This window comes from Streptomyces sp. ACA25 (assembly GCF_028200735.1).
GTDB lineage: Bacteria > Actinomycetota > Actinomycetes > Streptomycetales > Streptomycetaceae > Streptomyces.
Map to the genome: position 1 here is coordinate 1 of NZ_JAQKPV010000010.1, position 57,671 is coordinate 57,671.

The 57,671-nt window shown below is 72.4% G+C and carries 31 protein-coding genes (1 of these 31 running past the window's edge); 23 read left to right on the forward strand and 8 right to left on the reverse strand.

Going from position 1 to position 57,671, the window contains the following annotated elements:
* Positions 1 to 7 precede the first annotated feature (7 nt).
* From PJ985_RS16330 to PJ985_RS16395, 14 genes are all read left to right on the forward strand, one after another.
* Positions 8 to 7,960: a type I polyketide synthase gene (locus PJ985_RS16330; protein ID WP_271684515.1), complete on the forward strand. Its 7,953-nt coding sequence runs from the start codon at positions 8 to 10 to the stop codon at positions 7,958 to 7,960.
* Between the two features lie 38 nt (positions 7,961 to 7,998).
* Positions 7,999 to 18,006, forward strand: coding sequence for a type I polyketide synthase (locus PJ985_RS16335; protein WP_271684516.1), 10,008 nt, complete (start codon positions 7,999 to 8,001; stop codon positions 18,004 to 18,006).
* Between the two features lie 91 nt (positions 18,007 to 18,097).
* On the forward strand, positions 18,098 to 19,264 hold the full coding sequence (locus tag PJ985_RS16340) for a zinc-binding alcohol dehydrogenase family protein (protein WP_271684517.1): 1,167 nt from the start codon (positions 18,098 to 18,100) through the stop codon (positions 19,262 to 19,264).
* 3 nt (positions 19,265 to 19,267) lie between these two features.
* Positions 19,268 to 23,761 (forward strand): SDR family NAD(P)-dependent oxidoreductase, encoded by a 4,494-nt coding sequence (locus tag PJ985_RS16345; RefSeq protein ID WP_271684518.1) that lies wholly within the window; start codon positions 19,268 to 19,270, stop codon positions 23,759 to 23,761.
* A 1-nt stretch (position 23,762) separates the two neighbouring features.
* A complete protein-coding gene (locus PJ985_RS16350) occupies positions 23,763 to 24,965 on the forward strand; it encodes an acyltransferase domain-containing protein (RefSeq protein ID WP_271684661.1) in 1,203 nt (400 codons plus the stop codon).
* Between the two features lie 2 nt (positions 24,966 to 24,967).
* Positions 24,968 to 25,678, forward strand: coding sequence for an SDR family NAD(P)-dependent oxidoreductase (locus tag PJ985_RS16355; RefSeq protein WP_271684519.1), 711 nt, complete (start codon positions 24,968 to 24,970; stop codon positions 25,676 to 25,678).
* 31 nt (positions 25,679 to 25,709) lie between these two features.
* Positions 25,710 to 26,732: a 3-oxoacyl-ACP synthase III family protein gene (locus PJ985_RS16360; protein WP_271684520.1), complete on the forward strand. Its 1,023-nt coding sequence runs from the start codon at positions 25,710 to 25,712 to the stop codon at positions 26,730 to 26,732.
* Positions 26,733 to 26,772: 40 nt separating this feature from the next.
* On the forward strand, positions 26,773 to 27,027 hold the full coding sequence (locus PJ985_RS16365; RefSeq protein ID WP_271684521.1) for an acyl carrier protein: 255 nt from the start codon (positions 26,773 to 26,775) through the stop codon (positions 27,025 to 27,027).
* A gap of 12 nt (positions 27,028 to 27,039) precedes the next feature.
* Complete coding sequence (gene asnB / locus PJ985_RS16370; RefSeq protein ID WP_271684522.1) at positions 27,040 to 28,890, forward strand: asparagine synthase (glutamine-hydrolyzing); 1,851 nt, start codon at positions 27,040 to 27,042, stop codon at positions 28,888 to 28,890.
* Positions 28,891 to 28,979: 89 nt separating this feature from the next.
* A complete protein-coding gene (locus tag PJ985_RS16375) occupies positions 28,980 to 29,759 on the forward strand; it encodes an alpha/beta fold hydrolase (RefSeq protein ID WP_271684523.1) in 780 nt (259 codons plus the stop codon).
* 5 nt (positions 29,760 to 29,764) lie between these two features.
* Positions 29,765 to 29,911: a hypothetical protein gene (locus PJ985_RS16380; RefSeq protein WP_271684524.1), complete on the forward strand. Its 147-nt coding sequence runs from the start codon at positions 29,765 to 29,767 to the stop codon at positions 29,909 to 29,911.
* Positions 29,908 to 31,263, forward strand: coding sequence for a crotonyl-CoA carboxylase/reductase (gene ccrA, locus PJ985_RS16385; protein WP_271684525.1), 1,356 nt, complete (start codon positions 29,908 to 29,910; stop codon positions 31,261 to 31,263). Before PJ985_RS16380 ends, ccrA begins: the two co-directional genes overlap by 4 nt.
* A gap of 1,033 nt (positions 31,264 to 32,296) precedes the next feature.
* The gene (locus PJ985_RS23385; RefSeq protein WP_443033506.1) at positions 32,297 to 32,506 is read left to right on the forward strand and encodes a hypothetical protein; all 210 of its coding nucleotides are present in this window, start codon (positions 32,297 to 32,299) and stop codon (positions 32,504 to 32,506) included.
* Between the two features lie 41 nt (positions 32,507 to 32,547).
* Positions 32,548 to 33,048: a peptidylprolyl isomerase gene (locus tag PJ985_RS16395; protein ID WP_271684662.1), complete on the forward strand. Its 501-nt coding sequence runs from the start codon at positions 32,548 to 32,550 to the stop codon at positions 33,046 to 33,048.
* Between the two features lie 775 nt (positions 33,049 to 33,823).
* On the opposite strand, the gene PJ985_RS16400 is transcribed toward PJ985_RS16395, so the two are convergent.
* A complete protein-coding gene (locus PJ985_RS16400; protein ID WP_271684526.1) occupies positions 33,824 to 35,353 on the reverse strand; it encodes a UDP-N-acetylglucosamine 1-carboxyvinyltransferase in 1,530 nt (509 codons plus the stop codon).
* Between the two features lie 229 nt (positions 35,354 to 35,582).
* On the opposite strand from PJ985_RS16400, the gene PJ985_RS16405 reads away from it, so the two are divergent.
* The 8 genes from PJ985_RS16405 to dxs all read left to right on the forward strand — a co-directional run bounded on the left by PJ985_RS16405 (position 35,583) and on the right by dxs (position 48,013).
* Positions 35,583 to 36,374, forward strand: coding sequence for a class I SAM-dependent methyltransferase (locus PJ985_RS16405; protein WP_271684527.1), 792 nt, complete (start codon positions 35,583 to 35,585; stop codon positions 36,372 to 36,374).
* 370 nt (positions 36,375 to 36,744) lie between these two features.
* Positions 36,745 to 39,465, forward strand: a complete 2,721-nt coding sequence (gene acnA / locus PJ985_RS16410; RefSeq protein ID WP_271684528.1) for an aconitate hydratase AcnA — start codon at positions 36,745 to 36,747, stop codon at positions 39,463 to 39,465.
* Between the two features lie 348 nt (positions 39,466 to 39,813).
* Positions 39,814 to 41,241, forward strand: a complete 1,428-nt coding sequence (gene ngcE, locus PJ985_RS16415) for an N-acetylglucosamine/diacetylchitobiose ABC transporter substrate-binding protein (protein WP_271684529.1) — start codon at positions 39,814 to 39,816, stop codon at positions 41,239 to 41,241.
* A 109-nt stretch (positions 41,242 to 41,350) separates the two neighbouring features.
* Positions 41,351 to 42,406, forward strand: a complete 1,056-nt coding sequence (locus PJ985_RS16420) for a carbohydrate ABC transporter permease (RefSeq protein ID WP_271684530.1) — start codon at positions 41,351 to 41,353, stop codon at positions 42,404 to 42,406.
* Between the two features lie 51 nt (positions 42,407 to 42,457).
* Complete coding sequence (locus PJ985_RS16425; RefSeq protein WP_271684531.1) at positions 42,458 to 43,402, forward strand: carbohydrate ABC transporter permease; 945 nt, start codon at positions 42,458 to 42,460, stop codon at positions 43,400 to 43,402.
* Between the two features lie 140 nt (positions 43,403 to 43,542).
* Positions 43,543 to 44,754, forward strand: coding sequence for an ROK family transcriptional regulator (locus PJ985_RS16430; protein WP_271684532.1), 1,212 nt, complete (start codon positions 43,543 to 43,545; stop codon positions 44,752 to 44,754).
* A gap of 1 nt (position 44,755) precedes the next feature.
* The gene (locus PJ985_RS16435; protein ID WP_271684533.1) at positions 44,756 to 45,925 is read left to right on the forward strand and encodes a substrate-binding domain-containing protein; all 1,170 of its coding nucleotides are present in this window, start codon (positions 44,756 to 44,758) and stop codon (positions 45,923 to 45,925) included.
* 174 nt (positions 45,926 to 46,099) lie between these two features.
* Positions 46,100 to 48,013 (forward strand): 1-deoxy-D-xylulose-5-phosphate synthase, encoded by a 1,914-nt coding sequence (gene dxs / locus PJ985_RS16440; protein ID WP_271684534.1) that lies wholly within the window; start codon positions 46,100 to 46,102, stop codon positions 48,011 to 48,013.
* A gap of 52 nt (positions 48,014 to 48,065) precedes the next feature.
* On the opposite strand, the gene PJ985_RS16445 is transcribed toward dxs, so the two are convergent.
* From PJ985_RS16445 to PJ985_RS16475, 7 genes are all read right to left on the reverse strand, one after another.
* The gene (locus PJ985_RS16445) at positions 48,066 to 48,515 is read right to left on the reverse strand and encodes an NTP pyrophosphohydrolase (protein ID WP_271684535.1); all 450 of its coding nucleotides are present in this window, start codon (positions 48,513 to 48,515) and stop codon (positions 48,066 to 48,068) included.
* Complete coding sequence (locus PJ985_RS16450) at positions 48,512 to 49,732, reverse strand: LCP family protein (RefSeq protein WP_271684536.1); 1,221 nt, start codon at positions 49,730 to 49,732, stop codon at positions 48,512 to 48,514. Before PJ985_RS16450 ends, PJ985_RS16445 begins: the two co-directional genes overlap by 4 nt.
* 158 nt (positions 49,733 to 49,890) lie before the next feature.
* Positions 49,891 to 52,020, reverse strand: a complete 2,130-nt coding sequence (locus tag PJ985_RS16455) for a 3-hydroxyacyl-CoA dehydrogenase NAD-binding domain-containing protein (protein WP_271684537.1) — start codon at positions 52,018 to 52,020, stop codon at positions 49,891 to 49,893.
* Positions 52,017 to 53,231: a thiolase family protein gene (locus PJ985_RS16460; protein WP_271684538.1), complete on the reverse strand. Its 1,215-nt coding sequence runs from the start codon at positions 53,229 to 53,231 to the stop codon at positions 52,017 to 52,019. Before PJ985_RS16460 ends, PJ985_RS16455 begins: the two co-directional genes overlap by 4 nt.
* Positions 53,232 to 53,402: 171 nt before the next feature.
* The gene (locus PJ985_RS16465; RefSeq protein ID WP_271684539.1) at positions 53,403 to 54,662 is read right to left on the reverse strand and encodes an HRDC domain-containing protein; all 1,260 of its coding nucleotides are present in this window, start codon (positions 54,660 to 54,662) and stop codon (positions 53,403 to 53,405) included.
* Positions 54,663 to 54,928: 266 nt separating this feature from the next.
* Positions 54,929 to 55,591, reverse strand: a complete 663-nt coding sequence (locus PJ985_RS16470) for a response regulator transcription factor (RefSeq protein WP_271684540.1) — start codon at positions 55,589 to 55,591, stop codon at positions 54,929 to 54,931.
* A gap of 424 nt (positions 55,592 to 56,015) precedes the next feature.
* The gene (locus tag PJ985_RS16475; protein ID WP_271684541.1) at positions 56,016 to 56,618 is read right to left on the reverse strand and encodes a DUF3000 family protein; all 603 of its coding nucleotides are present in this window, start codon (positions 56,616 to 56,618) and stop codon (positions 56,016 to 56,018) included.
* Between the two features lie 132 nt (positions 56,619 to 56,750).
* On the opposite strand from PJ985_RS16475, the gene hemE reads away from it, so the two are divergent.
* Positions 56,751 to 57,671: the 5' portion of a uroporphyrinogen decarboxylase gene (hemE, locus tag PJ985_RS16480; RefSeq protein WP_271684542.1), read on the forward strand. Its footprint extends 135 nt past the window's final position; only the first 921 of its 1,056 coding nucleotides appear in the window; it begins with the start codon at positions 56,751 to 56,753; its stop codon lies beyond the right edge, outside the window.

Consider the following 57,671-nt stretch of genomic DNA (forward strand, 5'->3'; position numbering starts at 1 on the left):
CAGTGCGTTGGCCGCAGAGTCCGCGGACGACATCCTGGCGGTCCCCGCTCAGCGGGCGGGCCGCCCCGGTGCCGCGACCGCCGTAGCGGCCGTCGCCGCCCTGCACGCCAGTGGCGCGCGGGGCGACCGAGCCGCGTACTTCGCGGGCAGGGGCGCCCGCCGGGTCGACCTGCCCACGTACGCCTTCCAGCACGCGCGGTTCTGGCTCACGCCCCCCACGACCACTCCGGCGGGTCTGGCGGGCGTGGGTCTGACCACCGTCGGGCACCCGCTGCTCGGCGCGGCCGTCGAACTGCCCGGCGCGGACGGAATCGTGTTCACCGGCAGCCTGTCGCTGGGCACCCATCCTTGGCTGGCCGACCACACCATCCTCGGTCCGGTGCTGCTGCCGGGCACCGCGTTCCTCGACCTCGCCCTCGCGGCCGGCGAACACGTCGGCTGCCCACGGGTGGACGACCTCGGTCTTGAGGCCCCGCTGCCGCTGCCCGCGCAGGGGGCGGTGCGTCTGCAGGTCCGGGTCGACGCGGTGGAGGCCGACGGCCGCCGCCAGGTCGGCGTCTACTCGCGGCCCGAAGACGACGAGCACGCCTGGACCCGCCACGCGGCGGGCGTCCTCGCGCCCGACACGGGACCGGCCCCGGAGGCCCTGACCGAGTGGCCGCCCGCGGGCGCCGAACCGGTCCCGGTCGGTGGCCTGTATGAAGACCTGGCTGCCGCGGGCTTCGGCTACGGCCCGCTCTTCCGCGGCCTGCGCGCCGTCTGGGTGCGTGACGGCGCCGTGTACGCCGACGTCGCGCTGCCCGACGACGCCGAATCCGTCGACGACTACGGCGTACACCCCGCGCTGCTCGACGCCGCCCTGCACGCCCTGGGCTTCGGCGGCCTGGTCGCGGAGTGGGGGCGCGGGCAGATGCCATTCGCCTGGACCGGCGCGCGGGTGCACGCCGTCGGCGCTCGGGTCCTGCGCGTGCGGCTCACCGCCGAGGGCGGCGGCATCGCGCTGACCGCCGCCGACCCCACCGGGCAGCCGGTGGTCATGATCGAGGGCGTCCGCCTGCGACCCGTGGCCGACGCGCCCGCCGCCCGTCCGGCCGTGCAGCCGCACCGGGTCGAATGGACTCCTGTCGGAGCCGAGCCCATCGACGTGGGTGACGTCACCGAACTGCCCGTCGTCCCCGGCGGAACAGCCGGTGGAGACGTGGTGGCCGCGACGCACGCCGCCGTCATCGACGCCCTGGCCCGGATACGGGCGTGGCTCGCCGCCGATCGTGCCGGGCGCCTGGTCTTCGTCACGCGCGGCGCTGTCGCGGCGGGTGCCGACGAGGCCCCCGACCCGGTGGCCGGCGCTGTGTGGGGCCTGGTGCGGTCGGCACAGTCCGAGCACCCCGACCGGTTCGTGCTCGTGGACCTGGCCCCGGACGGCGATGGTGCCGGGGCGACCGCAGCGGTCCGGACGGGCGAGCCACAGACCGCCGTACGCGGGTCGGCAGTGCTGGCGCCCCGACTTGCCCGCGCGCTGCCCGTACTCACCCCCGCAGCGTCCTTCGACCAGGACGGCACCGTGCTCGTCACGGGCGGCACGGGCACCCTCGGCGCCGTCGTCGCCCGCCACCTCGCCGTCGAGCACGGCGTGCGGCACCTGGTTCTGACGGGCCGCAGGGGCCCGGACGCCCCGGGCGCGGCCGACCTCGTGGCCGAGCTGGCCGCGCTCGGCACCAGCGCCCGGGTGGTGGCCTGTGACGCCGCCGACCGGGACGCACTGGCCGCCCTGCTGGCGGGCATCGAGCCGCCGCTGACCGGTGTGGTGCACGCGGCGGGGGTGCTGGACGACGCTACCGTGGAGACGCTGACTCCTGAGCGGGTGGATGCGGTGCTGCGGCCCAAGGTCGACGCCGCGTGGCACCTGCACGAGCTGACCGCGGGCCTCGACCTGCGCGCCTTCGTGCTGTTCTCCTCGGCCGCCGGTGTCCTTGGTGCCCCTGGCCAGGGCAACTACGCTGCCGCCAACGCCTTCCTCGACACCCTCGCCGCACATCGCCGCGCACAGGGCTTGCCCGGCACCGCCCTGGCATACGGACTGTGGGCCGCTCGCGGCGGCATGACCGCGGGCCTGGGCGACGCAGATGTGCGCAGGGTCGGCCGCTCCGGTATGCGACCGCTCGGTGCCGGGGACGGTACGGCCCTGTTCGACGAGGCCGTGCGCGGCGGCGACGCCCTGGCCGTGGCCGCGCTCTGGGACCTGCCCGCGCTGCGGGCGGCCGCCGACTCGCTCCCGCCGATGCTGCGCGGCCTCGTCGGGCAGCCCGCCCGCAGGGCCGCGAGCGCCGGAACCGACGCCTGGACCGACCGGTTCGCGGGCCTGCCCGCGGCCGAGCGGGAGCGCGCTGCGGTCGATCTCGTACGCGAGCACGTGGCGGCGGTGCTGGGCCACGCGTCCGCAGCGGCCGTGGCCACCAACCGGGCGTTCCTCGACCTCGGGTTCGACTCGCTGACCGCGGTGGAGCTGCGCAACCGGCTCGGCGCCGCACTCGGCCTGCGGCTCGGCACCACCGCGGTGTTCGACTACCCGACCCCGGCCGCCCTGGCGGCGCACCTGCTGGAGCGGGTACTCGGCGCGGCGCCGCCCGTCGAGCGGGCCCCGGCACCGGTGGCTCCGGTGGACGAGCCGATCGCGATCGTCGGCATGGCGTGCCGCTACCCCGGTGGCATCGCATCCCCTGACGAGCTGTGGGCCATGGTCGCCGCGGGTGGCGACGCAGTATCCGGATTCCCGGCCGACCGCGGCTGGGACCTCGCAACACTGTTCGCCGACGACCCCGACCGGCCGGGCAGCAGCCACACCCGCGAGGGTGGCTTCCTGTACGACGCGGGCGAGTTCGACGCGGGCTTCTTCGGTATCTCGCCGCGCGAGGCGCTGGCGATGGATCCGCAGCAGCGGCTGCTCCTGGAGACGTCATGGGAGGCCGTGGAGCGGGCGGGCATCGACCCGGCGTCGCTGCGCGGCAGCCGTACGGGCGTGTACGCGGGAGTGATGTACCACGACTACGTGGCCGGGATCGGCACGCTGCCCGAGGGCGTCGAGGGCTACCTCGGCACCGGCAACTCGGGCAGCATCGCCTCCGGCCGCGTCGCCTACACGCTGGGCCTGGAGGGCCCTGCGGTCACGGTCGACACGGCGTGCTCCTCCTCGCTGGTCGCGCTGCACTGGGCCATCCAGTCGCTGCGCTCGGGCGAGAGCGACCTCGCGCTCGCGGGCGGGGTCACGGTGATGGCGACCCCCGGCGTGTTCGTCGACTTCTCCCGGCAGCGCGGCCTCGCCGCCGACGGCCGCTGCAAGTCCTACTCCACCGATGCCGACGGCACCGGCTGGGCCGAGGGCGCGGGCATGCTGCTGGTGGAGCGGCTCTCCGACGCGCGGCGGCTGGGGCACCCGGTGCTGGCTGTCGTACGCGGCTCCGCGGTGAATCAGGACGGTGCGTCGAACGGCTTGACGGCGCCGAACGGTCCTTCGCAACAGCGGGTCATCCGCAGCGCGCTGGCCGAGGCGGGCCTGCATCCTTCCGAGGTGGACGCCGTCGAGGGGCACGGCACCGGGACGTCGTTGGGCGACCCGATCGAGGCCGAGGCGTTGCTTGCTACGTACGGCCAGGAGCGGGACAGGTCGCTGTGGCTGGGGTCCGTGAAGTCCAACCTCGGGCACACTCAGGCCGCCGCGGGTGTGGCAGGCGTGATCAAGATGGTCCAGGCGATGCGGCACGGCGTGCTGCCCAAGACCCTGCACGTGGACGAGCCGTCGTCGCACGTGGACTGGTCGGCCGGCTCGGTGGAGCTGCTGACCGAGGCCAGGGAGTGGCCTGCGGGTGAGAGTCCGCGCCGCGCGGCCGTCTCGTCGTTCGGCCTCAGCGGCACCAACGCCCACGTGGTGCTGGAGCAGGGCGAGCCGCAGACGCGGCCTGCTGAGGGACTTGTCGAAGGGCCCGCCGAGCGGCCCGCCGTCGTGGTCCCGGTGCCGCTGTCGGCGCGCACGGAAACGGGGCTGCGCCTGCAGGCCGACCGCCTCGCCGCCGCGCTCACCGCTGATCCGGCGCTCACCCCGCTCGACGTTGCGTACTCCGCCGCCACCGGCAGAGCGCGCTTCGAACGCGGGGCCACGGTCGTGGCAGGCACCCGCGCCGAGCTGCTGGCAGGCCTGGCCGCGCTGGGCCCTGCCACCGAGCAGGGCACCGGCCGAACAGCGTTCCTGCTGACCGGCCAGGGCGCCCAGCGCGCGGGCACGGGCGAGGAACTGGCGGCTGCGTATCCGGTGTTCGCCGACGCGTACGCCGAGGTGTGCGCAGAGTTCGACGCCCAGCTCGACCGGCCTCTGCGGGAGGTCGTCGTCTCGGACGAAGGGCTGGACGACACCGCGTACGCACAGCCCGCGCTGTTCGCGCTGGAGGTCGCCCTCGCGCGACTGCTCGAGACCTGGGGCGTGGTCCCGGACTTCTTGCTCGGCCACTCGGTCGGCGAGCTGGCCGCCGCGCACCTGGCGGGCGTCTGGTCTCTCCGCGACGCGGTGACCGTCGTCGCCGCGCGCGGCCGCCTGATGGCCGCGCTGCCTGCGGGCGGTGCGATGGCCGCGATCGAGGCACCCGAGGACGAGGTCGCCGCCGAGCAGGTGACCGGGGCGGTGGTCGCCGCGGTCAACGGTCCGACGTCGGTCGTCGTCTCCGGTGATGAGGACGCCGTGCTGGCCACGGCCGCGCTGTGGACCGAACGGGGCCGCAGAACGCGGCGACTGCGGGTGAGCCACGCGTTCCACTCGCCCCTGATGGAGCCGATGCTGGCGGAGTTCGAGCGGGTCCTCGCGACCGTCGGGTTCCAGCAGCCGCGCGTCCCCGTGGTGTCCACGGTGACCGGTGCGGTCGCCGGAGACGAGTTCCTCACCCCCGCGTACTGGGTGCGGCACGTGCGCGACGCGGTGCGTTTCGGTGACGGCGTGCGCGCCCTCGACGCGGCGGGCGTGGACACCGTGGTGGAGCTCGGCCCCGACGGGGTGCTCACCGCAATGGCGGCCCAGGTGCTGCCCGATACGGCCGTGGCCGTACCCGTGCTGCGCGCCGGACGGCCGGAGGTTCCCGCCGTGCTCACCGCGCTGGGTGCCCTGCACCACCGGGGCACCGAGGTGGACTGGGCGGCGTTCTTCGCGGGCGCCGACGCCCGGCGCGTCGAGCTGCCCACGACCGCGTTCCAGCACACGCGCTACTGGCTGCAGTCCGCGCCGCGGCTTGGCGACCTCTCCGCCGCCGGGCTCGCCGTCGCCGGCCACCCGATGCTGGGGGCCGTCGTGGAGTCGCCCGACGGTGTGACGCTCACCGGCCGCTTCGGCACCGCGACCCACCCATGGCTGGCCGACCACACCGTGCTGGGCAGCGTCCTGCTGCCCGGTACCGCCTTCGTCGAGCTGGTTGTCGCGGCGGGCGAGCGCGTGGACCTGCCGAGGGTTCGGGAGCTGACGCTGGACGCACCGCTGGTGCTGCCGTCGGAGGGCTCGGTGTTCGTGCAGGTCCAGGTGGGCGCGCTCGCCGACGGCGAGCGGCCGGTCACGGTCTCCGGTCGCGCCGACGGCGCGGGCGAGTGGACCAGGCACGCGACCGGCGTGCTCGCCGCGAGCGCTCCGACGCCCGACACGGGCTCGCAGGTATGGCCCCCGGAAGGCGCCGAGCCGGTGCCGACCGAGGGTCGGTACGACGACCTGGCCGCTGCCGGGTTCGGCTACGGACCGGTGTTCCGCGGCCTGCGCGCCCTCTGGCGGCGCGGCACGGGCGAATCGACCGAGGTGTTCGCCGAGGTCATGCTGCCGTCCGTGGCCGAGCCGGCCGGCTTCGGCGTACACCCGGCGCTGCTGGACGCGGCACTGCACGCGGTCGGCGCCAGTGAACTGCGCGCGCCTGGGGTGCCGTTCGGATGGACTGACGTCACCGTGCACGCCACAGGTGCCCGCTCGGTGCGGGTACGGCTCGCGCCGGTCGGCGCGGAGGAGGTGTCCCTGCACGCGTGGGACGACGACGGCATCCCGGTGGCCACCGTCGAGGCGTTGCGTCTGCGGCCGCTCGGCCCGGACGACCTGCGCACCGCGCCCACCGCGGCCGACGCGCTGTTCGACCTCGACTGGGTACCCGCCACCGCCACCGCCGCCACCACCACGGGCCGCTGGGCGGTGCTCGGCCGGGAGGAACACGCTCTGGTCGACGCGCTGCGCCCGCTGACCGATGTCGAGGAGCTTCCGGACCTGGACGCCGTGGCCGAGGGCGTGGCCGCGGTGATCGCGCCGCTGCCCGCGATGAGCGCCGCGGAAGTGCCATCGGCCGTACGCGGCGTACTGCGCGAGACGCTGAAGTTGGTGCAGTCGTGGGTGACGGGCGACCGCTCGGCGGACGCGCGCCTGATCGTGCTCACCCGAGGCGCGGTCGCCCTCGACGGTGAACGACCCGACCTGGCAGGGGCCGCCGCCTGGGGCTTGCTGCGCGCGGCGCAGTCCGAGAACCCGGGCCGGATCGTGCTGGTCGACACCGACGGCGCCCCGGCGTCGCTCGCGGTGCTGCCCGCCGCCCTGGCGACGGGCGAGCCCCAGCTCGTCGTCCGCGCCGGTGGCGTACGGGTGGCCCGGCTGGTCCGGTCCGCCACCGCCGAGCCGGCCGCGCCGCTGGGCGCGCGCGGCACGGTGCTGGTGACCGGCGCGACCGGTGCCCTGGGCGCGATGGTGGCCCGCCATCTCGTGGCCGAACACGGCGTGCGCAGGCTGCTGCTGGTCAGCCGTTCCGGGCAGCACCCGGCGCTGGCCCGGGAGCTGGCCGAGGCGGGTGCGGTCGCAGAGTTCGCGGCCTGCGACGTCGGCGACCGGGCGGCCCTGGCCGCCCTGCTGGCGGGCGTCGAGCCCGCGCACCCCGTGACAGCCGTGGTGCACGCCGCAGGCGTGCTCGACGACGGCGTGGTGGAGTCGCTCACCCCGGACCGACTGGACGCGGTGCTGCGGCCCAAGGCCGATGCCGCGTGGCACCTGCACGAGCTGACCCGTGACCTGGACGCGTTCGTGCTGTTCTCGTCCGCCGCGGGTCTGCTGGGCGGGCCGGGACAGGGCAACTACGCTGCCGCCAACGCCTTCCTCGACGCCCTCGCGGCGTTCAGGCGGGCCGAGGGCCTGCCCGCATTGTCGATCGCGTGGGGCCCGTGGGCCGAGGGCATGGCCGGGCAGAGCGACACGCGCCGGGCGAGCCGCGCGGGCCTGCTGCCGCTCGACGCCGCGCAGGGCCTGGCCCTGTTCGACGCCGCGCGGAGCGGGGCGCCGGCCATGCTTGCCGCACGCCTCGACCTGCCGGGCCTGCGGTCCCGGGCGGCGGAACTGCCGCCGGTGCTGCGGTCCCTGGTCCCCGCGCCCGCGCGGCCGGTGACGGACGGAGTCGAGCCGCTGGCCCGGACGCTCGCTGAGCTGCCCGCCGTCGAGCGGGAGCGGGCGGCACTCGATGTTGTGCTGCTGCACACCGCCGATGTGCTCGGCCACGCCGCGCCCGACGGCGTCGACCCGGGCCGCGGCTTTCAGCAGCTTGGCTTCGACTCGCTGATGTCGGTCGAGCTGCGCAACCGTCTCAGCGCGGCAGTCGGACTGAGGCTGCCGGCCACGACGATCTTCGATCACCCGACGCCCACCGCGCTCGCGGCGCACCTGTTGGCCGGACTGGCCCCCGGCCGTGCCACCGCGGTGTCGCTGCGCGCCAGCACGCTCGCCGAACTGGAGAGCGCATCGGCCGAAGTGGCCGCCGACCCGGAGCTGCGCGACAGCCTGCGGTCCCGACTGCGCGCGCTGCTGCGGACGCTGGACGACGGGCAGGGCGACGACGCACAGGGCGAAGGCGAGTTGGGCGAGGCGAGCCTCGCCGAGCTGCTCGACCTCGCCGACCAGGAGCTGGGGGACTTTTCATGACCGACAAAGACCGAACCGTGGTAACAGGAGCAGAAGCGTTGCACAACGAACAGACCGGTGACCAGAAGGTCCTGGGGACGCTGAAGCGGCTCACCACAGACCTCCGCCGTACGAAGCAGCGCCTGCGCGAGGCCGAGGACCGTGGGCACGAGCCCATCGCGATCGTCGGCATGGCGTGCCGCTACCCCGGTGGAGCGGCCTCCCCCGACGACCTGTGGCAGCTGGTGGCCGATGGCGGTGACGCGGTGTCGGGCTTCCCGGCCGACCGCGGCTGGGATCTCGGCGCGCTGTTCGCCGACGACCCCGACCGGCCCGGCACCTCGCACGCCCGAGAGGGCGGCTTCCTGTACGACGCGGGCGAGTTCGACGCGGGCTTCTTCGGTATCTCGCCGCGCGAGGCGCTGGCGATGGATCCGCAGCAGCGGCTGCTCCTGGAGACGTCATGGGAGGCCGTGGAGCGGGCGGGCATCGACCCGGCGTCGCTGCGCGGCAGCCGTACCGGCGTGTACGCGGGAGTGATGTACCACGACTACGGCAGCGGCGCGGGCACGTTGCCCGAGGGAGTCGAGGGCTACCTGGGCCTCGGCACCGCGGGCAGCATCGCCTCCGGTCGTGTCGCGTATGTGCTGGGCCTGGAAGGTCCGGCCGTCACCCTGGACACGGCGTGCTCGTCGTCCCTGGTGGCGTTGCACTCCGCCGTGCAGGCGCTGCGCGCGGGGGAGTGCACGATGGCGTTGGCGGGCGGTGCGACCGTACTGTCCACCCCGGCCGTGTTCGTCGACTTCTCCCGGCAGCGCGGTCTCGCCGCCGACGGCCGCTGCAAGTCCTACTCGGCCGAGGCCGACGGCGTGGGCTGGTCGGAGGGCGCGGGCATGCTGCTGGTCGAGCGGCTGGCCGACGCCGAGCGTCTCGGACACCCCGTGCTGGCGGTGCTCCGCGGCTCCGCGGTGAACCAGGACGGCGCCAGCAGCGGCCTCACAACCCCCAACGGGCCCGCACAGCAGCGGGTCATCCGGCAGGCGCTGGCCGACGCCCGGCTCGACCCGGTCGACGTGGACTTCGTCGAGGGCCACGGCACCGGTACGGCGCTGGGCGATCCGATCGAGGCGCAGGCACTGCTTGCCACCTACGGCCAGGAGCGCGCCGAGCCACTGTGGCTCGGGTCGGTGAAGTCGAACATCGGCCACACCCAGGCCGCCGCGGGTGTCGCAGGGATCATCAAGGCCGTCATGGCCCTACGGCACGGGGTGCTGCCCGGCACCGCGCACCTGTCCGAACTGTCCCCGCAGGTCGACTGGGCCTCCGGCGCGGTCGAGCCGTTGCGCGAGGCCCGCGCGTGGCCCGAGGTCGGCAGGCCTCGCCGGGCGGCGGTGTCGTCGTTCGGCATCAGCGGCACCAACGCCCACATCGTGCTGGAACAGGCGCCCGACGCACCTGCTGCGCCCCCCACGTCCGCTGTGGCCGCTCCGCTCGCCGCGGCCTCCCCGGCCGAGGACCGGTCCGCGCCCGTCGCGGTCCCGGTCCTGCTGTCGGCCGCGACCGACCCCGCGCTGCGCGCCCAGGCCCGACGCCTGGGCGCACACCTCGCTGATCACCCCGGCCTTGCCCCGGTGGACGTGGCGTTCAGCGCCGCCACCGGCCGCACTGCCCTGCCCAGCCGCGCGGTCGTCGTAGCCGACGACCGCGACGGGCTGCTCGACGGTCTCACCGCGCTCGCCGAGCAGCGGCCAAGTCCGGCCGTCGTCACCGGCACCGCCGGAGCGGTCCGGCGGATCGCGTTGGTCTTCCCCGGCCAGGGTGCCCAGTGGGCGGGCATGGCTGTGCCCTTGATCGACTCGTCGCCCGCGTTCGCGGCCCAGTGGGCCGCGTGCGGCCGTGCGCTCGCGCCGTGGACGGACTGGTCGCTGGACGAGGCGGTCCGCTCGCCGCAGGCGCTGGAGCGCGTCGACGTCGTACAGCCCGTGCTCTGGGCCGTGATGGTGAGCCTCGCCGAGCTGTGGCGTGCCGCGGGCGTACGGCCCGACGCTGTGCTGGGCCACTCGCAGGGCGAGATCGCCGCCGCCTGCGTCGCGGGCGCGCTCTCCATCGAGGACGGCGCGAAGGTCGTCGCGCTGCGGGCGAAGGCCCTGCTGGCACTCGCGGGCCGTGGCGGGATGCTCTCCGTGCCGCTGCCCGAGACCGAGGTGCGGGCCCGGCTCGCCCAGTGGCCCGGCCTCGGCGTCGCGGGGGTCAACGGCCCCTCGACGGTGGTCGTCTCAGGGGCGGTGGCCGCCCTCGACGCGGCCCAGGCCAAGTGGGAGGCCGAGGGCGTACGGGTGCGCCGCATACCCGTCGACTACGCGTCGCACTCGCCGCAGGTGGAAGAGATCTGCGACCGGCTCGCGGCCGACCTGGCGGGAATCACCCCGCGCCGGACCGAGGTCGCCTTCCTCTCCACCCTCACCGGCGATCTGCTCGACACCACCGGGCTCGACGCCGGCTACTGGTACCGCAACCTGCGCGAGCCGGTCCGCTTCGAGGAGGCCACCCGACGGGCCATCCAGGACGGCTACCGCGTATTCATCGAGGCCAGTCCGAGCCCGGTGCTCACCGTCGGCGTGCAGCAGACGGCCGAAGCCCTCGAAGTGCCCGTGGCCTCGGTGGCCACGCTCCGCCGCGACCAGGGGGACCTGCGCCAGTTCCGCACCGCGCTGGCCGAGGCCGCAGTACTGGGCACGCCCGTGGACTGGGCGGCCGAGCTGGCCCCCCACGCTCCGCGCCGGGTCGACCTGCCCACGTACGCCTTCCAGCGCGAGCGGTTCTGGCTCACGCCGCAGCGCCGGGCAGCCGTGGCAGCGGTGGCGGGTGCCGACCCGTGGGAAGCCGGGTTCTGGGATGTCGTGGACCGCGCCGACGTCGACGCGCTGTCCCACGCGCTCGGCGTCCGAAAGGACGACGCGCTCAGTGCCGTCGTGCCCGCACTGTCCCAGTGGCACCGGGCCCGGCACGAACGGTCCACCGTGGACACCTGGCGGTACGCGGTGGAGTGGGAGCGCAGGGCCGTCCCCGACGACGCGCGCCTCACCGGCCCCTGGCTCCTCGTCGTGCCCGAGGGGCACACGGGCCCGTTGCCCGCCGATTGCGCCCGCATGCTCGCCGCCCGGGGCGCCGAAGTCACGACGCTCACGTTCGCCGACGGCGACACCGGCCGCGACGCGCTCGCCACCCGCCTCGCCGACGTCCGCCCCGCGGGCGTGCTGTCCCTGCTCGCCCTGCACGACGACCCGCACCCCGATCACCCCGCCCTGCCGGTGGGCCTGGCCCTGACGGTCGCACTCGTGCAGGCCCTCGGCGACGCGGACGTGAGCGCCCCGCTCTGGTGCGCCACCTCCGGCGCGGTCGCCGTCAGCCCGGCCGAGCGCGTCACCGCGCCCGCGCAGGCACAGACCTGGGGCCTGGGCCGCGTCGTCGCGCTGGAACACCCCGACCGCTGGGGCGGCCTGATCGACCTGCCCGCCGAGCTGGACGACCGCGCCGCAGGGCGGCTCGCCGCCGTACTCGCGGGCGACAGCGACGAGGATCAGATGGCGCTGCGCGTCACCGGTCTCTCCGTGCGCCGCCTTGTACGCGCGCCGCTCGGCGCCGCGCCCGCCCCCAAGCAGTGGCAGACCACCGGCACCGTGCTGCTCACCGGCGGCACCGGCGCGCTCGGCCCGCACCTGGTCCGCTGGCTCGCCACCCAGGGCGCCGAGCGCATCGTGCTGCCCAGCAGGCGCGGCGCTGCGGCCCCCGTCGTGGCGGAGCTGACCGCCGAGCTGGCTGGGTCCGGCACGGCCCTGGACTTCCCGGCGTGCGACGTCGCCGATCGCGGCCAACTCACCGCGCTGGTCACCGGCCTGGCCCAGGCAGGCACTCCGGTACGCACCGTCCTGCACGCCGCAACCGCGCTGGAGCTGCGGCCGCTGGCCCACACCCCGGTGGGCGAGTTCGCCGACGAGATGGCCGCCAAGGTGCTCGGTGCCCGCCACCTCGACGAGATCTTCGCCGACGACGACCTCGACGCGTTCGTGCTGTTCTCGTCCATCGCGGGCGTGTGGGGCAGCGGTGAACACGCCCCCTACGCTGCCGCGAACGCCTACCTCGACGCGCTCGCCGAGGACCGCCGCGCCCGCGGCCTGACCGCTACGTCGGTCGCCTGGGGCATCTGGGCCGCCGTCAACGACTGGGACGGAATACGCGAGGGCGTCGACCCGGAGCGTGTACGCAGGCAGGGCCTGCCGTTCCTGGACCCCGACCTGGCCATCGCGGGCCTGGGACAGGTGCTCGACCACGACGAGACCGCTGTCGCGCTCGCCGATGTGGACTGGAACCGGTTCGTGCCGGTGTTCTGCTCGGCACGGCGCAGCCCGCTGCTGGAGGGCGTACCGGAAGCCGCCGCTGTGCTGCGCGCCGCCGCCGTCGACACGGGGACGGCCTCCGCGCTGCGCGAGCGGCTGACCGCGCTGCCCGAGGCCGAGCGCAAGCGGGCCGCGACCGAGCTGGTCCGTGAGCACGCGGCCGCTGTCCTCGGCCACGCATCGCCCACGGCGCTGCCCGCCGACCGGGCGTTCCGCGACGTCGGGTTCGACTCCATCACCGCCGTCGAGCTGCGCAGCCGGCTTGGCGCGGCCACCGGTCTGACCCTGCCCGCGACCTTGGTCTTCGACCATCCGTCGCCCGCGGTGCTGGCCGAGCACCTGCTCGCCGAGGCGTTCGGAGCCGCGGCGGCGCCCGAGCTCCCCGCCGCCACCCGGGCCGACGACGACCCGATCGCCATCGTCGGCCTGAGCTGCCGGTACCCGGGCGGCATCGCGTCGCCCGACGAACTGTGGCGGCTGGTGGTGGCGGGCGAGGACTCGGTCGGCGAGCTGCCCACCGACCGAGGCTGGGACCTCGACGCGCTCTACGACTCCGACCCGGACGCCCGGGGCCGCAGCTATGTGCGCCACGGCGGTTTCCTCCCCGGCCTGGCGGACTTCGACGCCTCGTTCTTCGGGATCTCCCCGCTGGAGGCCCGCGCCACCGACCCGCAGCAGCGCCTGTTGCTGGAGGCGGCGTGGGAGGCGTTCGAGCACGCGGGCATCGACCCGGCCGGCCTGCGCGGCAGCCGTACGGGCGTCTTCGCGGGCGCCAACGTCGGCGACTACGCATCCAGCCGCAGCCTCGGCGCCGGCGGTTCCGACGGGCAGATGCTCACCGGCAATGTGCCGAGCGTGGTGTCCGGCAGGATCTCCTACACTCTCGGCCTGGAGGGCCCGGCCGTCACGGTGGACACCGCTTGTTCGTCGTCGCTGGTCGCACTCCACCTGGCCTGCCAGTCCCTGCGCCGGGGCGAGAGCGACCTTGCGCTGGCGGGCGGCGTCGCGCTGATGTCCAGCCCGGCCGCGCTGATCGGCTTTTCCGCGCAACGCGGCCTGTCCAGCGACGGCCGCTGCAAGGCGTTCGCCGACGCGGCGGACGGCACGGGTCTTGCCGAGGGTGTCGGCCTGTTGCTGGTCGAGCGGCTCTCCCGGGCCCGTGCCCAGGGCCACCGCGTTCTTGCACTGGTACGCGGCTCCGCCATCAACCAGGACGGCGCGTCCAACGGGCTGACCGCACCCAGCGGCCCGGCCCAGCAGCGCGTGATCACCGCCGCGCTGGGCGATGCCGGCCTGCGTCCTTCCGACGTGGACGCCGTGGAGGCGCACGGCACCGGCACCCGGCTGGGTGACCCGATCGAGGCTCAGGCGCTGCTGGCCACGTACGGCCGCGACCGGACCGAGCCGCTCTGGCTCGGCTCGGTGAAGTCCAACATCGGCCACACCCAGGCCGCATCGGGCGCGGCCGGTGTGATCAAGATGGTGCAGGCGATCCGGCACGGTCTGCTGCCCAGGACGCTGCATGTGGAAACGCCTTCCCTGCAGGTCGACTGGACGGCAGGCGCCGTCTCGCTGCTTACCGAGCCACTGGAGTGGCCCGAGGTGGACCGGCCGCGCCGCGCGGGCATTTCGTCGTTCGGCCTGTCCGGTACGAACGCCCACGTGATCATCGAGCAGGCACCCGCCGAGGAGGCATCCGAGCTCGGTGCCGAGCAGACACCGGTCGTGGCATGGCCTGTCCACGGCCGCACCCAGCCCGCCCTGCGCGCCCAGGCAGCGCGGCTGCGCGACCACGTCATGGCGGTTCCCGACGCCCGCCCGGCGGACATCGGCTGGTCGCTGGCCGCCGGCCGCGCCGCGTTCGACCACCGGGCCGTCGTGGTCGGCGCCGACCGGGCCGAGCTGCTGCGCGGCCTCGAAGCCGTCGCCGGTGCCACCGCTGACCCCGCGGTGGCGCAGGGCATCGCTGAGGGTGCCGACCGGGTCGCGTTCGTCTTCCCCGGCCACGGTGCCCAGTGGCCCGGCATGGCCAAGGAGCTGCTCGAGGACTTCCCGGTGTTCCGGGAGAGCGTGCTCGAATGCGCCGACGCGTTCGCCGAGTTCATCGACTGGTCACTGCTCGACGTGCTCCGCGACGTCGAGGGTGCGCCGCCGCTGCACCGGGTGGACGTGGTGCAGCCCGCGCTGTTCACGATGATGGTGTCGCTGGCCGCGCTGTGGCGTTCGCACGGCGTGCACCCGTCAGCGGTGGTCGGGCACAGCCAGGGCGAGGTCGCCGCCGCGTATGTGGCGGGAGCCCTGGACCTGCGCGACGCGGCCAGGATCGTCGCCACCCGCGGCAAGGCGTGGCTGACGCTGGCGGGCACGGGCGGCATGGCGTCCGTGGCGCTGCCCAAGGCCGAGGCGGCCCAACGGCTGGAGCCGTGGGGGCACCGCCTTGACATCGCGGCGGTCAACGACCCCCGCTCGGTGACCGTCGCGGGCGACCTCGGCGCGCTGGAGGAACTGCTCACCGGCCTGGAGGAAGAGGGCGTACGGGTACGCAGGGTCCGCCAGATCGTCGGCGCGGGCCACACCGCGCACGTGGACGTGCTGCGGGACCACCTCGTCGAGGCACTGGCGCCGACCGCGCCCCGCTCGTCGGCGATCCCGTTCTACTCCACGGTGACCGGCGGCCTGCTCGACACCGCGGGTCTCGACACGCACTACTGGTACGGGAACGCGCGCGGAACCGTGGAGTTCGAGCAGGCCGTGCGCGCCATGGCCGCGCAGGGCCACGGGCCGTTTCTGGAGGTCAGCGGGCACCCGATGTTCACCGTGGCCATCCAGCAGACGCTGGAGGACGCGGGTAGCGGGGCCGCCGTGCTCGGCACGCTGCGCCGGGACGAGGGCGGCCGTGACCAGTTCCTGCGCGCCGCCGCCGAGGCGCACGCGGCGGGCGCCACCCTCGACTGGCGGCCCGCGTTCGCGGGCACCGGTGCGCGCACGATCGAGCTGCCGACGTACGCGTTCCAGCGCGCCCGGCACTGGCTGGAGACCTCGGTGGGCGCCGGCGACGTGACGGCGGCGGGCCTGGCCTCGGCCGAGCACCCGCTGCTCGGTGCCGAGGTCGACCTGGCGGGCGGTGGGCTCGTCCTCACCGGCAGGCTCGCCGCCGCCGCGCAGCCGTGGCTGGCCGGTGACGTGCCCGGGGCGGTGCTGGTCGACCTCGTCCTGGCCGCCGCCGACCGGGTGGGCTGCGCGGGCATCGGCGAGCTGACCGCTCACGCGCCGCTGACGCTGGTGGAGGGCGGCGTCAGCGTGCAGGTGCGGGTCGGGGTGCCCGACGGCGACGGCACCCGATCGGTCTGCGTGCACGCACGGGCCGAAGACGTGTGGGTGCGCCACGCCGAAGGCACGCTCGTGGCCCACGCGGCGCCCGGCGCCGCTCTGGCCCAGTGGCCGCCCACGAGCGCTGAACCCGTCGACGACCTCTACGACGACCTCGAAGCCGCCGGGTCGGCTCCCGCCCCGGCGTGGCGAGCCGTACGGGCCGCGTGGCGGCGCGGCGACGACGTCTTCGCCGAGGTGGCGCTCGACGCCGACGCCGCCGAGCGGGCCGACGGGTACGCGCTGCACCCCGTGCTGCTCGACGCCGCCCTGCACGCCGTCCTCGACGGTGCCCGGGTGCCCGCCGCATGGTCGGGCGTGCGGCTGCACGCGACCGGCGCGCGGGCCGTGCGGGTGCGCGCCGAGCGGACCGGCCCGGACACCGTGGCGCTCACCCTGGCCGACCCCGCGGGCGACCCGGTGCTCACCGTCGACTCGGTGCGGCTCGGCCACGTGACGGACAGCGGGACCGCTGGGCGGATCGGCCGTGACGCGCTGTTCCGCATGGACTGGGTTCCGGTGACAGAGCCTGCTTCTGAGGTCGCGCCCGGCCGGTGGGCGGTGCTGGGGGCCGATCCGCTGGCCGCCGCCCAGGCGCTGCGCGGGCTCGGGCACACCGTGCACTGCGTGGCGGACCCGGCAGCCCTGCGCGAGGTGCCCGACGCCGTGCTGGTCACCGCTGTTGGCGGTCAGGGAGACGTCCCCGCTGAGGCGCACTCCGTCGTGCACACCACCTTGGCGGCCGTCCAGGCGTGGCTGGCCGACGACCGGTTCGCCACGGTCCCGCTCGTCGTGCTCACCCGCGGCGCGGCGGCCGAAGCGGCGGCCGATCTCGCGGGCGCCGCCGCGTGGGGCCTGGTGCGCTCGGCCCAGTCCGAGCACCCCGATAGGTTCGTGCTGGTCGACATCGACGGCGACTCCGAGTCGTGGCGGGTGCTGCCCGGTGCGGTGACCGCAGGGGAACCGCAGCTCGCACTGCGCGCGGGTGCGGCTCTGGCGCCGCGGCTGGCCCGCCTCGCCGAGCCGGACGGGCCCGCACCGTGGGATCCGGCCGGCACCGTCCTGGTCACCGGCGCATCCGGCGACCTAGGCGCGCTGGTGGCGCGCCACCTGGTCGCCGAGCACGGTGTTCGGAACCTGGTGCTGGCCTCCCGGCGAGGCCCGGCCGCACCGGGCGCGGCCGAGCTGAGCGAGGGGCTCCACGCGCTCGGCGCCCGCGTCACGCACGCGGTGTGCGACGTGGCCGACCGCAAGGCGCTGGCGGAACTGCTCGCGGCGATCCCGGACGAGCACCCGCTGACCGCAGTGGTGCACAGCGCCTCGGTCCTCGACGACGGCGTCATCGCCGCGCTCACCCCGGAGCGGGTCGACCCGGTGCTGCGACCGAAGGCCGACGCGGCGTGGCATCTGCACGAGCTGACCCAGCACCTCGACCTGGCCGCGTTCGTGCTGTTCTCCTCGATGGCGGGCACGCTCGGCGGCCTCGGTCAGGGCAACTACGCGGCGGGGAACGCTTTCCTCGACGGGCTGGCCAGGCACCGAAGGTCCCACGGCCTGACAGCGACGTCCGTGGCCTGGGGCTGGTGGGCCGAGCGCGCCGCCAAGAGCGCCCACAAGGTGGCCCAGGACGAGACCGCTGCCATCAACGGCATGGTGCCGCTCACCGAGCAGCGCGGCCTCGCGCTGTTCGACGCGGCGTGCCGGGGCGGCGAGCCCTTCGTCGCGGCGAGCGCGCTGGACCTGCGGGCGTTGCGCGCCGCCGCCGACGAACTGCCCGCGATGCTGCGCGCCCTGTCGCGGGTACCGGCCCGCCGGGCCGCCGCGCAGGCGGAGACCGCGACCGCGCCCACTCTGGCGCGCGATCTCTCGGGCCGGACGCACGCGGAGCGGGAGGCGCTCCTGCTCGACATGGTCCGTGCCGAGGCCGCGCTGGTGCTCAGCCACCCGACCGGCGACGACGTCCAGGTCCATCACCGTTTCCTGGAGCAGGGGTTCGACTCGCTGGCCGCACTGAAGCTGCGCAACCGGCTGGCCGCGGCCACCGGGCTGCGGCTGCCGGCGACGCTGGTGTTCGACCACCCGACCCCGGTCGAGCTGGCCCGGCACCTGCTGGCCGAGCTGGCACCGGCCGAGGGGGAGGCCCCGGCGGAGTTCGCCGATGAGGATGCCGCGACCGCCGTGCTGGTGCTGGAGGAGCTGGGCCAACTGGACGACGCCATCACACGGTTGCCGGCCGAAGGCCCCGAACGGGAGCGGATCGCCCAGCTGTTGGACGGCCTTCTGACCAGGTGGGCGCGCTGATGATCTACGGAGTAATGGCCCTGATACCGTCGCCCGGAGGCGTGCGACGGCTTCTGGGATCCGCAACACATACGCACATCAGGGGAAGTTGATGGAGACAGTAAAGGCGTGGGTGCTGCCCGCGGGCCCGGAGGACCGGTCGGGCGGTCCGATACGCGGTGAGTTCACCCTCGCCAGCATTCCGATCGCGTCGCCGGACGAGCACGAGGTGCTGGTCGAGCCCCTGGTGGGCTGCTGGGAAGCGAACATGGAGCACGCGCTCGCGCGCAGCCCCATCGACGTCGTCCGGCACCGCGGCGAGGACCGGATCGTCGTCGGCACGTGCGGTGTGGTGCGCGTGATCTCCGTCGGGTCCGCCGTGCGCGGGCTGCGCGAGGGCCAGGACTGCCTATGGATCCCGTTCGGCCAGATCGATCGCAACGGCTACGCGGAGAGCATTTCCGCCTATGACGCGCCCGGTTCGCCCGGCCTGCTCGCCGAGCGCATGGTCGTGCCCGCCGACCGTCTGGTGCCGCTGCCGTCGGACGGCCGGTACCCGGTGGAGCGCTGGGCGCCGTTCGCCCGGTACTTCACCGCGTGGGACAACTGGCGGGTCACCAGCCGCTGCTGGCGCAGCCAGGTCGACGACGCGTGGGACGAACAGCCGCTCGTACTCGGCTGGGGCGGCGGCGTAGTCTACGCCGAGCTGGAACTGGCCCGGCGCGAGGGCTTCCGTACCGCGATGGTGTCCGGCCGTGACAGCAGGCTCAAGGACATCGCCGCGTCGGGCGCGGTCCCGATCGACCGCCGGGATTTCCCCGACCTGGACTACACCTGGGCCAAGGAGTCCGGTGAGCCCGACGCGATGGACCGCTACCGCGCGTCCGAGGCGCGGTTCCTGGAAATCGTCGGCGAGCTGTCCGGCGGCCTCGGCGTCTCGATCTTCCTGGACAACCTCGGCGGTGGCCTCCACCGGGCCACGCTGAAGAGCCTGGCGCGTGAGGGTGTGGTCTCCACCGTGGGCTGGAAGACGGGCATGCGGCTCTGGAGCCTGCGCGCCACCGAGTGCATCAGCAGACACATTCACGTCCATACGCACGCGTGGCGGTTCCAGGACGGCGCCCGCATCCGCGACGTGATGCAGGAGACCGGCTGGCTGCCCGACATCGCCGACGGCCCGGTGACCCCGTTCGACCGAATACCCGAACTGGCCGCCGCCTACGGCCGCGACGTCCTCGACGGGTACTTCCCGCTGTTCTCCGTCGCTGGAAGGGACTGACCGATGCGTTCCCGATCGTTCGACGTCGCGGTCGTAGGCATGGCCGGCGCCTTCCCCGGTGCGCCCGACCTCGCCCGGTACTGGGCGAATGTCGTCGCAGGCGTCGACTCGGTCACCGAGGTCGACCCGGACCGCTGGTCGGCCGAGCACCACTGGGCGGGCGCCGGGGAGGCGGCACCGGGTCTTTCACCGTCGAAGTGGGGCGGGTTCCTGCCGCCGCTGCCCTTCGACGCGCTGGCCCACGGCGTGCCGCCCGCCTCGCTGGGCGGCATCGAGTCCGCGCAGCTGCTCGCGCTGGAGACCGCCACCCGGGCGCTGGCGGACGCGGGCTACGCCGACCGCCCCTTCGACAGGGAGGCGACGTCGGTCGTCTTCGCCGCAGAGGCGGGGGCCGACCTTGCCGCCGCGTACGCGATGCGGTCGCTGCTGCCGCTGCACCTGGGCGAGTTGCCCGCCGAGCTGGACGCCCGGCTGCCGAGGCTGACCGAGGACTCGTTCCCCGGCACGCTGGCCAACGTGATCGCCGGCCGGGTGGCCAACCGCCTGGACCTCGGGGGACCGAACTACACGGTCGACGCCGCGTGCGCGTCGTCCTTGGCCGCGCTCGACCAGGCCTGCAAGGAACTCCTGGCGGGCACCAGTGACATGGTGCTGTGCGGGGCGGTCGACACGCACAACGGCTTGCACGACTACTTGATGTTCGGCTCGGTGCGGGCCCTTTCGCCGACCGGGCGCTGCCGGCCGTTCGACGCGGCTGCCGACGGCATCGTGCTGGCCGAAGGCGTCGCGTGCCTCGTACTGAAGCGGCTCGAGGACGCAGAGCGGGACGGCGACCGTGTCTACGCCGTGGTTAAGGGCGTCGGCGCGGCCAGCGACGGCCGCGGGCTCGGCCTGACGGCACCCCGCCCCGAGGGCCAGCGGCGCGCACTGGAGCGCGCCTACGCCACCGCGGGCGTCTCGCCACGCGACGTCGGCCTCGTGGAGGCGCACGGCACCGGCACGGTGCTGGGCGACCGGACCGAACTGGAGACGCTGACCGGCGTGTTCCGCGCCGCGGGCGCTGAACCCGGCGCGTGCTCGCTGGGGTCGGTGAAGTCGCTCATCGGTCACGCCAAGTGCGCGGCGGGCATGGCCGGGCTGATCAAGGCGGTGCTCGCCGTGCACACGGGCGTACGGCCGCCGACGCGGCACGTGAGCGTGCCCAACGCCGCCTGGTCCGCGGCGACCAGCCCGTTCGCCTTCGACCCTGAGGCGCGCCCGTGGGCCGACGCCGACCGCGTCGCCGGCGTCAGCGCGTTCGGGTTCGGCGGCGTCAACTACCATGCGGTCGTCGCCGCTCCCGAAGCGCGTACGGACGTCCCCGCGCCCGCCGATGGATCCGCCGGACTGCTCTTGTTCCGCGGCACCGAGGACGAGGTCAGCGCCTCCCTGGGCGCACTTGCCGACCGGCTGGCCGACGGCGTTCCGCTGCGCGGCCTGCCCGGTGCCACCGGGACTGGCCCGACGCGGGTCGCGATCGTCGCCGAGGACGCGGCAGGGCTGCGCGAACAAGTCGAACTGGCGCTGCGCCTGCAGGACACGCCCGAGCGCGGCGTACACGTGGGCGACGGCACACGCAGGCCCGTCGCGCTGCTCTTTCCCGGCCAGGGCAGTCAGCGGCCGGGGATGCTCGCAGACCTGTTCCTGACCTTCCCCCGCCTGCACCGCTTCCTGCGCGCCGACCCGGCGCTGGCCGACGCCGTGTTTCCGCCCGGCGTCTCTTACGGCGATGCCCCGCGGCTCGTGGACACCCGCCTCGCGCAGCCCGCCCTCGGCATCGGCGGCCTCGTCGCCCTGGACCTGCTGCGCGCCTGCGGCGTCGAGGCCGATCTGCTGGGCGGTCACAGCTACGGCGAGCTGGTCGCTCTCGCCGGTGCGGGCGTGCTTCCCGAGGACGCGGTACTGCCGCTGAGCCGCGCCCGCGCCGAGGCCATGCACACCGCCGCGGGTACGGACGTGGGCGCGATGGCCGCCGTTGCCGCCCCCGCCGACGCCGTCGCCGCTCTGCTCACCGAGCACGGTCTTGCCCGGGACGTGGTCCTCGCCAACCACAACGCGCCGGATCAGGTGGTGCTCGCCGGGTCTGCCGACGGGATCGACGCCGCCGTCACCGCGCTGCGTACGGCCGGGCACACGGCCAAGCGGCTGCCGGTCGCCGCCGCCTTCCACAGCCCGAGGATGGCGCCCGCTGCCGAGGCGTTCGCCGATGTGCTGGCCGCACAGGACTTCCGCGCGCCCGAGGTGCCCGTATGGTCCGGGGCCACCGCCGAGCCGTATCCGGCCGAACCGGCCGCTGCACGGGCGCTGCTGGCCGGCGCCCTGGCGCGGCCGGTCCGGTTCGCCGAGCAGATCGAGCGGATGTACGACGCCGGGGCCCGCGTGTTTGTGGAGGCAGGGCCCGGCAACGTGCTGACCCGCCTGGTCGGTGCCGTTCTGGGCGACCGCCCGCACACCGCCCTGTCCGTGGAGGTTTCCGGCCGCCCCGGACTGCCCCACCTGCTCGGAACCCTTGCCGCGCTCGCCGTACGCGGGATACCGGTGCGGCTGGACGCGCTGACCGCGGACCCCACGGCAGCACCGGTACCGGCGCGTGCGCGGTGGACGGTGGACGGCCACCTGGTCCGTACGGCGGACGGCGAGCCCGTCCCGGGCGGTCTGCGGCCCATCGAGCCGCCCGTCGCGCTCACCGCCGCGGGCGGCGAGCGCGACGAGAGCGTCATCGAGTTCCTGCGCGGCACCCAGCGCATCGTGGCCGCGCAGCAGGAGGTCATGCTCCGCTACCTCGGTGGCGAATCCTCCGTGGATACCCCCGCCCCCGCCCGAGCTCCGGCCCGACAGCCGCCCGCCGAGACCGTTCTCGAGCCCGCGCCTACAGTGCTGGAACTGGTCGCGCGGCGCACCGGTTACCCGGCCGCCATGCTCGACCCGGACCTGGACCTGGAGGCCGCGCTCGGAGTCGACTCGCTCAAGCGCACCGAGATAGCCGCCGTCCTGCTCGGCGGCACCCCGCACGCAGATTCCGTGGGCGCCCTCGCCGGCCTGCGCACCATCCGCGAGATGACCGACTGGCTGGCCGCTCGCGCCGACGGAGGCACGCGCCGCCACGTGGTCGAGCTGGTGCCCACGCCGCACGTCCCGGGGGAGTGGAGGGCCGAGCGGGCTGCGATCAGCGGAGGCGGCGAGGTCGGTGCCGAACTGGCCGCTCTGCTCAAAGAGCGCGGCACCGAGGTAGTGGACGACCCTGCGGACTGTGACACGTTCCTGCTGCTCGACGCGCTCGAGGGCGGAGACCCCGTACTGCCCGGCTGCTTCGCCGCGGTGCGAGCGGCCGTGCTGGCGGGCGTACGCACCCTGCTGCTGGCCACATGCCACGACGAGGCACCGGCGGGCGTCGGCCTGCACGGCTTCGCCCGTGCGGTGTCCCGTGAGTACCCCGGCCTCGCCGTGGTCGCGGTCGACCTGCCTGGTGGGCAGTCGCCCTCTGCGGCGGCGCGGGCGCTGGCAGGCGAACTCGACGCGGGGCAGCCGTCCGTCGGTCACCTCGAAGGCCACCGCGCCCTCTGGCGGACCACACCCGCGGTGCTGCCCTCCGCCCCGCCCGGCGACGTCACCGCCGCAGACCTGGGGCTCGACCGTGACTGCGTCGTCCTTCTGACGGGTGGCGCCCGCGGCATCACCGCCCGCATCGCGGCCGCACTGGCTGAACGCACCGGCTGCCACTTCGAGTTGATCGGCCGCAATGAGCCTGCTGCCGACGCCGCCGTAGATGCCGCCGCTCTGCGTGCCCGTCTGATCGCCGAGGGCGGGCGCACCCCGGCCGACATCGAGCGCGAGGTCCGTGCGCACGCAGCGGCCAGAGAGGTCCGGCTGTGTCTGGACACCCTCGCTGGGACGGCCGCGTCGGTGCGCTACCACCGCGCGGACGTGCGTGACCCGGAGCGACTGCGCGCCGTCCTCGACGACGTGTACGCCCGGCACGGACGCCTCGACACTGTCGTACACGCGGCGGGCGTCGTCCACGACCAGATGCTGCGCGACAAGTCCCCGGAGTCGTTCGCCGAGGTCTTCGGGACCAAGGTCGCGGGCGCCTTGGCGCTGGCGGCGCACCTTCGCCCCGGGTTACGTCACCTGGTGCTGTTCGGGAGCATCGCCGGCGTCCTCGGCAACCGCGGGCAGGTTGACTACGCTGCAGCCAACGACGCCCTCGACACCCTGGCCCGCCAGTGGTCCGGCCGGGTCGCCGACCGTGTGCTGGCCCTGGACTGGGGCCCGTGGGCCGCGGAGGCGGGAGGCATGGTCACGGCCGAGCTGGAGCGCGCGTACGCGCTGCAAGGTATTGGCCTGATCGACCCGGACGCGGGCGTGGCGGCGTTCCTGCGCGAACTGGCGTTCGGACGCGACACCCAGGTGCTGCACGCCGTCGGCGACCTCGCCGCGTTCGGGGGCGGCCTTGACTGAGGTGCTCCTCGCCGCCGCGCGTACTCCCGACGAGCTGCTCGACGCACTGCGCTCGCGCCGCTCCGCCGGCACCGGGCCCTGCCGGGTCGCCGTGTTCGACCCTACGCCCGAGCGTGTGGACCAGGCCGCCCGGCTCGTCGCCCGCGGCGAGTCCTGGCGCGGCGGCAATGATCTGTGGTTCACCCCGGGCCCCGGGCTCGCGGGCGGCGTCGTGTTCCTCTTCCCGGGCCTTGACGCCCGCACCGGTCCGGCTCCCGACGACGTCAGACGCTGGTTAGGCCTGCCCGCCGAACCATGGACCGGCTCCGACACCCTCGGCGCTCGCACCCAGGCGGCGCTGCGGCTGAACCGGGTGCTCGACGCCGCGTTGCGCCGGGTCAAGATCGTCCCTGACGCCGTGGCAGGCCACAGCGCGGGGGAGTGGAGCGCCCTGTTCGCCGCGGGTACGTTCCCCGCGGCGGCTTTCGAGGATCTGGCCCGCGACATGGGTACCTCGCCCGTGCCGGACGTGGTATTCGCCGCTGTCGGCCTGCCCGCCCGCGCCGCCGCCCAGCTGGCCGAGGACGAGCCCCGCGTCGTGCTCTCCCACGACAACGCGCCCGACCAGAGCGTGCTCTGCGGGGACGAGGACGCCGTGGCACGCTGCCTGGACCGGATCGCCGACCCGGCGGTCCCGCGCCGGGTGCTGCCGTTCCGGTCGGGGTTCCACACGCCGATGCTGGCCCCGTTCCTGCCCGGCTTCACCACGGTGTTCGATCGGATCGTGCTCGAGCGGCCCGCCGTGCCCGTCTGGTCCGCGACCACGGTCCGCCCGTACCCGGACGACGAGGCGCCGTTGCGCGCGCTGCTGGAACGGCACCTGCTCGAACCCGTCCTCTTCCGCTCTCTGGTGGAGCGCCTGCACGACGGCGGCGCCCGGGTGTTCGTCCAGGTCGGCTGCGGGAGCCTCCCCCGCTTGGTCGCGGCCACACTCGCCGACCGCCCGCACGCGGTGGTCAGCGCGGGGTCCACGAGCCGGCCACAACTCGACCAACTGCGCTGGGCCGCCGCCGCACTCTGGGCTGAGGGCCGCGCTCCAGACCTGGGCGCGCTCGGCCTGGCCCCGCAGGGTGGCGACACCGTGGCCGCCGCGTACGAGGCGGCCGTGGCCACCGTCAGCGCGTCCATCGATGAGGTCTACCGGAACTGGAAGGGACGGGTTTGAGCGTGCAACGGCGAGCAGTGGTGACGGGGGCGGCCAGCGGTATCGGCGCGGCCGTCGCCGAGCGACTGGTCCTGGCGGGCTGGGCGGTCACCGGCTGGGACCGCGAGCCGGGCACCGGGTCCGGCATCGACTGGCACACGGTGGACGTACGCGACGCAGGGGCGGTGAAAGCCGCCGCCGATGTGGTGCCCGAAGCCGACCTGCTGGTCAACAGCGCGGGCGTGGGCGCCATCGCGCCATCGGCCGAGTTGCGGCCGCAGACCTGGGACCGCGTCCTCGCGGTCAACCTCAGCGGCACGTTCTACTGCTCCCAGGCCCTGTTCCCCGCGCTGACCGCGCGCCGTGGGCTCGTGGTGAACGTCGCCTCCGTCATGGCGCACCGCGCCGTACCAGGCCGCGCCGCCTACTGCGCCTCCAAGGCGGGTGTCGTGATGCTCACCGAGGTGCTCGGCGTGGAGTGGGCCGAGCACGGTGTGCGGGTGCTGGCCGTCAGCCCCGCCTATGTGCGAACGCCGCTGGTGGAGAAAGGTTTCGATAACGGCAACCTCGACGAGGCCGCCATCACCGCCCGCACCCCGCTCGGCAGGCTCGCCACGCCCGGTGAGGTCGCCGACCTGGTGCTGGACCTGACCGGCGACCGATTCGCGTACATGACCGCCTCCACCCTGCGCTTCGACGGCGGCTGGGTCGCCGACGGCGTGTTCCCCCGCTGAGCCGTCCACGATGAAGGAGTACCGACCGACCATGCCACCCGCCGACTTCGGGGTCCTCGCCCTCGCGCACGCCCTCGGCGACCCGAGGGACGTCACCGCGACCGCGGCCGAGTACGTCGACGACCCCGACCGGGTCCTGCTCTGGGGCTACCGCACCTACCACAGGTCGCCCGAGGGCACCACGCCCACAACGCTCGCCGCCCGCGCCGCCACGAAGGCGCTCGCCAAGGCAGGCGTCGACCCGAGGGACCTCGACCTCGTCGTGGTCGCGGACAGCGGCGTGCCCGACTACCTGCTGTGGGACGCCTCCACGGCGCTCGCACGCGAGATCGGCGCCGTCGATTCGCCCACGCTGCTGCTCACCCAGGGCTGCACCTCGGGCGTCACCGCCTTCCAGCACATCGCCGGCACGTTCGCCACCCGCGACGACGTCGACACTGTACTGCTGGTCACGGTGAACCAGGTGAGCGAGGCGCACACCAACCGCATGCGCAGCAACACGCTGCTCTCCAGCGACGGAGCCGCGGCAGCCGTGCTGCGCCGAGGCCATGACAGGCTGCGGTGGCTGGCCACCGAGCAGATCACCGACCCGACGTACAACGACTTCTACCGCGTCGAGTACGGCGGCGCCGCCGCGCCCTTCGCGCCCGAAGGCACCGGCAACCTCGACGTCGACCCGCTCGCGCTGGTGTACCGGCACTTCCGCCGAGAGCCCGAGCACCTGGCGCGGTTCGTCCGCACCCTCAACAGCCGGGTGCGCACGGTCTACGAGCGCGCCTGCGACCGCGCGGGCGTGGACACCGGCCAGGTGGCGAAGTTCCTGTTCCTCAACGACAACCAGGACAGCCTCGCCGACATCGCCAAGGCCACCGGCATACCGCTGGAGCGCACCAACGCCGCACTCGGTGCCGACCTCGGCCACTGCGGCGGTGCGGACCAGCTCATCTGCCTCGACACCTATCTGGAGCGTGGCGAGCTCGCCGACGGCGACGTGGTCGCCCTCGCGGGCATCTCCATCGGCATGCACTGGTACTGCACGCTGCTCACCGTCTGACCCCGTGACCCATCAACCGACACCAAGCGAGGAAAGCGCAATGGCGGAACTGACCATCCAGGACCTGATCGACGTGTTCAACCGCAGCATCGGCGACCAGGACCCGGTCGAGCCCGAAGGCGACCCGTCCGACCTGACGTTCGCCGCACTCGGCTTCGACTCGCTGACCACGCTCAACGCCGTGCGACGGATTGAGCGCAAGCACGGGGTCGAGCTTGGCGAGAACGTGATCAGTGAGGCGAAGACCCCGCGCCAGTTGCTCGACCGCGTCAACACCGCCCTCACCGGCGCCTGAGGAGGAACAGCGATGTGCGGGATCACCGGATGGGTGGCGTACGGCGAGGACCTCGCCCGGCACCGCTCGGTCATGCAGGCGATGACCGACACCATGGGCTGCCGCGGCCCCGACGCGGAGGGGGTCTGGATCGACGGGCCGGTTGCGTTCGGCCACCGCAGGCTCTCCATCATCGACCCGGCGGGCGGTACGCAGCCCATGGTCGCCGAGCGCGAAGGCCGGACGCTGGCCGTGCTGACGTTCTGCGGTGAGATCTACAACTACCGGGAGCTGCGCCAGGAACTGGCCGCGCTGGGGCACGAGTTCCGCACCAGCAGCGATACCGAGGTCGTGCTCACCGCGTACCTGCAGTGGGGGGCGGGCTTCGCCACCCGGCTCAACGGCATGTTCGCCATCGGGCTGTGGGACGCGGTCACCCGCGAACTGCTGCTGGTGCGCGACCCGATCGGGGTCAAGCCGCTGTACTACGCGCGCACGCAGAACGGCGTGCTGTTCGGCTCGGAGCCCAAAGCCGTGCTGGCCAACCGCGCCGTGCCGCGCCGTGTCGACGCCCAGGGCCTCGCCGAAATCCTCGACATGGTCAATACCCCGGAGATCACCCCGCTCTCCGACCTCTCCGAGGTCCGGCCCGGCCACATCGTGCGGGTGACCGAGGGCGGCGTGACCAAGACGCCGTACTGGCAGCTCATCGCTCGCGAGCACACCGACGACCTCGACACCACCATCGGCACCGTCCGCGGCCTGCTGGAGGACATCGTGTCCCGCCAGCTCATCGCGGATGTCCCGGTCGCCACACTGCTCTCCGGCGGCCTGGACTCGTCGGCCATCACCGCGCTGGCCCAGCGGTCGCTCACCGCCGAGGGCCGTGGCCCGGTGCGGTCGTACTCGGTGGACTTCCAGGGCGCGGCCGACCAGTTCGAGCCCGACGCGGTGCGCGGCACGGCCGATGCTCCGTACGTGCGCGACTTCGTCGCCCAGGTGGGCACCGACCACCGTGAGGTGCTCCTCGACAGCGCGGAACTGGCCGACCCGGCCATCCGGGATGCGATCCTCGGCGCCACCGACCTGCCGCCCGCGTACTGGGGCGACCTGTGGCCGTCGCTGTACCTGCTGTGTCGGGAGATACGGCAGCGGGCCACCGTGGTCCTGTCCGGCGAGTCCGCCGACGAGTTGTTCGGCGGCTACCGGTGGTACCAGCGGGCCGAGGCGGTCAACGCGCCGACGTTCCCGTGGCTCACCCCGGGCTCGGCGCGCATATTCGGCGGCAGTTCGCTGATCGACCAGGGTCTGCTCGAGAAGCTGGACCTCCCGGGATACCGCCAGGACCGCTACGCTGAGGCCGTCGCCGAGGTGCCGGTGCTGCCTGGCGAGAGTGCCGTGGACCGGCGGATGCGAGAGGTCACCTACCTCAACATCACCCGGTTCATGCAGGCCGTGCTCGACCGCAAGGACCGGATGAGCATGGCCGTCGGCCTGGAGGTCCGCGTCCCGTTCTGCGACCACCGCCTCATGGACTACGTGTTCAACGTGCCGTGGGCGATGAAGTCGTTCGACGGCAGGGAGAAGAGCCTGCTGCGCGCCGCCACCCGCGACGTGCTGCCGACCTCCATCCTGGAGCGCACCAAGACACCTTTCCCGGCCACCCAGGACATCCGGTACGAGCAGGCACTCCGCGCCGAGCTGCGCGAGGTGCTGGCCGACCCGAACTCCCCGGTGTTGCCCCTGCTGAACACCACCAGGGTCACCCGAGTCCTCAACCGGGAGCTGGAGGACGTCAGCCTCCCGCACGATCGCGGCGGCCTCGAGATGGCTTTGTGGCTCAACCGGTGGCTGACCTCCTACGACGTGACCGTGGACGTCTGAGCCACCCACACCCGGTGCGGAGGGCGGGACGATGTCCCGCCCTCCGCACCGCTAGATCCAACCGTACGTTTTTCACACAAGGGGAATTGATGGCGAACCGGTCCAGTGCGGAACACAAGCTGTGGATGCGGAACTTCCATCCGTCGTCGCCCGGCGCCCCGCGCCTTCTCTGTCTGCCTCACGCGGGGGGCTCCGCGAGCTTCTACTTCCCAGTGTCGGCAGCGATGGCGCCCGAAGTGGACGTCCTCGCGGTGCAGTATCCCGGCCGTCAGGACCGGCGGCTGGATCCCCCCGCCGAATCCGTAGAGGCCCTGGCGGACGAGCTGTTCCGGGTGCTGGACTCCCAGGACGAAACCCCCCTCGCCCTCTTCGGGCACAGCATGGGCGCTGTCGTCGGCTTCGAGCTCGCCCGCCGCCTGGAAGCCGCGGGCCGCCCGCTCGCCGTGTTCTTCGCCTCCGGACGCCGGGGCCCTTCCCGGGTGCGTAGCGAGTCCGTCCACCGGCGCGACGACGTGGGTCTGATCGAGGAGGTCAAGAAGCTCAACGGCACCGACCTCGCTCTCCTGGACGACGAGGAGATGCTGCAGATGATCATGCCGGTGCTCCGCGCCGACTACCGGCTCGTGGAGACCTATCAGCCAGCCCCGGGGCCGCAGTTGAGCTGCCCGATCGTCGCGATGACCGGTGACGCCGACCCCAGGGTGACCATCGATGAGGGGCGGAGCTGGTCCGAGGAGACCAGCGGCGCGTTCGAGCTTCTGGTGCACCCCGGCGGCCACTTCTACCTGGCATCGCAGCAGCGTGCCGTCAACGCCCAGATCCGGGAGTACCTGCGCAAGTTCGCTCCGCACGCGGAAGCCCAGGTGTGAGGCCCATGGACGACCAGCGGCCCGGCCGGCTGCTCGCGGTGAGTGATCTGCCTGTCTCGCACGCCGAGAACCGGAGCTTCGTCGTTCGCGACGGACTGCTTTTCACCGCGATTGTCCTGCCCGTCCGTAGCTCACGCGAGGAAAACACATGAAGGACATAACCAGTGCCATCCTCTCGGGAGTGGCAACCGCTGATGACTTCCGCGCGCTGCCGGTTCCCGAAAGCTACCGGGCGACCGTCGTCCGCAAGGCCGAGGCCGACATCTTCGAGGGGGTGAATTCCGCGGACAAGGACCCGCGCAAGTCCCTCCACCTGGACGAGGTACCGGTTCCCGAGCTGGGACCCGGCGAGGCCCTGGTCGCGGTGATGGCCAGTTCGATCAACTACAACACCGTGTGGAGCTCGATCTTCGAACCACTGCCCACCTTCGGCTTTCTGGAGCGCTACGGCAAGCAGCAGCCACAGGGCCGACGCCACGACCTGCCGTATCACGTCCTCGGCTCCGACCTCTCCGGCGTCGTGCTGCGCACCGGCCCGGGTGTCAACGCGTGGAAGCCCGGCGACGAGGTCGTCGCGCACTGCCTGTCGGTCGAGTTGGAGAGCTCGGACGGGCACAACGACACGATGCTCGACCCTCAGCAGCGCATCTGGGGCTTCGAGACCAACTTCGGCGGGCTGGCCGAGATCGCGCTGGTCAAGTCCAATCAGCTGATGCCCAAGCCCAAGCACCTGACCTGGGAGGAGTCCGCCTCTCTCGGCCTGGTAAATTCCACCGCCTACCGCCAGTTGGTCTCCCGCAACGGTGCCGGCATGAAGCAGGGCGACAACGTCCTGATCTGGGGTGCGAGCGGTGGCCTGGGATCGTACGCGACCCAACTCGCGCTGGCCGGCGGTGCCGTACCGGTGTGTGTGGTCTCCAGTTCGGAGAAGGCCGGGATCTGCCGTGCCATGGGGGCCGAGGCGGTGATCGACCGCAACCTCGAGGGTTACAAGTTCTGGAAGGACGAGCGCACCCAGGACCCGCGGGAGTGGAAGCGCTTCGGCAAGCGGATCCGCGAGCTGACCGGCGGCGAGGACGTGGACATCGTCTTCGAGCACCCGGGCCGTGAGACCTTCGGGGCCAGCGTCTATGTCGCCCGGAAGGGCGGCACCATCGTCACCTGTGCCTCCACGTCGGGCTACACCCACGAATACGACAACCGGTACCTGTGGATGTCACTCAAGCGGATCGTCGGCTCACACTTCGCCAACTATCGTGAAGCCTGGGAGGCCAACCGCCTGGTCATGAAGGGCAAGATCCATCCCACTCTCTCCAGGACCTACTCCCTGGAGGAGACCGGACAGGCGACCTATGACGTCCACCGGAACCTGCACCAGGGCAAGGTCGGAGTGCTCGGCCTCGCCCCCCGGGAGGGCCTGGGAGTGCGCGACGAGGAGTTGCGCACACAGCACCTCGACGCCATCAACCGTTTCCGGAGGCCTGAGGAGGAGCCGGGAGACTGAGTGAAGGCCCCGCCGCACGGTCACAGACCAGGTGTGGAGGGGGCCTGCAGCCCGAAGGAGTGCGGCACCGAAGCCGTGCTCCCCCACACAACGGCATTCCCCCGGGTGTGGTTCGTCTCGGGAGACGAACCACACCCACATCTGTCACTACGGATTGGGTTCGCCGGGTTTGTTGACATTGAGTCTGGGCTCCACGGCCCCGGAATCGTCCCAGAGAAAGCCCGGCCCACAACCGGCGAGTGAGTGAATCCGGGAGAGATTCTGCTACTCCGAGCTGTTCGCGTCGGCTGTGGCGCGGCCGGTCAGTCGTTCGTATCGCTGCCTGGGCGGTGGTTGCTTTCGCTGCCCAGGACTCCCTGGGACTGATCGCCCTGCACGGAACCGTTGTTGCACCCAGACCCTTCCGGGACTGGCGGGGCAGGCCGAATGCCGGTGGTGAACGGCGTCGGTGAGCCGTGTGCGGGAGAACCGCACGCGTGGTTCGATGCGGCGGGTGCTGGAAACGGAGCGTACGTACTGTGCCACCGCGCCCGCCCCCGGACCGTACAAGAAGCGGGCTGTCCGGCAGGTGATCAGCTCAGCAGAAAGGGCCTCTGACCTGCAATGCCGGTGAGTTTACGCGTTGGTGCAGGTCAGGTGGGGTGTTTGGTGGCTTTGAGCGTGGAGCGGACGTTACTGGGAGTGCGGGCTCGGTCTCGTTTTCTGCAGGTAGTTCTTCAGTTTCGCGAACCCGCTTTCGAAGCTGGTCGACCAACATGCCGTAGATCATTTACGGGACAGGCCTCAGGATCTGAATGGCTACATCTTTCCTCCGCGCCTAGAATTCCTCGAGGGGTCCTCGCTGGAGTCTTATGAAGGCCTCACTGTTATTCGGAACTTCGCGAGCAGGGTTATCGACGCGCCAATCGGCGGCGTGGTGTGCCACGTGCCGTATGGAATTGTTCGGTGAAGGAGTGGTGCAAGAGCGGTGAGTGGTGGAAATGAGCAGTACAAGGTTGTGTTCAATCGCGAGGGGCAGCACTCGATCTGGTCCGTGAACACGGAGCCTCCGGCCGGTTGGAACGACATGGGGTTCTCAGGCAGCAAGGGCGAGTGCCTGGTGCATATCGCCGAGGTCTGGACGGACCTGACCCACGATCGGTGCGCCAAGGCCTCTGGTCGGTTTCGTGGGGACAGCGGAACCGTCGGACCCTGCTTCACGTCCGACAGCGTCAAGTGGAGTCGGGCCGCGCAGGTCGTATAGGGTGAATGCGATTCCTTGACACCTCGCGGAAGAAGGCGAAGATGACTCAGGTCGTGCTCACCACCAACTTTGGGGCAATCACGCTCAAGCTCGACGCCGAAAAGGCGCCGAAGACGGTCGAAAACTTCTTGGCCTATGTCAATGACGGGCACTACGACCAGACCATCTTTCACCGCGTCATCCAGAAGTTCATGATCCAGGGAGGCGGCTTCGTCGAGGACATGTCGCAGAAGCCGACCCGCGCCCCGATCGAGAACGAGGCGCGCAACGGCCTGCCCAACGCCCACTACGCCGTGGCCATGGCCCGTACCTCCGACCCGCACTCGGCGTCGGCGCAGTTCTTCATCAACACGGCAGAGAACGGCTTCCTCGACCACACCGCCCCTTCCCCGCAGGGGTGGGGTTACGCGGTGTTCGGCAAGGTCGTCGAGGGCTTCGAAGTGGTTGACAGGATCGCCGCAGTCCCGACCGGCCGGCGTAGCGGCTTCCAGGACGTCCCGGTGGAGTCCGTGGTCATCATCAGCGCCAAGGCCGAGCAGTGAGGCCGTGACCGAAGGTTCGGCGGCCTGACGCCGGAGGCCTGGCGTGTCGTACCGCCAGTGACCAGTCCGAGTTCGAGATGCCGCCACCACACGTTCCTGCTGGGCCGAGCACTCCCGGATCGATCACCGATCGGTTGAGAGGACCGTCTCACGTCTGAACTCGTATACCAGGGACCCACGTTGCTCACTTATGCCCTGCCGCAGTGGCCTTGCCGCATACGTGCGTGGGGCTCCGGGCGGACGGGTTATCAGTGAAGTCAGCTGCGTATCTGGTGAGTGGGGCCCGGAAGTACCCCATGACGCCGCCGGGGAATTTCTGAATGCTGTGGAGGAGGTGGCGGGTTGAGGTCTCCAGTTGGGCCCGGTTGTCCTCCTTCCGGAAGCCCGCTCCGGCCGCGGCGGGCGGGATCGCTCCGCTGGGGGCGGGCGGCGCAGACGGCGCTCGGGTATGGGAGCCGTCCCGGGAGCACGGCTTCCCTGCCCTGCGCCAGTTTCACGCCTCCGAAGACTGGAGGCAGGCAAGTCGATCGTTTCCCTGGCACGGATGGTGGGGGCACTCCGACCCCGGGTTCACGCTGCGGAAGCACTCCCACTTTCTGCCGCGCGCCGGGACACGGGGCAGCACCGCCATCGACGCGATCTTCACGTACCCGTGGCCGGGCCCGTTCCGTGTAGCCGACGCTCGGCCACGGGGCCCAAAGTCCCAGAGAGGTCGCCGCACCCCTTCCCGACCCGTTTCATCGCAGGTCGGACGGGGTGCGGCGTCATCCGGCCGTCAGATGTCGCGGAAGATCTCGATCTGGGCGCCGACGGAGTTGAGGCGTTCCGCCAGGTCCTCGTAACCGCGGTTGATGACGTACACGTTGCGGAGCACGGAGGTGCCGTCCGCCGCCAGCATCGCCAGCAGGACCACCACCGCGGGGCGCAGCGCGGGCGGGCACATCATCTCGGCAGCGCGCCAGCGGGTCGGGCCCTCGACAAGAACCCGGTGGGGGTCGAGCAGTTGAAGCCGGCCGCCGAGCCGGTTGAGGTCGGTGAGGTAGATGGCGCGGTTGTCGTACACCCAGTCGTGGATCAGGGTGCTGCCCATCGCGGAGGCCGCGATGGCCGCGAAGAACGGCACGTTGTCGATGTTGAGGCCGGGGAAGGGCATCGGGTGAATCTTGTCGATCGGTGCCTCGAGCTTCGAAGGGCGCACCGTGAGGTCGGTCAGCCGGGTGCGGCCGTTGTCCGCCGGATACTCCGGGGTCAGCGAGAAGTCCAGGCCCATGCCCTCCAGCACGGCCAGCTCGATCTCCAGGAACTCCACCGGCGCCCGGCGGATGGTCAGCTCGGATTCGGTGACGACCGCGGCGGCGATCAGGCTCATCGCCTCCACCGGGTCCTCGGAGGGGGAGTAGTCCACGTCCCGGTCGATGTCGGCGACGCCGTGCACGGTGAGCGTGGTGGTGCCCACACCCTCGACCCGCACCCCGAGCTGCTCCAGGAAGAAGCACAGGTCCTGGACCATGTAGTTGGACGAGGCGTTGCGGATCACCGTCACGCCCGGGTGCCGGGCCGCGGCGAGCAGGGCGTTCTCCGTCACCGTGTCGCCGCGCTCGGTCAGGACGATCGGCCGGTCGGGGACGATGCTCCGGTCGACCTCGGCCAGATAGGTGCCCTCGGTCGCGGTGATCGCCAGGCCGAACCGTCGCAGCGCGGTCATGTGCGGCTCGACGGTGCGGGTGCCCAGGTCGCAGCCGCCGGCGTACGGAATCTTGAAGCGGTCGGCGCGGTGCACCAGTGGCCCGAGGAACATGATGATGCTTCGGGTGCGGCGCGCGGCCTCGGTGTCGATGCCGTCCAGGTCCAGGTCGGCCGGCGGCACGATCTCCAGGTCTGCGCCTTCGTTGATCCAGCGGGTCCGCACCCCGATGGAGTTGAGCACCTCCAGGAGACGGTAGACCTCCTCGATCCGGGCCACGCGCCGCAGCACCGTGCGCCCCGAATTCAGCAGGGACGCACACAGCAGGGCAACACAGGCGTTCTTGCTCGTCTTGACATCGATACTGCCCGACAACCGGCGTCCGCCGACGACTCTCAGATGCATCGGGCCTGAGTACCCCAAGGAGACGATTTCACTGTCGAGGGCTTCCCCGATGCGAGCGATCATCTCAAGGCTGATGTTCTGGTTGCCGCGCTCGATGCGATGGACGGCACTCTGGCTGGTGTGGAGTGCCTCCGCAAGCTGCAACTGGGTCCAGCCACGATGCTGTCGGGCGTCCCGGATGAGCTTCCCGATGCGGGCGAGGTAGTCGTCGGTCATGCGACTGACTCTAACTCATGTATGAGATGCGAACCGTTCGACAGGGCCGTTCGAGTGACATGTCGGCCGAACGCGGGCCGCCAGGGGGTATCGGGTTTCTTGTTCTGTTCTGCCGGGAATGTCGGCAATTCTGTCGCGACGCCGTGGGGTGGGTGAGCGAGCGTTCAGCTGCCGGCGATCATTCGTGAGGAGCGGCCCCCGTCGGCCGACGGGTGGCAGGCTGATGCCCATGACTGCGGGGTTCAGCGGGGAAGTGGCCGAGTACTACGCCAAGTACCGCCGGGGCTATCCGCCCCAGCTCTTCGACGCGCTGGAGGAGATGTTCGCGCTGGGCGCCGGTGATGTGGTGCTCGACCTCGGGTGCGGCACGGGACAGCTCACCGTTCCGCTGGCCTCACGGGTCGGCTCCGTCATCGCCATGGATCCGGAGCCGGACATGCTCCGGCTCGCCAGGGAATCCGCCGCCCTGGGTGCCGCGCGGAACGTGACCTGTGTGCTGGGCGGCGACACGGACGTGCCCGCGCTGGGTGCCCTGCTCGGGCCCGGCTCCCTGGCGATGACGGTGGTCGGCACCGCACTGCACTGGATGCGCCCGGACGATCTCTTCCCTGTGCTCCTGCCGCTGTTCCGGGCGCGCGGAGGCATCGCCGTGGTGGCCAACGGAGCCCCGCTGTGGCACCAGGACACCCCCTGGTCGCGAGCGTTGCGCGCCGCGCTGGAGCGGCACTTCGGCCGGCCGCTCCGGGCCTCCTGCGGCACGGACCCGGACGACCGGCGGCGGTACGAGCGCCAACTCGAAGCGGCGGGGTACAAGGACGTGCGGGAGATCGTCATCGAGTACCGGGACGAGCTGAGCTTCGACCAGCTGCTGGGCGGGGTCTACTCGGCAACGTCGGTCGAGCTGCTGCCCGCCCCGGAGGAGCGGACAGTCTTCGCCGCGCGCGTCCGGCAGGCGCTCGGGCCGGAGGACCGTCTCCCCGAGACCGTCCGGGTCTCCGCCCTCGTAGGAAGGGCCGGATGAGGGTGGCGGGGCAGCCCTCCCGGAGGCACGTTCCGCACTGCGCCCCTTCAGCGGTCTGTGGCTGCGCCGTTCGAGTGCGGCCCCGGCGCGGCGCGGGCCGGGGCCGCCGGGTGCCGGGGCGGAGGGTCGGGCGGCCAGGTGCGGGGTGAGCCGCTCGGCCGGCTGGGGGTCGGGTGGGGCGGCACATGACCGGGGGGCGGTCATGTACTAGAGTTATCTCGACATCGAGATATCTTGTCGAGGCGCTACCGCCGCATCTCCTCCCGCGGCACGCCCGGGGCGCTCGGTGCCGAGCGACCGGCCCCGGCCGCGGGGCGGACGGCAGGATGGTGGCAGGTACGCGAACACATATGCACTGAAGGAGACTGTCGTGTCGGCGAACAGCTTCGATGCCCGCAGCACGCTGCAGGTGGGCGACGAGTCGTACGAGATCTTCCGGCTGGACAAGGTGGAGGGCTCCGCCCGCCTCCCGTACAGCCTGAAGGTCCTGCTGGAGAACCTGCTCCGTACCGAGGACGGGGCGAACATCACCGCCGATCACATCCGGGCGCTGGCCGGCTGGGATGCCAAGGCCCACCCGCACCAGGAGATCCAGTTCACCCCTGCGCGCGTGATCATGCAGGACTTCACCGGCGTGCCGTGCGTGGTCGACCTGGCCACCATGCGCGAGGCCGTCAAGGAGCTCGGGGGTGACCCGGCGCGGATCAACCCGCTCGCCCCCGCGGAAATGGTCATCGACCACTCCGTCATCGCCGACAAGTTCGGCACCGCCAACGCCTTCCAGCAGAACGTCGACCTGGAGTACGGCCGCAACCGCGAGCGGTACCAGTTCCTGCGCTGGGGCCAGACCGCCTTCGACGAGTTCGCGGTCGTCCCGCCCGGCACCGGCATCGTCCACCAGGTCAACATCGAGCACCTGGCCCGGACTGTGATGGTGCGCGGCGGCCAGGCGTACCCCGACACTCTCGTCGGCACCGACTCGCACACCACCATGGTCAACGGCCTGGGCGTGCTGGGCTGGGGCGTCGGCGGCATCGAGGCGGAGGCCGCGATGCTCGGGCAGCCGGTCTCCATGCTCATCCCGCGGGTCGTCGGCTTCAAGCTCACCGGCGAGCTGCCCACCGGCACCACCGCCACCGACCTGGTGCTGACCATCACCGAGATGCTGCGCAAGCACGGTGTGGTCGGCAAGTTCGTCGAGTTCTACGGTGAGGGCGTCGGCGCCATCCCGCTGGCCAACCGCGCCACCATCGGCAACATGTCGCCGGAGTTCGGCTCCACCGCCGCCATCTTCCCGATCGACGCGGAGACCATCAGCTACCTGAAGTTCACCGGGCGCGACGCGCAGCAGCTCGCCCTGGTGGAGGCTTACGCCAAGGAGCAGGGGCTGTGGCTGAACCCTGCCGACGAGCCGGAGTTCTCCGAGTACCTGGAGCTCGACCTGGCGTCCGTCGTGCCGTCGATCGCCGGCCCCAAGCGGCCGCAGGACCGGATCGCGCTGTCCGACGCCAAGCAGCAGTTCTCCGACGACGTCCGGGCCTACGTCGACGACACCGACCTCGACGAGGCCGGCAAGGAGTCCTTCCCGGCCTCGGACGCCCCCGCTGTCAGCGCCGGGGTGCCGGCCGAGCAGGTGACCGTCACCGCTGAGGACGGCAGCACCTACGAGCTCGACCACGGCGCCGTGGTGGTCGCCGCGATCACCTCCTGCACCAATACCTCCAACCCCTCGGTGATGATCGGTGCCGCGTTGCTGGCGAAGGCGGCGGTGGAACGCGGTCTGACGCGCAAGCCCTGGGTCAAGACGACCCTGGCGCCCGGCTCCAAGGTCGTCATGGACTACTACGACCGGGCGGGCCTCACCCCCTACCTGGACAAGCTGGGCTTCAACCTGGTCGGGTACGGCTGCACCACCTGCATCGGCAACTCCGGGCCGCTGCTGGAGGAGGTGTCCCGGGCCGTCAACGACAAGAACCTCGCCGTCGCCTCGGTGCTCTCCGGCAACCGGAACTTCGAGGGCCGGATCAACCCCGACGTCAAGATGAACTACCTGGCGTCCCCGCCGCTGGTCGTGGCCTACGCCCTGGCCGGCTCCATGAAGATCGACATCACCACCGAGCCGCTCGGCCTCGACACCGAGGGCAAGCCCGTGTACCTGCGGGACATCTGGCCCTCGGAGCGGGAGGTCGAGGAAGTCATCGCCACCGCCATCGGCCAGGAGATGTTCAGCCGGGGCTACGCGGACGTCTTCGCGGGCGACGCGCAGTGGCAGGCGCTGCCGATTCCCACCGGCAAGACCTTCGAGTGGGACCCGGAGTCCACCTACGTACGCAAGCCCCCGTACTTCGAGGGCATGCAGGTGGACCCGGCGCCGGTCGAGGACATCGCCGGGGCCCGGGTGCTGGCCCGGCTCGGTGACTCCGTCACCACCGACCACATCTCGCCCGCGGGTGCCATCAAGGCCGACACCCCGGCCGGGAAGTACCTGAGCGAGCACGGGGTCGAGCGCCGTGACTTCAACAGCTACGGTTCCCGCCGGGGCAACCACGAGGTCATGATCCGGGGCACCTTCGCCAACATCCGGCTGCGCAACCAGATCGCGCCCGGTACCGAGGGCGGCTTCACCCGCGACTTCACCCAGGAGGGCGCGCCGGTCAGCTTCATCTACGACGCGTCGCAGAACTACCAGGCTGCCGGTATCCCGCTGGTCGTCCTGGCGGGCAAGGAGTACGGCTCCGGTTCCTCCCGCGACTGGGCCGCCAAGGGCACCGCCCTGCTGGGTGTGAAGGCCGTGATCGCCGAGTCGTACGAGCGGATCCACCGCTCCAACCTGATCGGCATGGGGGTGCTGCCGCTGCAGTTCCCCGAGGGTCACAGCGCGGCGACTCTCGGCCTCACCGGTGAGGAGGCGTTCACCGTCACGGGTGTCACCGCGCTGAACGACGGCGGTATCCCGGAGACGGTCAAGGTGACCACCGACACCGGCGTGGAGTTCGACGCCCCGGTCCGGATCGACACCCCGGGCGAGGCGGACTACTACCGCAATGGCGGAATCATGCAGTACGTGCTGCGTTCGCTGCTGAGCAAGTGAGCCGCGGGCTCGCCGGCCGGTGCCCCTGACGGGCGTCCGGGCGGCCTGCCGCAGGAAGGGCCGCGCCCGTTCGGACGACGGGTGCGGCCCTTTCTGTGTGTCCGTCAAGTCTCGGCGGGGCAAAGCCTGTCCGCCGGATCTGTCCCTGCTGTTGCCCCCGCGCGAGGAGTGGACTATACCTGTCCGCATCCGGGTAGTCGCCTGTGCACGGGCGGTGGCACCGGTGGGGAGCCGGTGACCTCGCGGGCCCTCCTGGGGCCGTTGCGTGCCCCGCGCACACGCAGTGCGTTCTGCTGCGACTGATCGGCGGTGCCGGGTGCTCGGTTCCCGGCGGGAGAGGGACACAACATGACTTCCAGCTCGCATGTCAACCGGCGCACCCTCATCAGGCGGTCCGCCGCGGCCGGCATCCTGGCCGTCCCGGGGGTGGGCGTCCTCTCGGCGTGTGCCAGCGGCGGAGGAGGCGGTGACGACGGCGGCCAGGGCGGTGCTGAGGAGAAGACGGCGGAGAACCCGTTCGGGGTGGACCCGGACGCGGACGTCGAGGTGGTCATCTTCGACGGCGGCTTCGGTGACGAGTACGCCCGCGACACCGCGAAGCTCTACGAGGAGCGCTGGGGCGACGTCGAACTCAGCTCCACCCAGGAGATCAGCCAGCTGATGCAGCCGCGGCTGGTGGCCGGGAGCCCGCCGGACATGATCAACAACTCCGGCGCGCACCAGATGCCGCACCCGACGCTGATCAAGGACGGGCAGATAGCCGACCTGACCGAGCTGTTCGACGCGCCCTCCTGGGACGATCCGGACGTGCCGGTGCGGGACACGCTCGTGCCCGGCACCGTCGAGGCGGGCCAGTACGGCGGCCAGGAGTCCTACCACCTCAACTACACCTTCACCGTCCATGGCACCTGGTACTCCCGCAAGTTGCTGCACGACGTGCTGGAGGAGGAGTACCCGGAGACCTGGGACGAGATGATCCGGGTCTGCGAGAAGGCGAAGCGGCAGGAGGACGTCTACGGCTGGACCTACGCCGGCCAGCACGCCCGGTACCTGTCCTTCACCATGCTGCCGATGATGGCCAAGGTCGGCGGCGCGGAGGTCATCGAGGCGATCGACCGGCTCGAGCCGAACGCCTGGAAGCACGACGCGGTGGTGGCCGTCTTCCAGGCCTTCGAGGAGATCGCCGCCCGCGGTCTGCTGCTGCCGGGCAGTCCGGGCATCGACCACACCGACTCGCAGACCGAGTGGGCGCTGGGCAAGGCGCTGTTCCTGCCGTGCGGTTCCTGGGTGGAGAACGAGTCCCGGGAGGTCATCCCGGAGGACTTCGAGCTGGCCGTCAAGGCACCCACCGGTCTCGACTCCTCCGACGCCCTCCCGTTCGGCACGCTCTACGCGGTGGCGGGGGAGCCGTTCATCGTGCCGGCCCAGGCGGCCAACCGGGCCGGCGGCATGGAATTCCTGCGGGCCATGCTGGGCAGGGACTCCGCCCGCAACTTCACCGAGAAGGTCGCCTCGCTGACCTGCGTGCAGGGAGCGGCCGACGGGCTCTCCCTGCCCCCGGGCCTCACCACGGCGCAGGAAGCCATCGAGGCGGCCGGCGAGCACATCATCGCCCCCCGGTTCCGCGACTGGTACGCGGAGCTCTTCATCGACCACATGGGTGTCGCCATGGGCCGGATGATGGCCGGTGACCTGACCGCCGAGCAGGCGACGGACCAGATCCAGCAGGCCGCCGACGCGGTCGCCGCCGACGACAGCGTCGTGAAGTACCTCTGAGAGCCGGGCCCCGGCCCCGTACCCCCGCAGTGCCGGGGCGTGCGGGGGCCGGCCCACCGAGCACTGCTGAGCGTCGCCCGAGCGTCGCCCGAACGAAGAATGGGGCGGTATGGACACGCAGGTAGAGGCAGCGGACAGCGGTTCCGCGGCCACGGAGAACCCTGGACGGCAGCGGCCGGCCCCCGCCGGCCGTGCGCTGCTGCTGGCGGCGTTCTTCCTGCCGCCCCGGTTCACCCCCGAACGGGTCAGGAACGACCGGCGCTACCGCACTCTCGACAAGTACCGTTTCGTCTGCTGGTTCCTGCTGCTTCCGGTGGTCTTCTACCTCGCCCTGGTGGCATGGCCGTTCGTGCAGGCGTTCTACTACTCGATGACCGACTGGTCGGGCTTCGGCACGGAGTTCCGCTTCATCGGGTTCGACAACTACGTGCGCCTGTGGAACGACCCGCAGTTCTGGGACGCCCTGCGCAACAGCCTGGTGCTGCTGGTCCTCGCCCCCCTCATCACCCTCGCCCTGGGGCTGTTCTTCGCCTACATGCTCCAGGCCGGCGGCCGGCACCGGAAGAACGAGACGGTCTCCGGGGTCTTCGGCTCGAAGTTCTACAAGATCGTCTACTTCTTCCCGCAGGTACTGTCCGTCGCCATCATCGCCGTGGTCTGGGCACGCGCCTTCAGCCCGCGGTCCGGCCTGGTGAACCCCGCCCTGGAAAGCGTCGGCCTGGGCGCCCTGACGCAGGACGACTGGCTGGGCAAGTACGGGCTGTGGGTCACCCTGCTGGTGCTGTGCTGGTCCTTCGTCGGCTTCTACGTGGTGCTGTTCTCCGCGGCCATGGGCTCGATCCCCAAGGAGATCTACGAGGCCGCGCTGCTCGACGGCGCAGGCCGCTCCCAGACCTTCTTCCGCCTCACCTTCCCACTGACCTGGGACGCCATCCGGACCGGCTGGATCTACATGGGAATCCAGGCACTGGACGCCTTCGCCATCGTCAGCATCATGATCCCCCGGCAGGGGATCGACGTCCTGCCCACCTTCCTGTACCTCAAGGCGTTCCGCGACGGGCAGGCGGCCTACGCCACCGCCATCGGGGTGGTCCTCTTCCTCCTCACCCTGGTGTTCGCCGTCCTCATGATGCGAGTGGGCCGACGTGACCGCATCGAGTACTGAACCGCGTCCGGACAGAGCAGGTCCGCACAGAGCAGCGGGGAGAGCAGAGCCATGAGCACCACGCAGACCGGCACCGAGCCGGAGTCCACCCCCGGCCCCGCCGGGCCGGGCAGCCCGGCGCGGGCCGGCACCGCCGGACAAACCGCCCGGCGCGACGGCCGGACCCGGGAAGGGGGCATCCTCAACGTCTTCGCCCACTCCTTCCTGGTGGTGTGGGTGGCCATGGCGGCCGGGCCGCTGCTGTGGATCGTGGTGTCCAGCTTCAAGACCTCCGCCGAGGTCCTGGAGTCACCCTTCGGGCTGCCCGGCGGCCTGCACTGGGCGAACTTCGTCAACGCCTGGACCGACGCCAGCATCGGCCGCTACGCGCTGAACTCACTGATCATTCTCTCCGGCTCGCTGACCGGCACCATGCTGCTGGGCGCGATGGCCGCCTACGTCATCGCCCGCTACGAGTTCCGGGGAAACCGGGCGCTCCACTTCCTGTTCATCGGCGGCCTGATGTTCCCGGTGTTCCTGGCCCTCGTGCCGCTGTTCTTCATGATGCAGAACCTCGGACTGCTGAACACCCGGCTCGGCCTCGTCCTGGTGTACATCGCCTACTCGCTGCCCTTCACCATCTTCTTCCTCACGGCCTTCTTCCGGACCCTCCCGGGCGGCGTGCACGAAGCCGCGGTCATGGACGGGGCCTCCCACACCAGGACGTTCTTCCAGATCATGATGCCGATGGCCAAGCCGGGCCTGATCAGCATCGGCATCTTCAACTTCCTCGGCCAGTGGAACCAGTTCGTGCTGCCCCGGGTGCTGAACGTGGGCAGCACCGACGACTACGTCCTCCCGCAGGGGCTGGCCGCCCTGATGGTGCAGATGGGCTACGAGGGCGACTGGGGTGCCCTGTACGCCGGACTCACCATCGCCATGCTGCCCATCCTGGTCGTGTACGTCACCTTCCAGCGCCAGGTGCAGGCCGGCCTCACCGCCGGAGCGCTCAAATAGCGCGCTCCGGACCCGTTTTCCGGCCCGCCCGCGGAACGGTCCGCTGCTCCCTATAGTTGAGGCGCCGTCTCCCGCGCCACCGCGGAGCGGCCGGCGGGCCCGGAGCCGTGTCCGCGCGCAGATCAGGAGTGGAGTGAGCCGTGGAGACTCCGGGGTCGCAGTCGTCGCTGCACCGCGCCAACCTCGAGCGGGTGGTGCGCGCGGTCCGTGCGGCGGGTTCGCTCACCCAGGCGGAGATCGCCCGTACGACGGGCCTGTCGGCCGCGACGGTGTCGAACATCGTGCGCGAACTGCGGGCCCTGGGGACCGTCGAGGTGTGCACCACCTCGGTCGGCGGACGCCGGGCCCGCAGCGTCTCGCTCGCGAGCGACGCCGGGATCGTGGTGGGCATCGACTTCGGCCACTCCCATCTGCGAATCGCGGTCGGCAACCTCGCCCACCAGGTGCTCGCCGAGGAGGCCGAGCCCTTCGATGTGGACGGCTCCGCGGAGCAGGGTCTGGACCGGGCCGAGAAGCTCGTCGGGCGGCTGATCGGCATGGCCGGCGTGGAGCGCGGCAAGATCCTCGGAGTCGGGCTGGGCGTGCCCGGCCCCATCGACGTGGAGTCCGGTGTGCTCGGATCGACGGCGATCCTGCCCGGCTGGCGCGGAACCAATCCGCGCGAGGAGATGGCCGCCCGGCTGGACGTGCCGGTGCACGTCGACAACGACGCCAACCTCGGCGCGCTCGGTGAGCTGGTGTGGGGGAGCGGCCGGGGAGCTTCCGACCTCGCGTACATCAAGGTCGCCAGTGGAGTCGGCGCCGGACTGGTGATCAACGGCCAGATCTTCCGGGGCCCCGGCGGTACCGCCGGCGAGCTCGGCCACGTGACCCTCGACGAGTCGGGGCCGGTCTGCCGCTGCGGCAACCGGGGCTGCCTGGAGACCTTCACCGCCTCCCGGTACGTCCTGCCGCTGCTGCACGCCACCCACGGCCAGGACCTGACCCTGCACAAGGTGGTCCAGCTCGCCCGGGAGGGTGACCCCGGCTGCCGCCGGGTGATCGCGGACGTCGGGCGCCACATCGGCAGCGGCGTCGCCCAGCTGTGCAACCTGCTGAACCTCAGCCGGGTCGTGCTCGGCGGTGATCTCGCCGAGGCGGGTGAGCTGGCCCTCGGCCCGATCCGCGACTCGGTCGGCCGCTACGCCATCCCCAGCGCCGCCCAGCAGCTGACCCTGGTGGCCGGCGCGCTGGGCGCCCGGGCCGAGGTGCTGGGGGCGCTCGCCCTGGTGCTGCGGGAGACGGGCGACGGCGTTCTGCTCGGCGGGGCGGACAACGGCGCTCAGTCCCGGCAGCCACCGCCGCAGTCGTGACATGGCGTTCCTCCTGCGCCGTGCCGTGACCCGCGCCGCCGCGGCCGCCGTGGCGGCAACGCTGTCCGCCGGGCTCGCGGCCTGCGGCAACGGCGACGGGAACGGCGACGACGCGGACGGCCTGAAGGCAGGCCGGCTGGTCGGGCTGCTGCTCCCGGAGGACGGGACGCGCCAGGAGAGATCCGTCCGCCCCGCGATGGAGGCCAGGGTCGCCGCACTGTGCGAGGACTGCCGGTTCCGGTACGGCAATGCCGCGGGCGACGCGGAGCTGCAGAAGCAGCAGTTCGACGATCTGCTGACCAGGGGCGTGGACGTGATCGTCCTGGGCGCGGTGGACCCGGACGGGACGGCGTCCTGGGTGACGGAGGCCGCTGAGCAGGGCGTACCGGTCGTCGCCCACGACCGGCCGGCCCGCGGGGACATCGACGCCTTCATCACCTACGACAGCCATCGGGTGGGGCAGGTGCAGGGCGAGGCCATGCTGGCCGTGCTCGGCGACGAGGCCGAGGGTGCCCCGCTCGTCATGATGAACGGCCCGGCGGCGGACCCGGACGCGGCGGCGGTGAAGGCCGGTGCCCTGGACGTGCTGACCCCGGTCGTCGACCTCGTCCTCGACCGGGACGTCGAACGCCGGGACCCGGCCGTGGCGAGCGCGCGGATGACCGAGGCCGTGCGGGAGCTGGGACCCGACGGCTTCGCCGGGGTCCACGCGGCCGACGACCGCATCGCGGCCGGTGTGCTCAGCGCGCTCCGCGCGGAGGGGGTCCCCGGCGTGCCGGTCGGCGGGCAGGGAGCCGGCCTGGCCGCGCTGCGCCGCATCGTGACGGGCGAGCAGGCCTTCACCGTGCACACACCGCCCGCCCGGCAGGCGGAGATCACCGCGGAGATCGCCGTGCGGCTCCTGGACGGGGAGGACTTCGCCGACCTGGCCGCCGACCGGATCACCACCCCCACCACCGAGGACGTCCCCAGCGCCCTGCTGGAACCGGTCGCCGTGACGCTCGGCACCCTGGAGGAGGCCGTGCTCGCAGACGGCACATACACCCTCGGGGAGCTGTGCGGCGGTGCGTACGCCGACGCCTGTGCCGAGGCCGGCATCCGCCCGCCGCCCCCCGCGGGCGGCCCCAGCGCCCGCCCGCAGGGCGTAAGCGGGGGGAGCGCGGGTACCTGAGTGGCCATGTCCGCAGCGCTGCCGGCCACCGGTCCGTCCGGCCGGCGAGTGGTGCGGGTGAGGTATCCCCCCGCCCCGGAACACGGGACCCGGGAGCCCGACATTAAACTCGACGGACCGGCATCAGGGCCCTGTCACCGGACGGCCCGGGAGCTCGACAGCAAGGAGGCACGGGTGGCGCTGCTGACCCGCATCACGGGACCGCGCGATCTCGACCGGCTCGGCCAGGACCAGCTCGACCAGCTGGCGGAGGAGATCCGTACCTTCCTCATCGGCTCGGTCGCCAAGACCGGCGGCCACCTCGGGCCCAACCTGGGCGTCGTGGAACTGACCATCGCCCTGCACCGGGTGTTCGACTCACCGGCGGACCGCATCCTGTGGGACACCGGCCATCAGAGTTACGTGCACAAGCTGCTCACCGGACGCCAGGACTTCGACCGGCTCCGGGCCGTCGGCGGCCTCTCCGGCTACCCCTCGCGGGCCGAGTCCGAGCACGATGTGATCGAGAACAGCCACGCCTCCACGGTCCTCGGCTGGGCCGACGGGCTGGCGAAGGCCAATCAACTGCGCGGCATCGGTGACCACGTGGTGGCCGTCACCGGGGACGGCGCGCTCACCGGGGGCATGGCCTGGGAGGCGATGAACAACATCGCCGCGGCCAAGGACCGGCCGCTGGTCATCGTCGTCAACGACAACGAGCGCTCCTACTCGCCCACCATCGGCGGGCTCGCCAACCACCTCGCCACCCTGCGCATCACCGACGGCTACGAGCGCTTCCTCGCCCGCGGCAAGGAGATGCTCAACCGCACGCCGGTGGTCGGAAAACCGCTCTACGACTCGCTGCACGGCGCGAAGAAGGGCCTGAAGGACTTCATCGCCCCGCAGGGCATGTTCGAGGACCTGGGGCTGAAGTACCTCGGGCCGATCGACGGCCACGACATCGGGGCACTGGAGACGGCCCTGCACCGTGCCAAGCGGTTCGGCGGCCCGGTCATCGTCCACTGCATGACCGAGAAGGGCCGCGGCTACCAGCCCGCCCGGGACGACGAAGCCGACCAGTTCCACGCCGTCGGGGTGATCCACCCGGACACCGGTCTGCCGGTGGCCGCCGCCGGTGCCGACTGGACGTCGGTCTTCGGGGACGAGATCGTGCGCATCGGCCGGGAGCGCGAGGACGTCGTGGCGATCACCGCCGCCATGCTCCGTCCGGTCGGCCTCCAGGCGTTCGCCGAGGAGTTCCCGGACCGGGTCTTCGACGTCGGCATCGCCGAGCAGCACGGTGCCGTGTCCGCGGCCGGCCTGGCCACGGGCGGGCTGCACCCGGTCTTCGCGGTCTACGCGACCTTCCTCAACCGTGCCTTCGACCAGCTGCTGATGGACGTGGCGCTGCACAGGTGCGGGGTCACCTTCATGCTGGACCGGGCGGGCGTGACCGGCCCGGACGGCGCCTCGCACCACGGCATGTGGGACATGTCGATCCTGCAGTGCGTGCCCGGGCTGCGGCTCGCCGCACCGCGGGACGCGGCGCAGCTGCGGGCGCAGCTGCGGGAGGCGGTCGAGGTGGACGACGCCCCGACCGTGGTGCGTTACTCCAAGGGCACGGTCGGCCCGGCGGTTCCCGCGGTCGGCACGGCCGGCGGCATGGACGTGCTGCGCGAGCCGGGCACGGACCGGCCCGATGTGCTGCTGGTCTCCGTCGGGGCGCTCGCCCCGATGTGCCTGGAGGTCGCGGAGCTGCTGCAGAAGCAGGGCATCAGCACCACGGTGGTCGACCCGCGCTGGGTCAAGCCGGTCGACCCGGCCCTGCCGGCGCTGGCGGCTGACCACCGGCTGGTGGTGTCGGTGGAGGACAACAGCCGTGCCGGGGGCGTGGGCTCGTCGATCGCGCAGGCACTGCGCGATGCCGAGGTGGACGTGCCGCTGCGCGACTTCGGTATCCCGGAGCGCTTCCTGGACCACGGGTCCCGCAAGGACGTGCTGGCCGAGATCGGGCTCACCGCGCCCGCCATCGCCCGTCAGGTCACCGGGACGGTGGCCCGGATAGAGGGCCGCTTCGACACGGCGACCGCCGGTATCGGCCAGGACTGAGCACCGGCCCGGCGAGCCGGGGAGCCGGCGGGCGCCGGGTCGGGGAGCCGGGTCAGGGAACGTCCCGTACGCTCCGCGGCCCGGCGCACTCGGCCTCCAGGGCCGCGACCCGCTCGCGCAGGGCCCGGTCGGCGGTGACCACGACGCACCGCCGGCCGGCGCCCTCGGCCTCGACGAGTTCCACGATCCGGTCGTCACCCGTGCGTGCGGCCGCCTCGACCCGCACGCCGGGTACCGGGCGGACCTCCCGGGCGGCTCCTTCGACGACCAGGACGATTTCCACCGGCCCCGGCACCCCCGGCAGCCCGGCGTCCGTCCGGGCGGTCAGACGGTCGCGGAGCCGCTCCGTGGCGCCGTGCCGGTCGCGCCACCAGCCGTCGGGCACCGAGCCGACGACGTTCGCGCTGTCCACCACGATCAGCGGCAGCGGCTCCCCGCCCTGCTCCCCGCCGCTCGTGGTCCGGCCCGGAGCGGGGGCGGGCCGTTCCGTTGATCCGGTCATGCGTCCGGGGCCGCGGGCACGGCGGTGTCCTCGGCCAGTGCCCCCGGAGGCACGGGAGTGTCGTTCCTGAGGGCCTGCCAGACGGCGTCGGCGTCCGGCTGCCGGAGCACCACCCGGTCGCGGCCCGCCGGGTCGGTACCGTCCGGGCCCGCGCTGTCCGGGCCGGCGGCTCCGTTCTCCTCCGCCTCCGCTTCCTCCTCGCCGTCCGCCTCCGCCTGCTCTCCCGGTTCGGCCGGCGCTTCCCGGACCGGCAGGACCAGGCTGGCCACGTTGCCGGTGTCGACCTTCGCCATGTCCTGGGCGAAGTTCACCAGGTCGGTCAGCGAGCCGAGGTCGGAGTCGGTGGTCAGGGAACGGGTGGCCACCTCTGCCACCTGGTACAGCTTGGCCGGGCTGGAGAGGATGTCCTGCCGGTTGACCTCGTGGATGAGGGCCAGCAGGAAGCGCTGCTGGAGTTCGAGCCCGTCCTCGGTCGCGCCGGTGCCCCCGGCCTGTTCGGTGCGAACCGCCGTCAGCGCCTCGGGGCCGTCCAGGGTCCGGGAGCCGGCGTCCAGGATCAGGCCGCCGTCCCGGTCGTGGACCGGCTCCCGGGTGGTGACGGTGATGCCGCCGAGCGCGTCCACCAGGTCGTCGAAGCCGGCGAAGTCGACCTCGAGGTAGTGGTCCATCCGGATGGCGGACATCTTCTCCACCGTCTGCACGACGCACGCGGGTCCGCCGGTCGCGTAGAGGGAGTGGAAGGGCACCTGGTCCGTCGGATCACCGGCCGCACCGGTGGCGTTCCCGTCCTCGTCGCCCGCCTCGTCCCCGTCCTGATCGGGCGGCCCCTCCGGGTCCGCCCCGTCCTCGGTCCGCGCGCACTCCGGGCGGTCCACCACCAGGCCGCGGGGGAGGGTCACAGCCGTCGGAGCACCGCCCCCGCCCGGCAGGTGGATGACCATCACGGACCCGGAACCGCCGGTGCCCTCCGGCCCGGCGGTCTCCGAGTCGGAGCCCAGCACCAGTACCGCCTGGGAGCCCGCCACGGCCGTCTCCGGCCGGTCGGTGCCCAGCTCGGCGTTGATGTCGACACTGCCCAGGTTCCCCTGGAAGTGGTGGTAGAGCCAGGCGCCGGTGCCCGCCGCGGCCACTGCCACGGCGAGCAGGGTGAGCAGGACCGATCGCCGGATTCGCTTGCGGCGTCCGGTGGCGGGCTGGGCGGCTTCGCTGTCCGGCATCCATGGCTCCTCGTCGCGCAGTGGGCCTGAGAGCCGATGATATGTCCGGCATGCCGTCACAGAGCGGTGCGCGGGCCGTGCGCCCGGAAGTCCCGGAACGCACTCGCCCGCCTGCCACGGGTCGGCAGGCGGGCGAGAGGTGCTTCAGGTGAGGTGCGTCACTCCGGGACGCTTGCCACGCCCGGTGCGTGGAACCGGCGGCCCAGAACCCGCTCGGACACGCCGGTGCGGTCCAGGTAGGGGGTGATGCCGCCCAGGTGGAACGGCCAGCCCGCACCGGTGATCAGGCACAGGTCGATGTCCTGCGCCTCCGCCACCACGCCCTCGTCGAGCATGAGACCGATCTCCTGCGCGATGGCCTCGAGCGCGCGCTCCCGGACTTGGTCGGCGGTCAGCACGGTGTCGCCGGTCGCGAAGAGCGCCGCGACCTCGGGGTCCAGCTCCGGCTGCCCGGAGTCGTGCACGTAGAAGGCCTTCTTGCCCGCCTCCACGACCCGGCCGAGGTTGTCGGAGACCGCGAACCGGTCCGGGAAGGCCTGGTGCAGGGTGCCCGCGACGTGATGGGCGACGGCCGGGCCGACGAGCTCCAGCAGCTGGATCGGCGACATCGGGAGGCCCAGCGGAGCCAGCGCCCGGTCGGCGTCCCGCATCGGGGTGCCCTCGTCGATGGTGCCCAGGACCTCCCCCATGAAGCGGGTGAGGATGCGGTTGACGACGAACGCCGGCGCGTCCTTGACCAGCACGGCCGTCTTCTTCAGCTTTTTCGCCACGGCGAACGCGGTGGCCAGCGCGGCGTCGTCGGTCCGCTCGGCACGGACGATCTCCAGCAGCGGCAGTACGGCCACCGGGTTGAAGAAGTGGAAGCCCACGACCCGCTCGGGGTGCTTGAGCTGCGAGCCCATCTCGGTGACGGACAGCGAGCTGGTGTTGGTGGCGAGGATCGCGTGCTCCGGCACGACTGCCTCGAGCTCGGCGAAGATCCGCTGCTTGAGCCCCATCTCCTCGAACACCGCTTCGATGACGAAGTCGGCGTCCGCGAAGGCGGCGGCCTTGTCGAGCGAGCCGGTGACGGCGGCCTTCAGGCGGTTGGCCTTGTCCTGGTTGACCCGGCCCTTGAGCAGCAGCATGTCGATCTGCTCGTGGACCCAGCCCACGCCCTTGTCGACCCGCTCCTGGTCGATGTCGGTGAGCACCACGGGCACCTCGAGGCGGCGCACGAACAGCAGCGCCAGCTGCGAGGCCATCAGCCCGGCGCCCACGACGCCGACCTTGGTGACCGGGCGTGCCAGGGACTTGTCCGGGGCACCGGCCGGCCGCTTGGCCCGCTTCTGCACCAGGTTGAAGGAGTAGATGCCGCTGCGCAGCTCGTCACCCATGATGAGGTCGGCGAGCGCCTGGTCCTCGGCGGCGAAGCCGGCCTCCAGGTCGCCGTCCTTCGCCCGCGCGATGATGTCCAGCGCCCGGTACGCGGCGGGGGCGGCCCCGTGCACCTTCTCGTCGGCGACGGCCCGGCCCCGGTCAACGGCCCGGTCCCAGGCCTCGCCGCGGTCGATGCTCGGCCGCCCGACCGCGAGCTCGCCGCGGAGCACCGAAGCGGTCCAGGTCAGCGACTGCTCCAGGAAGTCGGCGGACTCGAAGACGGCGTCCGCGATACCCAGCTCGTAGACCTGCGGGCCCTTGAGCATGCGGTTCTGGTTCAGCGCGTTCTCGACGATGACGGTGACCGCGCGGTCGGCGCCGATGAGGTTCGGCAGCAGTGCGCAGCCGCCCCAGCCGGGAACCAGCCCGAGGAAGACCTCGGGCAGCCCGAAGGCCGGGATCTCGGCGGCCACGGTGCGGTAGTTGCAGTGCAGGCCGACCTCGACGCCGCCGCCCATCGCGGCACCGTTGTAGTAGGCGAAGGTCGGCACGTCCAGGGTGGCGAGCCGGCGGAAGACGTCGTGTCCGCCCTTGCCGATCGCCAGTGCCTCCTCGCGCCGCTTCAGCAGCTCGACGCCCTTGAGGTCGGCGCCCACGGCGAAGATGAACGGCTTGCCGGTGATCCCGGCGGCGACGATCTCTCCCGCTTTGGCCTCCGCCTCCAGCTGGTCGATCGCGGCGTTCAGGTTCGCCAGCGACCGCGGTCCGAAGGTGGTCGGCTTGGTGTGGTCGAAACCGTTGTCCAGCGTGACCAGGGCGAAACGGCCGGCGTCCTCGGGCAGGTCCAGGTGGCGTACGTGGGCCTGCGTCACGACCTCGTCGGGGAACAGCTCGGCCGCGCCCTCGAGAAGCTCTGCGGTGGTTGTCACTTGCCCTCCCAGTGGGGGTTCTCCCAGATCACGGTGCCGCCCATGCCGAAGCCCACACACATCGTGGTCAGGCCGTACCGGACGTGCGGCTGCTCCTCGAACTGCCGGGCGAGCTGCGTCATCAGACGCACGCCCGACGAGGCGAGCGGATGGCCGTAGGCGATCGCGCCGCCGTACTGATTGACCCGCGGGTCGTCGTCGGCGATGCCGTAGTGGTCGAGCAGGGCCAGCACCTGGACGGCGAAGGCCTCGTTGATCTCGAACAGGCCGATGTCCGCTATGGACAGACCGGCCTGGGCAAGGGCCTTCTCCGTCGACGGTACCGGGCCGACGCCCATCACCTCCGGCTCCACACCGGCGAAGGCGTAGGAGACCAGCCGCATCTTCACCGGAAGGCCCAGCTCGCGTGCCACGTCCTCCGCGGCGAGCAGCGAGGCGGTCGCCCCGTCGTTGAGACCGGCCGCGTTGCCCGGGGTGACCCGGCCGTGCGCCCGGAACGGGGTCTTCAGCCCGGCCAGCTGCTCCACGGTGGTGCCGGGGCGCATCGGCTCGTCGGCGGTGGCCAGACCCCAGCCGGTCTCGCCGCCCTCCGCGTTCGTGCGCCGGACGGACACCGGCACCAGATCCGGCTGGATCTTCCCGGTGGCATAGGCCTGGGCGGCCTTCTCCTGGCTGCGCGCGGCGTAGGCGTCGCAGCGCTCCTTGGTCAGGTGCGGGAAGCGGTCGTGGAGGTTCTCCGCGGTCATGCCCATGAACAGCGCTGACTCGTCGACGAGCTTCTCGGACACGAAACGGGGGTTGGGGTCCACGCCCTCGCCCATCGGGTGGCGGCCCATGTGCTCGACGCCGCCCGCGACGACGAGGTCGTAGGCGCCGAAGGCGATGGAGCCGGAGGTGGTGGTCACCGCGGTCATGGCGCCGGCGCACATCCGGTCGATGGAATAGCCCGGCACGGTCTCCGGGAGGCCGGCCAGGATGCCGGCGGTACGGCCCAGGGTCAGGCCCTGGTCCCCGATCTGTGTGGTGGCGGCGACGGCCACCTCGTCGATGCGCTCGGGGGGAAGACCGGGATTGCGGCGCAGCAGTTCACGGATGCACTTGACGATCATGTCGTCGGCGCGGGTCTCGTGATACATGCCCTTCGGTCCCGCTTTTCCGAACGGGGTGCGGACGCCGTCGACAAAGACGACATCCCTGACGGTACGAGGCACGATGGCTCTCCTCCAGGTGCGGTTCCAGGTGCGGTGTCCCGAGCAGCGGTCCCGGATTCTCCCGGGGTACGTGCAAGTCCGGAGCCTATGCTACTTGTCGGTAACTCGACGGCAAGATCTGACCACGGGGAGGGTGGCAGGTCACACCCGGCCGGGCCGCGGCACGGCCCCTCAGGCCTGTGCCGCGAGCGCCTCGACCAGCAGGGACGCGGTCTGCCCGATCTGCCAGTCACGGGCACCGAGCTCGCGCAGAGCGCGCGCGACCGCTTCCTGTTCCGGTTCGGCGGGCGGCTCCCAGCACAGCCGCCGCACCGTGTCCGGGGTCAGCAGGTTCTCCTGCGGGAGGTTCAGCTCCTCGGCCCGGGCGCTGATCGCAGCCCGCGCGGCTGTCAGGCGGGCCGCGGCCACCGGGTCCTTCTCCGCCCAGGCCCGCGGCGGCGGCGGCCCGGCCGTCGGCCGGCCCGGCTGGGGCAGCTCGGTCTCGGGGATGTCGCGGGCCCGGTCGACCGCTTCCTGCCACGCGTGCAGCTGCTTCCGGCCCATCCGGTGGCCGAAACCCTGAAGCCCGGTCAGCTCGGCCACATCCTTGGGCATGGCCAGTGCGGCGGCGACGATCGCGGTGTCGGACAGGACCTTGCTGGGCGACAGGTCACGACGCTGTGCCACCGCGTCACGCGCCGTCCACAGCTCCCGGACGGCTGCCATCTGACGGCGCCGGCGCACCTTGTGCATGCCCGAGGTGCGCCGCCAGGGATCCTGACGCGGAGGGGCCGGGGGAGCGGCGGCGATGGCGGCGAACTCCTCGAGCGCCCAGTCGAGCTTGCCCTGCTCCCCGAGCTCCTGCTCCAGGGCGTCCCGCAGGTCCACCAGCAGTTCGACGTCGAGCGCCGCGTACCGCAGCCACGGCTCGGGCAGCGGGCGGGTGGACCAGTCGACCGCGGAATGGCCCTTCTCCAGGGTGTACCCGAGCACGGTCTCGACCATCACACCCAGGCCCACGCGGGCGAAGCCCGCCAGCCGGCCGGCCAGCTCGGTGTCGAAGAGCCGGGCGGGCTCCATGCCTATCGCGCGCAGGCAGGGCAGGTCCTGGGTGGCGGCGTGCAGCACCCATTCCTCGGAGCTGAGCGCCTCTCCGAGGGCGGACAGGTCAGGGCAGCCGATGGGGTCCACCAGCGCGGTGCCGACGCCTTCCCGGCGCAGCTGCACGAGGTAGGCCCGCTGCCCGTAGCGGTACCCCGAGGCCCGCTCGGCGTCGACGGCGACCGGCCCGCTGCCCGCGGTGAAGGCGGCAACGGCCTCGGCCAGCCCGTGCTCATCGGTGATGACCGGCGGCACTCCCTCACGGGGAGCCAGCAGGGGCACCGGAGCCGCTTCCGACGGCTCGGGGGACGGTGAGTCTGCGGATGCGGCGGTCTGATGAACTTCGGTCACCCGACAAGGGTAACTCTGTGCTCACGATGCACAACGCCGGACCGCCGAGGGCTGCGAGTCACCACTCGGAAGCGGCTCTCCGGATCTTCGGCCCGGTCCGCTGCCGGGCGTGGCGAAGCCCGGGACGGAACATGTCCGTCCCGGGCCGCAGGCCGGTCGCGGGTGCCGGTGACGTCCGGGCCTCGGTGACCTTGGGCGTGGTCACCCGGGCCCGGCTGCGCCGGATCACCCCGGTCGCGGCGGCCGCCCCGGCCCCCGGGGCCCGGTCAGTGAATGATGCCGGTGCGCAGGGCCACCGCGACCATGCCGGCGCGGTCGCCGGTGCCCAGCTTGCGGGCGATGCGGGCGAGGTGGCTCTTGACGGTCAGTGCGGAGAGGCCCATGGAGACGCCGATCGCCTTGTTCGACTGCCCCTCCGCCACGAGGCGCAGAACCTCGACCTCGCGCCCGGACAGCTCCCGGTAGCCGCCCTGGTGCCCTGCCCGGCCCGGCTGGCGCCGGTGCATGCGGGCAGCGGCCGAGCCGATCGGAGCGGCACCGGGCCGGGTGGCCGGGCCCAGATTGTTGCGGGTGCCGGTGACGACGTATCCCTTGACGCCTCCGGCGAGGGCGGTGCGGACGGCGCCGATGTCGTCGGCGGCGGACAGGGCGAGGCCGTTGGGCCAGCCTGCGGCCCGGGTTTCGGACAGCAGGCTGAGGCCGGAGCCGTCGGGCAGGTGGACGTCGGCCACACAGATGTCACGCGGGTGGGCGACTCGAGGACGGGCCTCCGCGATGGACGACGCCTCGATCACGTCGCGCACCCCCAGTGCCCACAGGTGGCGGGTCACGGTGGAGCGGACGCGGGGATCGGCGACGACGACCATGGCCGTCGGCTTGTTCGGGCGATAGGTGACCAGGCTTGTTGGGTGCTCGAGAAGAACGGACACCGGGCCTCCCGGCAGAAGGGCTGGGGACGGAACCGACTCCACGGGAGGAGTCGGGGCGATCCGGATGGAAGGGTCATTGGTTCCTTCGGCACGAACCGGCGGTGGCTTTAGGGAAAGATCACGAACCGGTGATCCGGGGGCCGCGCCCCGCGTGGGACTTTGCCCTGCCGGACACGTCACGGACCGCGGCAGCCGGGTGCGGAGAAGAGGGCGGCGGGCCCGGGAGCGGCGCCACCGGAGCGGTGCGCACAGGGCCGTGCACCCGCGGGGTGTCCGGAGGACCACTGCCGGGCAAGGGGGAGCCGGCCGGGCGCAGACGGGTACCACTGCGCCCGGCCGGGGGTGGTGCGTGCGGCGGACGGCCGCACCGGCGCCCTCCGGGCCGGCCAGGGCCGCGACAGGGCGAGCCCTGACGGACGAGCGACTAGGCGAGCCGGGGGCCGCGGCGCCGGGGGAAGAGGGACACGGCGGGGCTGCTGCTCTCCGGCGGCAGCCCGGCGCACTGGGCCAGCAGCCCGCACCAGGCGAGCAGATGCCCGGGGACGTCCGTGCGCTGCACCGGGGTCCAGGAGGCGCGCAGCTCCAGCTCGGTGCGCGGCGGCCGCTCGGCCAGCCCGCCGAAGAAGTACGAACCGGCCCTGGTCACGGTGCCGCACTGTTCCACTCGGGTGAGTCCGCGGCTGTCCAGAGCCTCGGTCAGCCACGTCCAGGCAACTTCCGGGAGCAGCGGATCGGTTCCCACCTCCGGCTCCAGCTCGGCGCGGGTCAGTGTCACCACGCGGTACTTTCCGCGCCACTCCTGCTGTCCGTCCGGGTCGTGCAGCAGCACGAACCGGCCGTCGGCCAGCTCCTCCTCCTCGTCGTCGTCCTCCGCGATCACCGAGGCTTCCACCGCGTAGGCGAACGGTGCGAGGCGCCGCGGCGGCGGCAGCGGGCTCAGCCGCACCTCCTGCCGGGGTCTGGTCTCCGCCAGGGCTGCCACCGTCTCCTGGAATGCGCACGCAGCCCCTGCACCGGGGTCTGTCATATTCCGTGCCCCTCCGCCATCAGTGTCCGCGCCGTTGCCACGGCGGGTAACACTAGGCGGCTGATCTCCTGTCGGGCGTTAGGCACACCACACATGGCGGCCGGAAGTGCCGGACGTGCGAAACTTCCCTGTGTGAGCGAAACTCCTGACGCCCGGACCGCCCTGACCGACTCGCCGTTCCTGCGTGCCTGCCGCCGCGAACCCGTGCCGCACACCCCGGTGTGGTTCATGCGCCAGGCGGGGCGCTCCCTGCCGGAGTACCGCAAGCTCCGGGAGGGCACCACCATGCTCGACTCCTGCATGCGGCCCGACCTCGTCACGGAGATCACGTTGCAGCCGGTGCGGCGGCACAAGGTCGATGCCGCGATCTTCTTCAGCGACATCGTCGTGCCGCTCAAGGCCATCGGTGTCGACCTCGACATCAAGCCGGGGGTCGGCCCCGTCGTGGAGCGGCCCTTCCGTTCCCGGGAGGATCTGGCGCGGCTGCGTCCGCTGGAGCCGGACGACGTGAAGTACGTGACCGAGGCCATCGGCATGCTCACCACCGAGCTCGGTGACACCCCCCTGATCGGCTTCGCCGGCGCCCCCTTCACCCTTGCCAGCTACCTGGTGGAGGGCGGCCCCTCCCGCAATCACGAGCACACCAAGGCCCTGATGTACGGGGACCCGCAGCTGTGGGCCGATCTGCTGGACCGGCTCGCGGACCTCACCGGCGCGTTCCTCCGGGTGCAGATCGAGGCCGGCGCGTCCGCCGTCCAGCTCTTCGACTCGTGGGCGGGTGCGCTCGCCCCGGCCGACTACCGGGAGACGGTCCTGCCGGCCTCGAAGAAGGTCCTGGAGACCGTGGCCCCCTACGGGGTGCCGCGCATCCACTTCGGTGTCGGGACGGGGGAGCTGCTCGGCCTGATGGGGGAAGCCGGCGCGGACGTCGTCGGCGCCGACTGGAGGGTCCCGCTGGATGAGGCGGCCCGCCGGATCGGCCCCGGCCGCGCCGTGCAGGGAAACCTCGACCCGGCCGTGCTCTTCGCCCCGCGCGAGGCGGTGGAGACCCAG

What these genes read in the sequence shown, in the direction of transcription:
- PJ985_RS16420 (WP_271684530.1), top strand. Translation starts at nt 41,351, where the DNA reads ATGGACACGCAGGTAGAGGCAGCGGACAGCGGTTCCGCGGCCACGGAG.
- ccrA (WP_271684525.1), top strand. Translation starts at nt 29,908, where the DNA reads ATGAAGGACATAACCAGTGCCATCCTCTCGGGAGTGGCAACCGCTGAT.
- ngcE (WP_271684529.1), top strand. Translation starts at nt 39,814, where the DNA reads ATGACTTCCAGCTCGCATGTCAACCGGCGCACCCTCATCAGGCGGTCC.
- PJ985_RS16435 (WP_271684533.1), top strand. Translation starts at nt 44,756, where the DNA reads ATGGCGTTCCTCCTGCGCCGTGCCGTGACCCGCGCCGCCGCGGCCGCC.
- PJ985_RS16400 (WP_271684526.1), bottom strand. Translation starts at nt 35,353, where the DNA reads ATGACCGACGACTACCTCGCCCGCATCGGGAAGCTCATCCGGGACGCC.
- PJ985_RS16450 (WP_271684536.1), bottom strand. Translation starts at nt 49,732, where the DNA reads ATGCCGGACAGCGAAGCCGCCCAGCCCGCCACCGGACGCCGCAAGCGA.
- PJ985_RS16345 (WP_271684518.1), top strand. Translation starts at nt 19,268, where the DNA reads ATGCGTTCCCGATCGTTCGACGTCGCGGTCGTAGGCATGGCCGGCGCC.
- PJ985_RS16375 (WP_271684523.1), top strand. Translation starts at nt 28,980, where the DNA reads ATGGCGAACCGGTCCAGTGCGGAACACAAGCTGTGGATGCGGAACTTC.
- PJ985_RS16425 (WP_271684531.1), top strand. Translation starts at nt 42,458, where the DNA reads ATGAGCACCACGCAGACCGGCACCGAGCCGGAGTCCACCCCCGGCCCC.
- PJ985_RS16405 (WP_271684527.1), top strand. Translation starts at nt 35,583, where the DNA reads ATGACTGCGGGGTTCAGCGGGGAAGTGGCCGAGTACTACGCCAAGTAC.
- PJ985_RS16360 (WP_271684520.1), top strand. Translation starts at nt 25,710, where the DNA reads ATGCCACCCGCCGACTTCGGGGTCCTCGCCCTCGCGCACGCCCTCGGC.
- PJ985_RS16365 (WP_271684521.1), top strand. Translation starts at nt 26,773, where the DNA reads ATGGCGGAACTGACCATCCAGGACCTGATCGACGTGTTCAACCGCAGC.
- PJ985_RS16475 (WP_271684541.1), bottom strand. Translation starts at nt 56,618, where the DNA reads ATGACAGACCCCGGTGCAGGGGCTGCGTGCGCATTCCAGGAGACGGTG.
- PJ985_RS16380 (WP_271684524.1), top strand. Translation starts at nt 29,765, where the DNA reads ATGGACGACCAGCGGCCCGGCCGGCTGCTCGCGGTGAGTGATCTGCCT.
- asnB (WP_271684522.1), top strand. Translation starts at nt 27,040, where the DNA reads ATGTGCGGGATCACCGGATGGGTGGCGTACGGCGAGGACCTCGCCCGG.
- PJ985_RS16445 (WP_271684535.1), bottom strand. Translation starts at nt 48,515, where the DNA reads ATGACCGGATCAACGGAACGGCCCGCCCCCGCTCCGGGCCGGACCACG.
- PJ985_RS16340 (WP_271684517.1), top strand. Translation starts at nt 18,098, where the DNA reads ATGGAGACAGTAAAGGCGTGGGTGCTGCCCGCGGGCCCGGAGGACCGG.
- PJ985_RS16395 (WP_271684662.1), top strand. Translation starts at nt 32,548, where the DNA reads ATGACTCAGGTCGTGCTCACCACCAACTTTGGGGCAATCACGCTCAAG.